Raw genomic sequence first — 57,671 nt, 5'->3', positions numbered from 1 at the left:
AGCAGGGTGCCGTGCTCGGAGGTGAACACGGTGTGGTCGCGCAGCACCCGGGTGACGTTGTCGTGGGTGGTCGTGGACCAGAAGCCCAGCTTCTCGTCGAACTGCTGCCAGTGCACGGGTTCCCGCTCGCGCATGGCGCGCCAGATCGTGTGCGGATCGCCCTCGCCGTGCACCGCGGCGCTGACGAGGTCGGTCGTCCTCAGGTCGACGGGCTCCTGCCCGGTCGGACGGGTCAGTTTCATCGGTCGTCTCCTCCCCCGGCGCCGGCGCCCACGATCTCGGCGAGCCCCGCGACAGTCGCGTTGCGGAAGAACAGCTGTGCCGCCGGCATCTCCACCGACAACGTGTCCCGGATCTTGGCGAGGACATCGGCCGCCACGAGCGAGTTGCCGCCGATGTCGAAGAAGTCGTCGTGCACGCCGATGCGCTCCACCCCGAGCACGTCGGCCAACAGGTCGGCGAGCAACGCCTCGATGGGCGTGCGCGGCGCCGTGTACTCGGTGTCGGTGGCCCTCGGTTTGTACGCGGGCGCGGGCAGGGCCCGCCGGTCGATCTTCCCGTTGCGGGTCAACGGGAACTCGTCCATGAGCACGACCGCCGCCGGGTCCAGGTGCCTCGGCAGCCGCCGGTGCAGGGCGAAACGCAGCTCCGGCACCAGGTTCTCGTGCTGGTCGTCCGGCACCACGTACGCGACGAGCACCTTCTCCCCCGGGGTGACGTCGTCCCGCGCGACCACCACGGCCTCCCGCACCCCGGGGTGCCCGGCGAGGACCGCCACGATCTCGCCGAGTTCCACACGGTAGCCGCCGACCTTGACCTGGTCGTCGACCCGGCCGCGGAACTCGAGCACACCGTCGGCGCCGCGGCGCACGACGTCGCCGATCGCGTACATCCGCTCGCCGGGGTGGAACGGGTCGGCCAGGAACCGCTCCGCGGTCAGGCCCGGTCGGCCGAGGTAGCCGCGGGCGAGCCCGCCGCCCGCGGTGTAGAGCAGCCCCCACTCGCCGTCCGGCACGGGCGCCAGCTTCTCGTCCAGCACGTACAACCGGGTGTCGGTGACAGCCCTGCCGATCGGGACGGTCTCGTCGACCGGCTCGGTCACCTGGTGGCAGGTGGTGAAGCAGGTGTTCTCGGTCGGCCCGTACCCGTTGACCAGCCGCAGCTGCGGGAAGGCGGCGTGCACCCGGTTGATGTGCGCCGGCGAGAGCACGTCACCGCCCGCTAGCAGCTGACGCAGCCCGCCGAGCCGGTCGAGGTGACCGTCGGCCACGCGGTGGAAGAGCCCGGTGGTCAGCCACAACGTCGTGACCTTCTCCTGTTCGACGGTGTCGGCCAGCTCCTCGAGCGACAACGTGCCCGGCGGGTGGATCACCAGGCGGCCGCCGTTGCACAGCGCGCCCCAGATCTCGAACGTCGCCGGGTCGAAGGTGAGCGCGCACAGCTGCAGGAACGTCTCGTCGGGACCGAAGTCGGCGTAGTCGCCGTCCCGCACGAGCCGGACCACACCCCGGTGGGGCACGGTCACGCCCTTGGGCCTGCCGGTCGAGCCGGAGGTGTAGCACACGTAGGCGAGGCTGTCCGGCACGTTGCCCGACTCCACCGGCGCCGCGCCCGCCACCTCGTCGGGGGTCTCCTCGTCGCCGTCGAGGCTCAGCACCGTGACGTCGAGTTCGGGCAGCAGACCTGCCACCCGCTCGTGCGTCAGCAGGATCCGCGCGCCGGCCCCCGCCAGCATGTAGCGGAAGCGTTCCTCGGGTTCGTTCGGGTGCACCGGCAGGTAGGCCCCTCCCGCCTTCAGGATCGCGACGAGCGCGACCACCATCTCGAACGACCGCTCGACGCACACGCCGACGATCGACTCCTGGCCGACGCCGAGCGCGCGCAGCCGCCGCGCCAGCCGTTCCGCCCGCTCGTCGAGCTGGGCGTAGGTCATGTCCTCGTCACGGATCCGCAGGGCCGTCGAATGGGGACGGCGCCGCACCTGGTCGGTGAACAGCTCGGTGATCGTCGCTTCTCGCCAGTCCTGCATGGAGCTCATCTGCTTCTCATCTCCTCGTCATCGGGTCGAAGGTGCGGTGCCGGTCAGGCACCCATCCGGGCGATGAGCGAGGCGGGCCGCATGTCGACCCACTCGCGTTCGACGAACTCAAGGCAGTCCTGGCGGCCCGCGGGGCCGAACACGGTCGTCCAGCCGGCGGGCACGTCGACGAACCCGGGCCACAGTGAGTGCTGGTTCTCCTCGTTCACGAGCACGCGGTAGTCGGCCTGCTCGTCCTCGAAGGGGTTGCTCACGGTCGTCTCTCCTCCTCGGTGGTGGGTGGTCAGTTCCGGGGTGCCAGGTCGTAGAAGCACACCCGCGGCCCGGCCTCCGGCCGGTGGTAGATCCGCCTGCACTCCAGCTCGCTCTTGTCGAACACGCGGAGCCATTCGGCGCGCTCCCGCGGCATGCCCTGGCCGGTCAGCAGGTGGATGAGGAAGAAGTCGTCGTCGTTGTCCTTCGCGTCGTAGCGGATCTCCGGTTCGCCGACGAGGACGATCCGCGCGTCCGGCAACGTGGCCCGGTACGCGTCGAGCACGTCGACCACGGCCTGCTCGCCGTCGCGGAACAGCTCGTGCAGCGCGCTCACGACGCACATCCCGTCCGCGGCGCGGGCAGCGGCCGGCCAGGTGTGCGGGGCGAACGCGTCACCGACGACGAACTCGACCCGGTCGGCAACGCCGGCCCGCCCGGCGAGCCGCCGCGCCTCCTCGACCGCGTCCGCCGAGATGTCCAGCCCGACCCCCGTCAGCTCCTCGTCGGCGAGGCACGCGTCGACCAGGAGGCCACCGCCGCCGCAGCCGACGTCGAGCACCGTGCGCACACCGCGGCCACGCATGGCCCGCACCAGCACCGGTGTGTGGAAGACGGAGAAGAGCGTCGCGCAGTGCCTGGCGAGCGGACCGCCCCTGCGTTCGACGTCGGCACCGTAGGTCGCGCGGCCGGTCAGCAGGTCGCTCATCCTGCTCATCACCGGCCCGTATGCCTCGAGGTAGATGCCGAGCCTGGCCAGCGCGACGTCGCCGGTGAGCAGTTCGCCCTTGCGGGTGAGGGAGTAGCCGCCGTCGCGGACCTCGACGACCCCGCGCATCCGCAGGTAGGTCAGGAATCCCTCGCCCATGCCGTCGACCACGCCGTCGAGCAGCCCGTTCTCGGGCAGCCGCCGCCCGGCACGCAGGTTCGCCAGCACCCCGGTGTCCACGAGCGCGAACACCGCGTGGCACAGGTTCATCGCGCTGATGATCTCGGGCATGGTGGAGAGCCGGAAGTCCTGCCATATGTCCAGCTGGGCGCCGTCGCGCAGCGCCACCAGTTCGGGTTCCACGGCCATCAGCTCCGTTCCGCCGGTTCGCGGCGCTCCGCGGGTACCTTCCCGAAGTCCTTGTCGCCCTTGAGCAACGCCCGCACCAGTCCCCAGTGGAAACCGACGTAGGAGTTCACCGTCACCGGGTGCGGCACGGGCATCGCCTTGTGCAGCCGGTGCAGGTTCACCGACGCGACCGCCGGGTACCGGTGGTGCTCGGCGTGGTAGTTCCCGTTCCAGATGAAGTACCGGACGAAACCGTTGGACCGCACGGTCCTCGTGTTCCGCATGACGTCCGGGGTGCCCCACAGCCCGTAGTGCTCGGGCAGGCTCAGCACCATCGCGGCCGGCATGACGAGGAACAGCGGCAGCCAGTAGGCGACGAGCAGTGCGAACGGGAAGAAGACCGTCAGCACCGCCATGAGCACGAGCCAGCCGACGACGGCCCAGTTGTCGACCGACGCGTCGCGCCCGCGCTCGCCGTCGGCGACGACCTCCGGCAGCTTGCCGCGCGAGTTGTCGAGGATGAACTTCGCGTTCAGCGGCCAGAACGACAGGCCGGACATGGCGTGGAAGTACTCGCGTGCCTTCTCGAAGTGCTGCGGGCGTTCGGTGTCGCCCTCGACGCCCGTGAGGCGGTGGTGCACGAGGTGCTCGTGCCGGTAGATGGTGAAGTTGAGCGTGATCGGGGCGCCCCACATGGCGCCCGCGATCCGGTTGCCCAGCTTGGAACGCAGGTGTGCCCGGTGCACGCAGTCGTGGACCGCGTTCAGGAACCCGGTCAGCACGAAGGCGAGGAACACCGAGAACGCGAGCGCCCACCAGCCGACCTCGGGCCGCAGCGCCAGCACGACGGCGGCCGCGTAGGACCCGAGTATCACCACCGTCCTGACCGCGACCCGCCTGCGGTCCGCCCTGGCCAGACCGGCCACCAGCGCCCGGTCCGGCTCGTCGTGTGCTTGTCGCATCGTCATGTCCTCACCTCATTCCACGAGTGCCGGATCGGTGACCGTCCCCGCCACAGCACGCAGGTGTTCCTCGATCTCCCGCACCCGTTCGCGGGTCGGTCCGATCAGGACGCATTCGGTCGCCTTGCCCAGCTCGGCGTCGTAGCCGAGTACGATCGCGCCCTCACCCGACTCAGGGGTGAAGTGCACACCGTTGCGTCGCAACAGGTCCACCGCGTCGGCGAACCGCATCGGGGTGAGCACGCGCAGCCCGGAGATCACGTGGTGGTCGGCGTAGGCCGGCCCGAACAGCTTCTCCCCGATGTCGTGCAGCGCCGTGCACCCGCCCCAGCGGGCGTTGATCTCGTTGAAGTACAGGGCCCCGTCCACGGTGCGGATCCCGTCGATGTTCAGGTGTCCCCGGTAGCCGAGCCGGGCGGCGAGGTCGGCGAGCCTGCCGGACTCGGTCAGCGCCCGTGCCGCGGTGCCCGGCGGCAGGTCGGCGGGGATCTCGAGACCCACCCACACGAGGCTCGGGGCGTCCGGCTCGCCGACCGCGTCGCGCCGCAGCCCGGTGTCGAGCATCCTGGCGATGCCGTCGGGGCCGATGTGGTACTCGAAGTAGAAGATGTCGGTGGCGTGGTGGTAGGCCTCCGCCACCAGGACCTGGCCGTCGACGCCTGCCAGCTCGCGCCACAGCCGGGCGACCGCCTCGACGCGGTTCCCGTTGACCGCGACGGTTTCCCGCACCCCGTTGAGCGGCCCCGCCTCCTTCGTGGTCAGTGCCCGGTTCCCGGCGCCGCCGAGGTCGTTGTCGCGCTTGACGATGACCGTGCCGGTCTCGGGCAGGAGCCGCTCGACGGCGGCGGCCAGCTCGGCCTCGGTGGTGACGATCGCGCCCGCCGGGAGCGTCACCCCGGCACCGGCCGCCAGCTGGCGGAAGTGCGACTTGCGGTTCAGCAGGTCCGGCCCGCGCTGCGCGGTGAACCGCAGCCCGGTGTCGATCGGCAGCCCGAGCAGTTCGGCGAGCGCGGCGACGGCCTCGGTGTGCGCGGCGGGCAGCAGCTCCCACTCGGTCGACCCGCCCATCGCCGCACGCAGCCGCGCGACCAGGTCCGGCGCGGTCAGCGTCTCCTCGTCCACGTCGCGGCCGATGTTGAGCACCGTGACCTTGTCGCGGTCGATGCCGGACAGCTCGCAGAGGTAGTCGAGGAACTTCTCGTCGACCGGGATGGCGCTGACCACGATGTCGCCCTCGTGGACCATCCACATCTGCCGGGTGACGCCGATCTCGCAGCTCAGCCCGTAGTTCATCAGCAGGATCTTGTTCACTGCCACGCCTCTCTGGTGGTCGTGTCGGTCAGCGGACGACGGCGTAGGCCTGCGACCCGCGTGGGCTCGACGCGGCGAGCACGCCACCGTCGGGCCCCGGCCCGGTCGCACAGACCTGGCCGAGTGACTGGGCCGCCGCGAGCTCCACCTGGTGTCCCCTGCGGCGCAGCTCGGTCGCCGTCTCCTCGGCGACGCCCTCCTCGACGGTCAACGACCTCGGCCGGAACTGCCTCGGCAGGAACGAGGTCGGCACGTGGTCGGTGTGGAAGTTCAGCGCCTCGGCCGCCTCCTGGACCGGCATGCCGAAGTCGACGTGGTTGAGGAAGAAGTTCAACGTCCACTGGTCCTGCCGGTCCCCGCCTGGGGTGCCGAAGGCGAGGCAGGGCCGTCCGTCGTCGGTGCGGACGATGGTCGGGCTGAGCGTGGTGCGCGGGCGTTTCCCCGGCGCGAGGCCGTTGTTGTGCCCTCGGACGAGCCACGCCATCTGGCCGCGGGTGCCGAGCGGGAAGCCGAGCCCCGGCACGACCGGGGAACCGGACAGCCAGCCACCGCTCGGTGTCGCCACCACCATGTTGCCGTCGCGGTCGGTGGCGCTGACGGTGGTCGTGTCGCCGCGGACCACCGTGGCCGCCAGCACCGTCGGCAGCCCGTTGGCGAGCTGGTCGCGCCAGGTCGGGTCCTCCGGCGGGGCCGGCGGGTCGGCCAGCGGCGGCAGCCACGGCGCCCGCTTGTCCGGCGTGCCCGGCCGCAGCCCGCTCGACGCCGCCTCGCCGATCAGCGCACGGCGGGCGTCGGTGTAGGCCGGGTCGAGCAGGCCGGCCAGCGGCACGTCGGCATGGTCCGGGTCGCCATACCAGGCTTCCCGGTCGGCGAAGGCGAGCTTCGCCGACTCCACCACGGTGTGCAGGTGGTCGGCGCTGCCGAAGCCCATCGCACCGAGGTCGAACCCGGACAGCAGCGCCAGCTGCTGCAGGAACACCGGCCCCTGGGACCACGGACCCGGCTTGTGGACGAGGCGACCGCGGTAGGACAGGGTCACCGGCTCCTCCACCGCGGGCCGCCACGTCGCGAGGTCCGTGCCGGTCAGCAGTCCCCGGTTGTGCCGCCCGGTCGCGTCGAGCACCTCGGTGCCGGCGAAGAACTTGTCGACGGCCTCGGCGACGAAGCCCTCGTAGAACGCGCGGATCGCGGCCTCGCACCTGGCCTCGCGGCTCTTCGCGGGCGCGGCCTCGGCGACGATCCTGCGGAACACCTGCGCCAGCGCCGGGTTACGCACCCGCTCGCCCGAGGCGGGAGCCAGGCCGCCGCGCAGGTAGGTCTCGCCGGAGGAGACCCAGTGGTCGCGGAACAGCGGCGCGAGCCGGTCGATCATCGCCGCCGCCTTGGGCAGCAACGGGAAGCCGTGCTCGGCGTAACCGATGGCGGGCGCCAGCACGTCCGCGATCTCCAGCCGCCCGTGCTCGGCCAGCAGCCGCACCCACGCGCCGAACACGCCGGGCACGCACGCGGGCAGCAGCCCGGAGCCGGGCACGGCGTCGAGCCCGAGCGCGGCGAACGCGGCCGGGGTGGCGGCCTCCGGCAGCGGTCCCTGTCCACAGAGGACGGTCACTCGGCCGGCGCCGGCCTCGTAGGCGAGGATCGGGACGTCGCCGCCCGGTCCGTTCAGGTGCGGTTCGACGACCTGCAGCACGAACGCGGCCGCCGCGGCGGCGTCGAACGCGTTGCCGCCCCGGTCGAACATGGCCATGCCCGCGGCGGAGGCGAGCCAGTGGGTCGAGGACACGGCGCCGAACGTGCCGTGCAGCTCTGGTCGGGAAAGCACGGGAACTCCTTCGACTCAGGTGGTGACCGCTGGCGCGAGCACCGACGCGGCGATGTCCTCGAGCACGTCGACGCTGCCCTGATAGGGGAAGTCCGGCCGCGGCCAGTGGACGACGATGTCAGTGACCCCCGCCTCCTCGAACAGGCCGCACGCGTCGCTATAGGTCTCGACCGACTCGGTCACGCCGCCGATCCGCGCACCGGTCACGACGAGGCGCCGCACCGACGCCGGGTCGCGGCCGACCGATTCACACTCCTTCTCGAACAGGACGGTCTGCTCACGGATGACCGGCACCGCCTGCTCGTAGCGGTACGGCTCGCCGTGCCCCGGCCAGGCGATGGTGACCCAGATGTCGGCGTGCTCGGCGGCGAGCCGGATGCCGCGGGGACCGAGCGCGGCCACCGCGATCGGCACCCTCGGCTGCTGCACACATGCCGGGATGACCCGCGCGCCGGTGGTGGTGAAGTACCGCCCCTGGTAGTCGGTGACGGGCTGTTCCAGCAGCTTGGCGGTCAGCTCGACGAACTCCCGGAACCGGTCCGCACGCTCCTTCTTGGACAGACCGGGCTGCCCGAGCACCTCGTCGTCGAACCCGCCTGCCCCGGCGCCGATCCCGGCGATGACACGGCCGCCGGAGATGTCGTCGATGGTCATCAGGTCCTTGGCGAACGGCACCGGGTGGCGGTTGCCCGGGCTCGCGACCATGGTGCCGATCCGCAGCCGGGACGTCGCGAGCGCGGCGGCCGTCAGCGTCGGCACCAGGGAGAACCACGGCTTGTCGCGGAACCACCGCCACGACAGGTGGTCGTACATCCAGGCGTGGTCGAAGCCGAGCCGCTCCGCGTGCACCCACTTCTCGCGCGCCGAGGACCACCGCTCCTCCGGCAGGATCAGCACTCCGTGCCGCATCAGTTCACCGCCTCCGTTTCGCGTTCGTTCCGTCCCGCCGGCCGCACCGCGCCGACCGCGAGGCCGGCGGCGCGCAGCACGACGTCCGACAGGTCCCGCTCGCACGCCAGCACGTCCGGCGTGCGCAGTTCCTCCGGGACGAAGTCGTCGTAGTCCGCCACCGCCGGGTAGAGGCCGTTCGTGGCGAGGTCGGTCACCACGGCCTTGCACCGGCGCAGGAACTGGGAGAGCACCTCGTGGCCGGTGACCGGGGCACGCGCGGTGAGGAAGTAGCAGTCGAAGACGGTCTCCCACATGCGTGGCTGGTGCGCGGCCGGGTTGTCCACCAGGTGCTGCAGCAGCGAGCGCCCGTCGACGACCAGCTTCGACGCGACCCCGAGGTGGATCTGGTGGGACAGCCGCGCCTCCCGCAGCAGCGCGTCCCCGCCGACCGTCACGCCCTTCGGCGCCCGCCGCGCACGGAACAGGCTGCGCACGGCCGGGTAGTCCGCCGACCACGTGCCGCTGAACGTACTGTGCAACCGGTACATGCTGGGCCGGATGACCGCGTTGTAGATCCGCTGCGTGCTGGACGCGGTGTAGATCAGCATCGCGCTGTACGCCCGCACGTACTCGATGGCCGCCGCGGTGGTGGTCCACCGGTCCCGGTCGCCCTCGGCGAGCCGGGCAAGGCAGCCGGCCAGCAGCCGCCAGATGACGAACGAGATGTGGTGCCCGGCGATCCACCGGAACCAGAACAGCTTCTCCAGGTCGTCGGCCGCGGCCGGTTCGGTGCGCAGCCCGCCGGTGCGGAGGGCGTCGGCGAGACCGGCGTAGCAGTCCACGAGGTCGGTGTCCGCCGTGCCATCGGACAGCCAGTCGTTGCCCGGCACGGGCAGCGTCAGCGGCTCCAGCCCGTACGGGTAGTCGCCGAAGTCCCATTCGCGCGCGCCGGGCAGGGCGAGCGCCACCACCGCCCCCTTCACGCCGCCTCCCCGGGGATGTGGGTGAACTCGAACTCCAGCCCGTTGACGTCGAAGCAGTAGAAGCTCCGCACGTCGCGGTCGTCGACGACGATCTCGGTCGGGGTGCCCGGCCGGGCGAACGCGTAGTGGCCGCAGGAGTGCAACGCGAACCACCTCGCCCGCCAGGCCGCCAGTTCCTCGGTGGAACCGACGGCGACGCACAGGTGCTGGAACTGGACCCGGTCGTCGTCGTGGCCCCGGCTCGGCCGCTCGAACAGGTGCAGGCGGAAGTCGCCGACGACGACCTCGGTCAGCCGGACGATGCCGGGCAGCCGGTCGCGGGTGACGGCGGAGAACTTCTCCGCGGTCCACGTTGGCCTGCATCCGAAGAAGTCGCGGTACCAGGCGATCGAGTTGTCGAGGTCGACCGTCTGGACCCCGACGTGGTGCAGCCGGGAGGACGGGACGGCGGAGGTCGATGACGTCATCGCGGATCGGCTCCCCTTCGGTCGAGGAAGGCCCAGCAGGCGGCGATCGCCTCCGTGTCGATCTCGGGGATCGGCAGGTCGAGGCTGCGCAGCCGGTGCACGGTCTTGTCGTTGTCGAACTCACCGCGGCCGACCGGCGCCCGCGCCAGGTCGGCCAGGAACGGCTGGTACGGCAGGATCGGGAGCGGACGGCCCGCGTCCCGCACGCGCCGCACCCACTCGGCGAGCGACACCGGCCTGGTGGTGGTGTGGCGCAGTTCGTCGTACACCCGCATGAACTCCTCGGGCCCGGTCTCTGCCGGGTGGTGCAGGTGGTGAACGAACGCGCCGTCCCCGCCGGGGTCGTCGTCGAGCACGAGCGCGACGAGCGCGCGGGCGACGAAGTCCACGGGCAGCAGGCTGTCCCGCAGCACCGGCTCGGTCGGGTAGCAGCCGAGTTCCGCACAGCTGGTCAACAGGCGGCAGAACATGTCGTCCGGGTCGAGGGCGCCGCTGCCGGTCGCGGCCCAAATGCGGCCAAGCCGGTGGAGCCCGCCGGTCAGCCCGCGTGCCCGCGCACGCAGGACGAGCCGGTCGGCCACCCACTTGCTGGCGGCGTAGCCCTCGCCCGCCGGGTGCCGTTCGTCCTCGACGGGCAGGTCCTCGGTCACCACCCGGTCGCCGCCCGCGAACACGCCGAGGGTCGAGACGTGGTGGAACCGCTTGGGCCCGCCTTCCGCGGCGAGACGGAGCAGTGTCCGCGTACCGTCCACATTGGACGGCCGGAGCAGCTCGTACGGCGAGAGGTGGTGTACGTGCGCACCGGCGTGGACGATCGTGTCCACCCCGGCCCGCAGCCGCGCCCACCCGCCTGGGCCGGCGCCGAGGTCGGCCTCCGCGAGGTCACCGGGCAGCACCCGCACCCGGGGGTCGGCCGGGTCGGTGTCCAGTCCGTACCCGCGCAGGACCGCGCCCAGCCGGTCGCGTGCCGCCGCGGCCGTCCTGCCCCGCACCAGGCACGTCACCCGTGCGTTCGTGCGGCGCAGCAGCTCGGCGAGGACGAACACGCCGACGAAGCCCGTGGCCCCGGTCAGCAGGATCTCCGCCGGGTCGCCCGCCGGCCGCGTGACGACCGGGAACGTCAGCTCCGGCGCCAGCTCGGACTCGGTGTCCGGCACGATCCGCGTCGCGCTCTCGTCGCCCGCGGCCAGCCGCTGCACCAGCTCGGCGACGTCCCGGACCCGGGGCGCGGCGAGGAAGTCCGCCACCGCGACCCGCACGCCGAACGCGGCCTCCACGCCCGCGAGCAGCCGCACGGCAAGCAGCGAGTGCCCGCCGACGTCGAAGAAGCCGTCGTCCACGCCGACCCTGGGCACGCCGAGCACCTCGGCGAACAGGCCGGCGACGACCTCCTCCTCCGGGGTGGTCGGCGCCCTGCCGGTGGCGGCCCGGCCGTAGTCCGGGGTGGGCAGCGCCGCGCGGTCGAGCTTTCCGTTGGGGGTCAACGGGATCTCGCCGACCGGCACGACCGCGGCGGGCACCATGTACTCGGGCAGCCGCTCGCCGACGTGGGCGCGCAGGCTCGGCACCAGCCGCGCGATCTCCCGTGCCCGCACGGGATCGTTGACCGTGACTCCGTCGCCCGACGGCACGAACAGGCCCGACATCGCCTGGCCCGCCGGTGGTTCCGGGAGCACGGCCACGTCGAAGGTGTCCACGGCGGTGGCGGACCACGTGGTCAGCGCGGCCCAGCCGTGGCCGTGTGCCCAGTCCCCCAGCACGTCCGGGTCGATCCCGTCGACCTTGCCGTCCACATCGGACTCGCTGGTCAGTCGGGCGTTGGGGATGCCGGTGACGCGGACCGGGGTGCCTGCCGCCGCGCACCGTTCCGCCAGCGCGTCGAGGTCGCCGCCGAGGTCGTCGTCCCAGGCCAGCACCGGCGCACCGGACAGGTCGGTGACGGCCACCGGCGCCTTGTGGAACACCACCTCGTAGCGGTGCCTGGTCAGCTCGTTGTGCGCCCGGCCCGGCTTGAGCCGGATGTCGACCGCGGTCACGCCGTGGTCGTCCGCCCACCGCGTGAACCACTCCGGGTCGACGACGAGCTCCTTCTCCACCAGCACCGCCTGTTCGACCGCGGCACGCACGGCCGCCGGGGTGGCGCCCGGGTGCTGCGCCCGGTGGATCGCGGCCCGCAGCGCACGCAGCGTGCGCAGGTTGCGGACGTCGCCGACCACGAGGCGGCCGCCGGGCGTGAGCAGTGTCATCGCGGCGGCGAGCACGCGATCGAGGTAGCCCGCGTCCGGGAAGTACTGCGCGACCGAGTTCAGCACCACGGCGTCGAAGTAGCCCGTCGGCAGTCCGGTCACGTCGTCGGCGGGCTGGCAGCGCAGCCGCACCGTCCCGTCGTGCCCTTGCTGTGCGACCTGCGCGGCCAACCGGTCGAGCACCGGCGCCGAGAAGTCGGTGCCCCAGTACTCGTCCACGTGGTGCCCGGCGACGACCTGCGACAGCAGCAATCCGGAGCCGACGCCGATCTCCAGCACCCGCTTCGGCGCGGCGCACAGGATCTGCCGCACCGCGGCGTCACGCCAGTCGCGCATCTCCGGCAGCGGGATCGGCTCGCCGGTATAGCTGGACCGCCACAGGTCGAAGTCCTCGCCCCACTCCGCGGCCGCGGCGGCCTCGTACGCCTGGTCGTAGACTTCCTGCCACTCCTGGACCTGGTGATCCGCCGCGGCCTCGGTGCCGGTCACGCTCGGCACCACGTAGGCGACCAGGCGCTGGTCGTCGAGTTGGTCGGTGCGTGCGATCACCACCGCCTGACCGACCTCGGGGTGCGCGGTCAACGCCGCCTCGACCTCGCCCGGCTCGATGCGGAACCCACGAACCTTGACCTGGTGGTCGACGCGGCCCAGGTACTCCAGCTCGCCGTGCGCGTTCCACCGCACGAGGTCGCCGGTTCGGTACATGCGCTCCCCCGGCCCGCCGTACGGGTCGGTGACGAACCGCTCCGCGGTGCGCGCGGGCTGGTCGAGGTAGCCGCGGGCGACCCCGGCGCCCGCCATGTACAGCTCGCCGGCCACGCCGGGCGGCACCAGCCGCAGCGCGCCGTCCAGCACGTAGGCCCTGGCGTTCGTGACCGGACCGCCGATAGGCGGGGACGCGGTGTCCCGCGAGATCGGCCACGTCGTGGCGTAGATCGTCGCCTCCGTGGGGCCGTACCCGTTGACGGCGAGGTCGGCGAGGTCGGCGAGCGTCGCGGCGAGGTCCGGCCGCAGCGCCTCGCCGCCGACCATGGCGACGCGGACGCCCCGCAACCGGGCAACCCCGTCACCGTCACCGTGCGCGGCGAGCATCCGCCACAGCGACGGGGTCGCCTGCAGGACGGTGATACCTGCCGTGTCGACGAGGTCGAGCAGCGCGGCGGGCGAGAGCACCGCCTCCTTCTCCGCGACCACGAGGGCCGCGCCGGTCACCAGCGGCAGGAACACCTCCATCACCGCGATGTCGAACGCGATCGTCGTCACCGCGAGCAGCCGGTCCTCGGCCGTCATCGCCAGTTGGTCGCCCATCGACACGAGGAGGTTGACCATCGCGCCGTGCGGCACGACGACCCCCTTCGGCCTACCGGTCGAGCCGGACGTGTACAGCACGTACGCCGCGGCGTCCTGCGCGACCGGCCCGCGTGCCGGGTGGGTGCCGGGCTGCGCGGTCAGGTCCATGGCCAGCACGTCGGCGTCGACCACCAGCACCGGGGCGGAGTCCGCGAGCACCGCGGCGACGCGGGCGGGCGGGAAGTCCGGGTCGACCGGCACGAACACGCCGTCCGCCTTGAGCACCGCGAGCAGTGCCACCACGAGGTCGGCGGAGCGCGGCAGCCGCACGGCGACCCGCCGCTCTGCGGCCACGCCCTGTCCGAGAAGCCAGTGCGCCAGCCGGTTGGCCCGCGTGTTCAGCTCCCGGTAGGTCAGCCACTCGCCGTCGAACGCGAGCGCCGGTGCGTCCGGGGTGGCGGCGGCCTGCCGCTCGACGAGGTCCGCGACGGTGCTGACCGGGACGGGGGCGGTCGTGCCCGCGATGTCCAGCAGCCGCTCCCGCTCACCGGCGACGAACACGTCCACCGCGCTGACCGGCGCCGCCGGGCTCGCGACGACCTGCCGCAGCACCCGGGTGAACCGGTCCGCGAGCCCGGCCACCGTGTCCCGGTCGAACAGGTCGGTGGCGTACTCGATCACGCCGGCCGCGCCGCCGTCGCCGGCCTCGGCGAGGTTGACGAACAGGTCGAACTTGGCCGTGCCGGTTGTCGTCTGCTCGAACGCCACGTGCAGGCCGGGCAGGTCGAACTCGGGCACCTCGTTGTTCTGCCAGGCGAACATCACCTGGAACAGCGGGTGGTGCGCGGTCGAGCGGACCGGGTTCAGCAGCTCGACGAGACGCTCGAACGGCGCGTCCTGCGTGTCGTAGGCGACCAGCGCCTTGTCCCGCACCTGTGCGAGCACCCGTTCGAACGACGGGTCACCGGCCAGGTCGACGCGCAGCACCCAGGTGTTGGCGAAGAACCCGACCAGATCCGCGAGCGCCTGGTCGGTGCGGCCCGCGATGGGTGAGCCGATGGTCAGGTCGTCCCCGCCGCCGAGCTGGCGCAGCAGCACGGCGAGCGCGGCCTGCAGCACCATCGCGACGGTCACGCCCCGCTCGCCGGCCAGGTCCTCGACCGCGGCGAGCAGCGCGGGTTCGACGGTGAAGTCGACCGCGTCGCCCCGGTAGCTCGCCACCGCCGGCCGCGGCCGGTCGGTGGGCAGCTGCAGCGGCTGGGGCACGCCGGCCAGCTCGGCCTGCCAGTAGGCAAACTGCGTGGACAGCAGGCTGTTCCGGTCGTTCTCGTCACCGAGCAGCTCGTCCTGCCACAGCGTGTAGTCCACGTACTGCACCGGCAGCTCGGGCCAGTCCGGCTCGTGACCGTCCCGGCGGGCCAGGTAGGCCGTCGAGATGTCCCGTGCCAGCGGGGCGACGGAGCCGCCGTCGCTCGCGATGTGGTGCAGCGTGAGGACGAGCAGGTGGTCCTCGGGAGACAGCCGCAGGACGCACGCGCGCAGCGGGATCTCGGCCTCGAGGTCGAACCGGTGGGTGACCGCGTCGTGGACCACCTCGTCGACGTCCTCCGCCGCCACGGTCACCAGCGACACGTCCGGGACCTGCTCGCCGACGGGCAGGATCCGCTGCACCGGCGTGCCGTTCCCGTCCTGCTCGAACAGGGTGCGCAGGCTTTCGTGCCGTGCCACCACGTCCCGCACCGCCGCCGCGAGCGCGGCCGAGTCGAGGGTCCCGGCCATGCGCAGGACCAGCGGGACGTTGTACGTGGCCGAGGGGCCTTCGAACCGGTCGATGAACCAGAGCCTGCGCTGCGCATAGGACAGCGGCGGCGCGGCCGGCCGGTCCGCGACGCGGAGCAGCGCGGGCCGCACCGGTGCGTCCTCGTGCGAGCGGGCGGCCAGCGCCTCGACGCGTGGCGCGTCGAAGACCGCGCGGATCGAGATCTCAACGCCCAGCAGCGCGCGGATCCTGCCGACCAGGCGGGTGGCGAGCAGGGAGTGCCCGCCGAGGGCGAAGAAGTCGTCGTCGACCCCGACCCGTGGCAGGCCGAGCACCTCGGCGAACAGCTCGGCGAGCACCTTCTCACGTGGCGTGCGCGGCTCGCGGCCGGTCGCGCCTGCCGGGAACTCGGGGACGGGCAACACCGAGCGGGCCAGCTTCCCGTTGGGCGACAAGGGAAAGCCGTCCAGCACCAGCACCGCGACCGGCACCATGTAGTCCGGCAGCACGCGTGCGGCGCGTGCCCGCACCGACGCCGGGTCGACGGTGGCGCCCGGCTCGGTCCGCACATAGCCGACGAGCCGCTCGTCACCGGGACCGAACCGGTGGATCGCGGCCGCCGCGTCCGCCACGCCCGGCTGCTCACGCAGAACGGACTCGACCTCGCCCAGCTCGACGCGGAACCCGCGCAGCTTCACCTGGTCGTCGGCGCGGCCCAGGAACACCAGCCTGCCGTCCGCGTCCCAGCGCACGAGGTCGCCGGTCCGGTACATCCGCTCCCCCGGCGCGCCGAACGGGCACGCCACGAACCGGGCCGCGGTCAACGCGGGCCGGTCGAAGTACCCGCGGGTCACCCCGGCGCCCGCCAGGTACAGCTCGCCGGTCACGCCACGCGGCACCGGTGTGAGGGCGGCGTCGAGCACGTAGGCCCTCGTGTTGGACAGCGGGCCGCCGACGGTGACCGCGCCGCCGGTCACGGGCGCGCAGGTCGACCAGATCGTGGTCTCGGTCGGGCCGTACACGTTGGTCACCGACCGGCAGCGCGCGGCGATCAGCTCCGCGAGGTCGTCCGGCAGCGGCTCGCCGCCGACCAGAACGTCCACTGTGGACAAGCCGTCGTCCGGTTCGGCCAGGACCTCCCGCCACAGGCTCGGTGTGGCCTGTGCGGAGGTCACGCCGTGCCGCGCGACGAGGCGCAGCACCTCCTTCGGGTCGCGGGCAGCGACCTCGGTGGCGAGCACGACGGTGGCGCCGGTGGTGAGCGGCAGGAACAGCTCCAGACCCGCGATGTCGAAACCGATGGTGGTGAGCGCGAGGAACGCGTCCCCCGGCCCGACGGGGAGGCGCTCACCCATGGCGTGCAGCAGGCTCACGAGGTTGCCGTGTGTCGCGACGACGCCCTTGGGGCGGCCCGTCGACCCGGACGTATAGATCACGTATGCCGGGGCGTCGACCGCGACCGAACGGCCGGGTCCTGGCACGGACCTGTCCGCCAGGTCGACGGCGCCGGTCAGCGTGTGCTTCGGCGCGGCGTCGGCGATCACGTACGCGATCCGCTCGTCGGGGTGGCCGGGGTCGATCGGCACGTAGGCCGCGCCCGCCTTCCACACCGCGAGCAGCGCGACCACCAGGTCGACCGAGCGGGGCAGCACCACCGCGACCCGGTCCTCCTCCCCGACGCCCTGCTCGGCCAGGTACGCGGCCAGCAGGCGGGCGCGGGTGTCGAGTTCGCCGTAGGTGATCTCCTCGTCACCGCACACGACCGCGGTGGCGCCTGGCGTGCGCGCGGACTGCTCCTCGAACAGGACGTGTGCGGGCGTGCGCGGCGCCTCGACGTAGCCCTTCGCGCCGCTCCAGTCCACCAGCAGCCGCGTGCGCTCACGCATCCCGAGGACGTCCACTTCGGACAGCCGGGTCGCCGGTCCGGTGACCATCGCGGCGAGCACCCGGTGCAGCCGCTCGCCGATCTCGACGATCGTGCGCTCCTCGAACAGGTCGGTGCTGTACTGCAGCTCGCCGTCCACCCCGAGCGGTTCGCCCGCCTCGCCGAACTCCTCGCGCAGGTTGAACGACAGGTCGACCTTGGCGATGTCGAGCGGCGCCTGCTCCGGGCGCATCACGAGCCCCGGCAGGCCGACCGAGGTCGAGTCCAGGTTGCTGTTGAACGGCATCAGCACCTGGAACAGCGGGTTGCGGGCCAGGGAGCGGGTCGGGTTGATCGCCTCGACCACCTGCTCGAACGGGATGTCCTGGTGCGCGAACGCGGCGAGCGCATTGTCGCGCACGCGGGCGAGCAGCTCGGCGAAGGTCGGGTCGCCGGACAGGTCCGCACGCAGTACCACCGTGTTCACGAAGAACCCGATGAGGTCGTGCAGCGCCTCGTCCGGGCGGCCCGCGACCGGGGTGCCGACGGGGATGTCCGTGCCCCCGGTCAGCTTGCCGAGCAACGCGGCCACCGCGGTCTGGAACACCATGAACGTCGTCGTGCCGGTGTCCTTGGCCAGCTCGGTCAGCCGGGCGTGCGTCGCGGCGTCGACGGTGAACGGCACGACCGCGCCGCGGTAGGTCGACATCGGCGGCCGCGACCGGTCCAGCGGCAGCGCGATCTCGTCCGGCAGGCCGGCGAGCGCCTCGGTCCAGTACGTGAGGTGCGCCGCCCCGGCGCGGGTCGGCGCGGACACCTCACCGAGCATTTCCCGTTGCCACAACGTGTAGTCCACGTACTGCACGGGCAGCGGGGCCCACTCGGGTGCGCTGCCTGCGCGGCGGGCCTCGTACGCCATACCGAGGTCGCGGATCAGCGGCCGCATGGACCAGCCGTCGGTCGCGACGTGGTGGATGAGGATCATGAGCACGTGCTCGTCCCGGCCGGTCCGGAACAGCCAGGTCCGGATGGGTGGCTCGGTGGCGAGGTCGAACGGCCTGGCCGCGGTCGCCCGCAGCCGGCCGGCCACGTCGGCCGGGTCGACCCGCTCCACCACCAACGCCGGGGCGGCCTCTGTCACTGAGAGCACGTGTTGCACCGGCTGCCCGTCGACCTCGGGGAAGACGGTGCGCAGGCTCTCGTGCCTGCCGATGACGTCGCCGAGCGCGGCCCGGAGGGCCTCGTGGTCGAGCGGGCCGGTCAGCCGGGACACCAGCGGGTTGTTGTAGGTGGGGCTGGGCCCTTCGAGCCGGTCGAGGAACCACAGCCGCTGCTGCGCGAACGACAGCGGCACCCGCTCGGGCCGGGCTTTCGGCGTCAGCGGCACGCTCGCCCTCGCGGCGGTCTCGACGAGCCGCGCGAGGCCGGCCGGGGTGCGTTCGTCGAACAGCGCCTTGATCGGCAGGTCCACCCGCAGCCGCGTGCGCAGCCTGCTCATCAGCTTGGTCGCGGTCAGGGAGTGCCCGCCGAGCGCGAAGAAGTCGTCCTCGACACCGATCGTGGGCACCTCGATGACGTCGGCGAAGGTCTCGCACAGCACGGTCTCCACCCGCGTGCGCGGCGCGCGCCCACCGACCTGTGCCGCAGGCAGCGGCAACCTGGCGCGGTCCAGCTTTCCGTTCGGGTTGCGGGGCAGGTGGTCGAGGACGACGAACGCCGACGGGACCATGAAGTCCGGCAGCCTGCTCGACATGAACTTGTGCAGCAACCTCGGCTGCGGGGCCTGCATGTCCACGCTCGCGGGCACCACGTAGGCCACCACCCGCTTGACCTCCGGCCGGTCCTCGACGGCGACCACCTCCGCCTGCCCGACGTCCGGGTGCCCGCGCAGCACCGCCTCGATCTCGCCAAGCTCGATGCGGAAACCACGCACCTTCACCTGGTGGTCGCCTCGGCCGACGAACAGCAGCTCGCCGTCGGCACGCCAGCGGACCAGGTCGCCGGTGCGGTACATCCGCTCCCCCGGCGCGCCGAACGGGCACGCCACGAACCGCTCCGCGGTCAGGCCGGGCCGGTTGAAGTACCCGCGGGCCAGTTGCGCGCCGCCGATGTACAGCTCGCCGACCACCCCCGGCGGCACCGGTCGCAGCCACCGGTCCAGCACGAACAGGAGGGTGTTGGCAATCGGCCCGCCGATGGGCGGCTCGTCCGGCCACTCCGCGACCGACCTCGGCATCTTGAATTCGGTGGCCATGTGCGTCTCGGTCGGGCCGTAGCCGTTGACCAGCTGCCGGTGCGCACTGCCCGCGGCGAAGAACTCGCGCACCGCCGCCGTGAGGTGCAGGGCCTCGCCGCCCTGGCCGACGCGGTGCAGCTCCGGCAGCGTCACCCCGGCGGCGTTCGCCGCCTCGCAGACCGCGTTCAGCACCAGGTTCGGCACGAACGTCAGGTCGTTGACGCCCTGCTCGGCCATGAACTCGACGAACCGCTCCGCGTCCTTGCGGATCTCGTCGCCGGGGATCACGACCGTGCCACCGCCGCAGGTCGCGATGAGGATCTCCATGGCGGAGACGTCAAAGCTGATCGCGGAGAACTGCGGGATCGTCGCGGGTGGTTCGACGGCGGTCCACCACACGACGAGGTTCACGAGCGCACCCGCGGGCATGGCGACGGCCTTGGGCACCCCGGTCGAGCCCGACGTGTAGATGACGTAGCACGGGTGCGCCGGCAGCAGCGGCGTGAGCCGGTCGGCGTCGGTGATGTCGGTCGCGGGCAGGTGCGCGACGCCGGCGAGCCCGGTCAGCAGCACCGTGGGCTTGGCGTCAGCGAGCATGAACTCGACCCGGTCGGCGGGGTAGGCGGTGTCGATCGGCACGTACGCCGCGCCTGCCTTCAGCACCGCCCATACCGCGACGACCAGGTCGGCCGACCGTGCCATCCGCAGCGCGACCCGGGACTCCGGCCCGACACCCTGCGCGATGAGGTGGCGGGCAAGCTGGTTGGCCCGCGCGTTCAGCTCGGTGTAGGTCAGCGTGGTGTCGCCCATCCGCACCGCCGTCGCGTCCGGCGTGCGGGCCACCTGCGCCTCCAGCAACGCGGGCAGGGTGGTCTCGGGGACCTCGAAGGCGCTGCCGTTCCAGTCGACGAGGATCCTGATGCGCTCCTCGGCGTCGAGCACGTCGATGTCGCCAAGGCGCGTGCCCGGGTCGTCGGCCGCCGCGGCGAACACGCGGACCAGCCGGGCGCCGATCGCCTCGACGGTCGCGCGGTCGAACAGGTCGGTGCTGAACTCGACGAGGCACTCGACCCCGGCCGGGGCGCCGTCGGCGGTGTGGCGCTCGTCGAAGTTGATGTTCATGTCGAAACGCGACACGCCGAACACGCGGGTTTGGCCGGTCGCGGTCACGCCGGGCAGCGACAGCGCGGTGTCCACCGGCTGCGCGGTCATCGACACCTGGAACAGCGGGTTGCGCCCGACGGTCCGGTCCGGGTTGAGCTCGCGGACCAGCTGCTCGAACGGGATGTCCTGGTGGGCCAACGCGTTCAGGTCGGCCTCGCTGACCCGCGCGAGCAGCTCGGCGAAGGTGGGGTTGCCGGACAGGTCGGCACGCAGCACCACCGTGTTGACGAAGAACCCGACCAGCTCGTCGAGGGGCTCGTCCGCGCGGCCGGCCACCGGGGTGCCGACGGGGATGTCGACGCCGCCGGACAGCTTCGCGAGCAGCACCGCGAATCCGGTGTGGAACAGCATGAACATGGTGGTGCCGGTGCGCCGCGCGAGCTCGGCCAGCCGCGCGTGGACGGCCGCGTCGAGCCGGCACGAGACGAGGTCGCCCCGGTAGGTGGGCGCCGCCGACCGGGGGCGGTCGAAAGGCAGGCCGATCTCGTCCGGCAGCCCGGCGAGCGCACCGGTCCAGAACCGCAGCTGTGCGGCGACGGCGCTGTCCTGGTCGCTCGCGTCGCCGAGCAGTTCCCGCTGCCACAGCGTGTAGTCGGCGTACTGCACGGGCAGCGGTGTCCACACTGGACTCCGGTCGTGGCGGCGTGCCGCGTACGCGGTCGCGAGGTCCCGCGCGAGCGGTGCCTTCGACCACTCGTCCGCGGCGATGTGGTGGACGAGCACCAGGAGCACGTGCTCGCCGGGCGCGCTGGTGAGCAGCCATCCCCGGACCGGGATCTCGCGCTCCAGGTCGAACGCGTACCCGGCGGCCTCCCGCAGCCGGTCCTCCGCCTCGGCGGGCTCGACCCGGACCGCGGTGAACTCCGGGCGGACGCGGCCCTGCGGCACGACCAGCTGCACCGGCCTGCCGTCCACCTCCGGGAACACCGTCCGCAGGCTCTCGTGCCGGTCCACGACGTCGGCAAGCGCGTCCGCGAGCGCACCGTGGTCCACCTCGCCGGTGAGGCGGTACACGAGCGGCACGTTGTAGGTCGGGCTCGGCCCTTCGAGCCGGTCGAGGAACCACAGCCGCTGCTGGGCGAACGAGAGCGGCAGCCGGTCCGGGCGTGGCCGCGGCGCCAGCGCCGTCCTCGCCCGCTCGGCCGTCTCTACCCGGCGGGCGAGCCCCTCCGGGGTGCGCTCCTCGAACAGGGTGCGGATCGACAGGTCGACGCCGAGCAGTGCGCGGATCCGGCTGACAACCTTGGCGCCGGACAGCGAGTCGCCGTTCAGGTCGAAGAAGTCGTCGTCCGGGTAGACCTCCGGCTCGTCGAGCACCTCGGCGAACACCTGGCAGAGGACCTGTTCCACGTCCGTCCGCCGTGGACTTCCGGCGGGCTCGTCCTGGTCGCGGCGCACGAGGCACAGCTCGCCGGACTCGGTCCAGCGCGCGAGGTCGCCGGTGCGGAACAGGGTGTGGAACTCGTCGGTGTCCTCCGGCCCGCACGTGTACACCGCGCCGTCCCTGGCCGCGATAATGTCACCGCAGAGGTGCAGCTCGCCGACGGCGCCGCGCGGCACGAGGTTGCCGTGCCCGTCGAGCAGGTAGGCACGCGTGTTGTGGATGGGCCTGCCGATCGTCGGCTCGCCCGGCACCGGCCCGGTCAGCCGGGTGCTCGTCGCGTAGCCGGTGGTCTCGACCGGCCCGTACACCTGGTGCAGCGTCCGGACCTTCGTCCGCGCGAACACCTCGGCGATCGTCCCCTGGTCGACCTGCCCGCCGGCGACCGTGAGCGCCGCCGCGGTCGGCGGCATCGCGTCCGCCGCCAGCAACCGGTCCAGTTCGCCGGGTGTGACGTTGACGAGGGTGGGCCGGGTGCCCGGCTCGTCGGGGGCGCCGACGACCACGCAGCCGCCCATCGTGAGCGGGCACCACAGCTCGAAGACCGAACGGGTGGTGGCGAGGTCCGCCGCCAGCGGCACCCGCGCGGTGTCGTCCCACGTGAAGGTCTCCCACGCCCATGCGAGCATCGCGACTACGTTGCGGTGCGCGACCACGACCTCGCCGGCGGACGCGACCGCACCGGACGTGCCGAGCACGTGCGCGGTGGCGGTGGCCGCCACCTCGTGGTCCAGGTTCCCGGCAGGCATGCCCTCCGCCGCCGCGAGCAGCGCGTCGAGTGCCGGCGCGGGCTCGCTGACGGGCACGTACGCGCAGCCCGCCTTGTGGATCGCCAGCAGCAATACCGGTGTCTGCAGCGACGTGCCCGCCGGAACGCCGATCCTGTCGCCCGGCGCGGCCCCACCGGCCAGGAGCGCGCGGGCCACCTGGTTCGCGCGGCTGTTCAGCTGCCCGTAGGTGAGCGTCTCACCGGCGCACTCGACGGCGGTCGCGTCCGGTGTCAGCGTCGCCTGGGTCTCGACCAGCGAGTGGATCGACGCGTCGCGCAGGTAGGGCCAGTCGGCCCCGGCGAGGGTGTCCTGCAGGTAGCGGCGGTCCTCGTCGGACAGCAGCCGCAGCTGCGCGATCGGTGTGCCCGGCCGGGCCACCGCGTCCGCGAGCAGGGTCCGGTAGTTGGCGGCCAGCCGGGCCGCCGGCTCCGGGGCGAGCGCGGCGGTGTCGAACCGCAGTCTGAAGTGGACGGTGTCGCCGGCCTCGGCGGTGTGCAGCAGGACCTCCGCGGCCTCCCCGCCGTCGCGAGCGAACGCGACGCGCAGATCCCTCGCCAGCGTGAGCCCGGCGCGCGCGGCATCGAGACCGGCCATCAGGTCCACGACGGACGACCGCGCGGTCCGCTCCTCGTCGCGGTTGTAGCGCAGCACCAGCGCGACCAGCACCGCCTCGAACAGGTCGTCCCGCGCGCGGCCGCCCGGCACGGCGGGCGCCTGTCCCTGCCATGACCACTGACCGTCCGGTGTGGACAGCCGGGCAGGCATCGTGTCGACCGACATCCCGATCACCGGCGCTCGAGCTCGAAGATGACCTCGCTGGCCACCATGTCGATGGTGTGTTTGCGCCGCAGCCGCCAGCCGCCGTCGGCGAAGACGGACTCCCAATCCTCGACGGTGGGCATGAAGGCGCCCATCATGTCGTGCGCGACCTCGAAACCGAGCATGAACACCGGCAGCTCGTCGTCGGGGATGCCGACCGACCTCGTCGCGTCGCCGATCAGGAAGCGGCGCGCGTTCGGGAACAGGTCCCGGAACCGCCGGAGCGTGCGCACGCACTGCTCCCGTGGCCACAGGTCGTGCCCGGCCATGAAGCAGGTCAGCAGTTCGACGTCGGCGAACTCCGGCCTGGTCGCCATGGACAGCATGTCCTCCTCCACGAAGGTGACCCGGTCGGCGAGCCCGGCGGTCGCGGCGTCCTTCTCGGCCACCTTCAGCGCCTCGCCGGCGATGTCGACGCCGATGCCACGCGTGCCGGGGTGGCGGTGCAGCACCTGCCGCAGGCGCTCGCCGCTGCCGCAGCCGAGGTCGAGGACGACGCCGAAGTCGGTGCCCAGTCCGTCCACTGCCGACCAGAACCACGGGTCGTAGCAGAAGGTGCTGATCTCCTTGCAGGCGAACGCGATCGCGGCCGGGTCACGGCGGTAGAACTCGCCTGCCCGGTTCTCGTTGCGCAGCACGCTGGGCATCTGGCGGAACAGTTCCGCGCTGCCCCGCACGAGCCAGTGGAACAGCGAGCGGGTCTGGTGGATCTCGGCGAACGCGTCCGCCGGCACGATCTTGGTGTCGTCGCGCCGCACCACGCCGACCGCGGCGAGCGCGCGGAACATCCCGAGGGTCGACGCCGCGTCGAGGTCGTGCCGGGTGGCGAACTCGAAGGTGTCGAGCACGCCGTGTTCGGCCAGCTCGTCCAGCGCACCGAGCTCCCAGGCGGCGCCGATCGCCCACGCCGCCACCGTCGAGTTGTACAGCCGGGCCGCCGTCGTCCAAGAGCGCGCGTCCATGGCAGTGTTCACGTTCGTGTCCTCTCGGTTGCCGTTCTGGACGGTCACGAGGTGGCGAGGTGCGCCTCGCCCGCCTGCTCCGGCTGTGGCGCTGGTGGCGCAGCCGGACCCGTCAGCGCCGCACCGATGCCGGCGAGCAGCAGGCCGCCAAGCCCCGCGGCGACGAAACCCCATGCGGGGGACGAGTTGTCGATGACGAACCCGACCACCGGTGCGCTGACCGCGATACCGAGCCGGGTCGCCGAGTCGTAGAGGCCGGTCGCCGCGCCGCGGGCCTCCGGCGGCGCGTGCCGGATGACGTTCTCGGTCGTCGCCGCGAACGTCGGGGTGCACACCAGCTGGTTCGGCACGAGGACGAGCGCGAGCAGCCACCAGGCCTGCCCGGCCAGCGCGCCGGGCAGGACCAGCACGGCGAGCAGCGCCACCAGCAGCAGCTGGGGTACCGCGCGCTTGGCGGCGCCGTACACGAGACCGCCCGCGATCGAGGCGGCCGCGCCGATCGCCATCACCACGCCGGTCCACTCGACCTCGCCGCCCGCCCGCAGCGTGGAGACCACGGCGAGTTCGAGGCCGCCGAGCACGAACAGCGCGCTGACCGAGATGAACAGCGTCGCGACCAGGTTCCGGTTGAGCAGGCCACGCCTGCGTGCCCCGTCAGCGGGTCCGGGCTCCTCGGCCGTGCCGGTCTCCTCGGTCGGCCCGGCTTCGCCGCGGATCGGCGGGTTCCGGTGGTAGAGCACCGCGGCGACGACCGCGACGACGACACCGATGCCGGTCAGCGCGGCCGTGGTCGACACCTCAGCCGCGACCAGGACCGTGATGGCGGGGCCCAGGATGAACGACAGCTCGATCAGGATCGTCTCCAGCGAGAACGCGGCGCGGAGCTTGTCGGCCGGCACCGACGCCGCGACCACCTGGCGGGCGATCGAGTTCACCGGCACCATCAGCGCCCCGGCCGGGAACGCGGCGACCACGAGCACCTCGTACGGCAGCCACGGGATGGCGAGCCAGAACGCGGCCGACACCGCGCCGCACACCGCGACCACGGGCCGCAGGCCGTGCCGGTCCAGCGCCCGCCCGACGAGCGGCGCGCCCAGCATCGTCCCGATCGTCGTCGCGGTGCCGACGAACCCGGCGGCGAGGTAGCCCTTGTCCAGGACCGCCACCACGTGCAGCGTCAGCGTCACCGCCATACCGGCCATGGGCAGAAGTGCCACGAAGATCGGCAGGACCGACCACGCCACGACGGGTATCGCGAGCACGTCGCGGTACGCCCGGACGCCGCCGGACTGGGCTTGTTCCGTCACCGGATGGGCTCCTTTCCACTGCGGGGCAAGGCCGTCACTCGAAGGACAGGGTGATGTCGTCCCCTTTGAGCGCGTAGAGCTCGCGGCCGAGCAGGCTGTTGACGATCACGGCGGCACGCCACGCGGCGAGTCCGAGGTTCGGGTCGGCGACGCCGTGGCTGTGCTTCGCCAGGTTCTGTACGTAGATCCGGTTGGCGGCCGGGCCGTCCCAGTCCACGCGGTAGTCGCCGCCCACCGCGTAGACGTCGCCGTCGCACGGCAACCTGTCCGCGAGCGGCGCCATGAACCCCGGCCGCCCGGTCCGGTACCCGGTCGCCAGCACGACCAGGTCGCCCCGGGTCTCCCGGACCGCGCCGGTGACGGTGTCGGTCTCGACCGCGCGGAAGCCACCCGGCTCCTCCGTGAGCCCGGTCAGCCGGGAACCGGCGAGCAGTTCGTGGCTGAACACGGCGTCGGTCAGGTAGTCCAGCTCGTACAGCCGCCGGTACAACCTGGTGAGCAGCTCGTTCGTGACGCCGTGGTTGGCCGCGCGCTGCCGGTCGAGCAGCCGCAGCCGCTGATCCGCGGTCAGGTCGCGGAAGTACTCGACGAACCGCGGGTTGAACCACTCGTTGGCGAACGGCGACTCGTCGAGCGGGGCGAAGCCGGTGGCGCCGGTGATCCACGTCAGGCGGCGCGGCACGCCGGTGCGGCCGGAGAGCAGGTCCAGCGCGACCTCGCCTGCGCTCTGCCCGCCGCCCACCAGCAGCACGTCCCGGCCGCCGACCGGGAGGCCGCGGTCGATGTGCCGGGCGGCGTGCCAGACCCGGGGGCTGGTGAGGTCCCGCGCGCACGCCGGCACACACGGCTCCTGGCCCACCCCGATGACGAGGTGGTCGGCGCGGCGCACACCACGGCTGGTGTGCGCGACGAACCCGGTCCCGTCGTGCTCGACGGCCTCGACCGCCTCGTCGAGGCACACGCCGAGCAGCTGCGCCGCCCACGTGAAGTACTGGTCGAACTCTTTGCGGCTCACGTGGCCGACGCTCGCGATGAGGTGCCGGTAGAGCCTGCCCTCCTCGTGCAGGAAGTTCAGGAAGCTGAACCTGCTGCGCGGGTCGACGAGGCTCACCAGGTCCTTCACCCCGTCGACCTGCAGCCGCGAGTCGCCCCACAGCAGGCCGTCGTGCCAGGACACGGACTTGCGCGCCTCCACGGCGGTGACGCGGCAGCCGGGGATCGGGTCGGCGAGGGCCGCGAAGCTCAGGTTCGCCGGCCCCGCGCCCACCGCGAGGACCTCGGTGCTCACGGGACCACCTCGTCGCCTACGTGCACGAGGTCAACCGCGGGCGGGTGCGGCCGCGTGATCAGATCCCGGACCGCGGACCGCGCGAACGCGGTGCGGACGATCTTGTCGGTGACCGCGTCGTCCCGCAGCGCCGCCGGCACCACGACGGTGCACTCGACGTCCTGGAGGAAGACGAAGTCCAGCTCCTTGAGCAGCAGGCCCCGCATGTCCTCGCACGCACTGGTCCGGACCTCCCAGGTGTGCCGCTCGCCGGTCAGCTGCGCGGTGAGCCGGTACAGGTGCGCCGCGACGTCCGCGGCGAGGCCCATCACGAGGTACTCCTGCGGGTTCGGGCCCCAGTCGACGCCGGTGAGCTGCTTGGGCTGGTCGACTCGCAGCGCCACCGCGCCGGGCGCGTCCGCCGGGTGGGACTCCAGCTGCGTGCTGCTGATCCACCTGACCCGGCGGGCGGTCGGCGCGGGCGTGAGCTCGGCCTCGACGTCGCCGACGTCCTCGGTCCGCTTGTCTGCCTCGCGCCGCAGTGCCATCGGCACCGCGAGCGTCATGGTCGCCATGTTCGGGCTGAAGCCCCGCATCTGCTCGACCAGCGTGGCCAGCCGGTCCCGGTCCGCGGCGCCGTCGATCTCGAGCAGGCAACGCACGGACCCGGTGTCGTAGGAGATCACCATCTCCGCGGCGTCGAAGATGATCTCCTGCGCGCTGCCACCGCCGAGCAGCGTGGTCACGCCGCACGCCGCGATGCCGGTCAGCGCGAGGTCCATCGGCCGTGGTCCGTCCTCGCCATCCGCGGCGAGCGCGACGGACAGGTTCCTCGCGGACTTGACGGTGCCGAACAGCGCGGGGCCGATCGTGGCCGTCAGCCCACGCAGCGGGGACGCGGTCGCGGACGCGGTGTACCGGTAGGCGGCCTCGGCCGGGTCCTCCTTGACCTCGTGCATGACCTCGCTGAACCCGGCGGTGTAGAAGCTGTTCCTCATCTACTCGCCCTTTCCGTCCAGGCTGTCGAGCGCGTCGCGCAAGTCGGCGATCAGGTCGTCCCCGTGCTCGATCCCGGCAGAGAACCGGACCAGTCCCGGGTTGATGCCGATCCGCGCGCACTGGCCGGAGGTGAGCGAGCTGTGCGAGGTGTTGCTCGGCATGCTGACGAGCGACTCGACGCCGCCGAGGCTCGTCGCCACGTGGGGCAGGCGAAGCCTGCTCATGAACTCCAGCGCGGCCGCGTCACCGCCGCGGACCTCGAAGCTGACCATGCCGCCGTAGCCGAGGTAGTCCTCCCTGGCGAGGCCGGAGTACCGGGCACCGCCCGCGTCGGGGTGGAAGACGGCGGCGACGCGCTCGTGCGTGGTGAGGAACCTGGCGATCCGGCGCGCGTTCTCGTTCTGCTGCCGCACCCGCAGCGCCAGGGTCTTCAGCCCGCGCTCCAGCAGGAAGCAGGTCAGCGGCTCCAGCGAGCCGCCGAACCGCAGCGCCTGCGCCCAGATCCGGTCGAGGAACTTGCGCCTGCCGACGATGACACCGGCGGTCAGGTCGCTGTGGCCGCCGAGGTACTTGGTCGCGCTGTGCACGACGATGTCGGCGCCGAGCTCCAACGGGCGCATGTTCACCGGGGTCAGGAACGTGTTGTCCACAACGAGCAGCGCGTTCGCCTCGGCGGCGATCTCCGCGATCTCGCGGATCGGCGGCGCCTTGAGCAGCGGGTTGGTCAGCGTCTCGAAGAACAGCAGCTGGGTCTCCGGCCGCACCGCGGCGCGGATCGCGTCGAGGTCGGTCGGGTCGACGAAGCTGACCTCGCGACCGGCCGACGGCATGTCCTCGCGCAGCAGGTTGTACGTGCCGCCGTAGACGTCGTAGGCGGAGATGATGTGGCTGCCCCCGTTGGTGAGCGCGTAGATCGTGCTCGCGATCGCGCTCATGCCCGACGAGGTCACCATCGCGCTCCGGCCGCCCTCCAGCGCCGCCAGCTTCTCCTGCACGGCCCACTGCGAGGGGTTCCCGTACCGCGTGTAGATCGGCACGTCCCGCATCGCGCCGTCGGCGAACGCGTCGTAGCTGGCGTTGTCGAGCAGGAACGTGCTGGTCTGGAAGATCGGGGTGCCGACGCAGCCGGTGACCGGGTCGGCGTAGGTGCCGGCGTGCACCGCGAGGGTCTCGACGTTCATCTCCCGTGGCAGTACCCGGTGCGCGGGCGAAACGGGTCCGGCGAACCGGATCCGGGTGAGGTCGTCGAACCAGCTGGCGTCGCTGGTCCGGCCCTGTTCGAAGCCGACCGCGGTACGACCGTTGAGCTCCACTGCCACCCCTTCGAGTCGAATTCACGAATGCCCCGGCAGTCGAATCGCATTTCCCGGAGACGAATTCCCGCCTTACTCGGGTCAACGTAGCAAGCGCCGGGTCGACACCCTGTCAATACGCTGTCGACATATTGTCAACGACTCCGACCTGCGTGTTCCTTGACACCGGGCGCACGGTCTGACGATGCTGAATGTCATCTCGCAGGCCACTGGCTGGAGCACGACATGGCTACCGCAGAAAGCATCGGAAATGATCCGATCGAACGCATCTGGTACCACGGAGAATGCCATTGTGGCGGCGTCCGTTTCTCGGTCGCCGCGAGCCGGAACCTCACCATCTCGCTGTGCAACTGCGGGATCTGCTACAAATCGGGGCACCAGGAGCTCATGATTCCCGAGGAGCGGTTCGAACTGCACCAGGGCCAGGAGTTCCTGAAGCCCTACCGGTTCGGTAACCGCATTGCCGACCACACGTTCTGCGCCGTGTGCGGAATCATGCCGTTCTACCGTCCGCGCTCGCATCCCACCGGCTTTTTCAGCGTGAACGCGCGGTGCCTCGACCTCGAGGCCGCCGAGCACATCGAGTTCGTGGAATTCGACGGCCAGAACTGGGAAGAGAGCATCGCGGCTGGCAAGCACGTGCTGACCGAGTGAGAGGACACCACACGCAATGGACAAGCTCGAGCAGGCTGTTCTGGACTACAAAACCGACGGCTACGCGATCATCCGGGACGTCATCGATCCCGACCTGCTCGCCGAGATCGGGCAGCACGTCGACTGGCTGATCGCGAAGTACCCGGAGCTGCGCCCCGAGCACCTGCACCACCCGCTGATCCGCAACGACGCGTTCTGGGTGCGGATGATCCTGGAACCCTCCCTCGTGGACATCGCGGAGAAGCTCCTCGGCCCGGACGTGGCCTGCTTCACCGCCCACTACATCTGCAAGCCACCTCGCGACGGGCACGCGGTCCTGTGGCACCAGGACGGCGCGTACTGGAAGCTCGACCCCCTCGAGGCGCTGACGGTCTGGCTGGCCGTGGACGCGAGCACGCGGGAGAACGGCTGCCTGCGGATCATCCCCGGCACCCCCGACGTGCCCATCTACCAGCCGTCCCGCCGCGACGACGTACCCAACCTGCTGTTCTCCGCGTCCGACCAGCGGATCGTCGACGAGCTGATCGAGCGCAACGGCATCGTGGACATAGAGCTGAACCCCGGCGACGTGTCCATCCACCACCCCAACGTGCTGCACTCGTCCGAGCCGAACACGTCACCGAAACGCCGGTGCGGGCTGGACATCGGCTACATCTCGGCGTCGACCCGCATACTCGCCGACGGGGTGTACCTCGATCCCGTGCTGGCACGGGGAAACCGGGTGCCCGGGGTCAACAACTTCCGGCCGATCCCCGAGTACCGCGAAGGCGATTCGATCCCGTTCGCCGGCGCCGGGGAGTGGAACGACCGGGCCCGGCTGCTCAACGCGGCGAGCGGGGCCGGCGCGGCGGACGAGCACACCGGGGAGAGCCCGGTCGAGGCGGCCATGCACATGGTCTCCCGTCTCCGCGAAGGCACGGTCACCCGGTAGCACGCGAGAAGTCTTCCACAGCAACGAAAGGATCGGCAGCATGCTCAGGTTGGACCTCGACACAGCGCTGGCCGAGATCAACGAGATCAAGGCGAGGTACACCCGTGACCGGGCGGCCTTCGTCAAGGGCGAGCACCTGATCGAAATTCTGTCCGCGTTCGGCTCGACACCGCAAAGCGTCGCGGAGTTCAGGAAGGTGAGCGAGGGCCTCCCGCCGGATCCGACGCTGGATTTCCGCAAGGCGCGCAACGGCCGCTTCTGCCTGGACACCGGCGCCGGCACGGCGTACCGCACGGAGTTCCAGCCGTTCATCCTCACCACCGAGGAGGACTTCGTCCGGCACGACTCGGGCAAGGTCCGCCGCTTCGCCGAGATCGACGCCAACACCCAGCTCAACCCCACGTTCCAGGCGCTGCTGGTGTTCAAGCACCTCGTCGTCGACGACATCGAGATCGTCCAGCGGCCCGGTCTCGACTACGACCTGGACAAGTGGATCTGCACGGCGTTCCACACCAGGACCACCACCGACAACGAGCACACCGGGGAACCCGCGCTGGAGGGCGTGCACAGCGACGGTGTCGACCACACGATGACCGTGCTGCTGGGCAGCGAGAACATGACCGACGACAGCGCGGTCACCCGCATCCACGACATGCGCGAGCGCAACGCCACCCAGTGGTACGACATCGACCCGGAGCTCGCGATCGGGCAGTGGCAGCATCGCGACTTCCTTGACACGATCCTGATCGTCGACCACGAGCGCAAGCACAGCGTGTCGACCATCATGCGCAAGGACCCGACCACGTCGGCGCAGCGGGACATGCTGGTGCTGTTCACGCGCAAGCTCACGCAGCCCGGTCACGTCTCCCACGAGTTCGACTCCGTCGCCCCGCACCCCACCCTCCCGATGTCGGTCGACCTGCTCACCCCGGCACGGGCATGACCGTTCCGTCCCGCCATGCCGGCGGCGTCACCGGGGATGTCTTCAGCGACGTCACCACGGCCTCGGCCAGGGCGGCGGGCTCGTTCAAGTGGACCGAGTTCGGCGACGGGCTGATCGGGGCGGGCGCCGCCGAGATTGACTTCGGGACCGCGCCACCCGTGGCGGCCGCGCTGCGCGAGGCCGTCGACGCGCACACGTTCGGCTACCTCGCACCGGCCGTGGCCGAGCACACGCGGGCGGCCTGCGCCCGGTGGCAGCGGGAGGTCCACGGCTGGGACGTGTCCCCGGACGACGTGCGGCTGCTGCCCGACGTCGTCCGGGCGTTCCACGTCGCGGTCGAGCACTTCTCCCGGCCGGGTTCCCCGGTCATCGTGCCCACCCCGGCCTACCCGCCGTTCCTGCGGGTGCCGCCGATGCTCGGCCGGCCGGTCGTCGAACTGCCCATGGTCACCGACGGCGGCCGGTATCGCGTCGACCGCGACCGGCTGGCGGACGCGTTCACCGGCGGCGCGCACCTGCTGGTGGTGTGCAACCCGCACAACCCGGTGGGCCACGTGTTCGACGAGGCGGAACTGTCGGCGATCTGCGCGGTGGTCGAACGCCACGGGGGGCGCGTGTTCGCCGACGAGGTGCACGCGCCGCTGGTGTACCCGGGGCACTCGCACGTGCCCTACGCGAGCGTGTCGGCGGCCGCCGCCGCGCACACCATCACGGCCACGTCGGCGTCGAAGGCGTGGAACCTGCCCGGCCTGAAGTGCGCGCAGATGCTGCTCAGCAACGACGCGGACCGAGCGCGCTGGGACCGGCTCAACCGCCTCGCAACCGACGGGACGTCCACGCTGGGCGCGGTCGCGGCCACCGCGGCCTACCGGCTGGGGCGGCCATGGCTGCTGGCGCTGCTCGCCCACCTCGACCGGAACCGGCGGCTGCTGGCGACCCTGCTCGGCGAGCACCTCCCCCAGGTGCCGTACACCCAACCGGAGGGCACGTTCCTCGCCTGGCTGGACTGCCGAGGGCTTGGCGTGCCCTCGCCCGCGGCCCACTTCGCGGCGCACGCGGGGGTCGCGACGCTCGACGGCGCCGACTGCGGACGCGCGGGCGAGGGCTTCGTGCGGCTCAATTTCGGCACGTCAGCACAGGTTCTGCGGTCCGCGGTGGCGGGGCTCGCCGGCTCCGTGGCCCTCGCCACCCAATCCCGATGACCCCCCGCAGTGTCCACAAAGGAGGATCAACCATGTATGTCCCCAGCCTCTCAGCGCCTGCCGAGCAGGTGGTGGTGCCGGCGGGGACCGCGGCCGGCGCCGCGGTCCGGGCGGCCGGCCTGCCGACCGAGGGTCCCGACGCGGTCGTCGTCGTGCGGGACCCGGACAGCGGGCTCCATGACCTGGAGTGGGCGCCGGACTCCGACGCCGAGGTCCAGGCGGTGACCGCGAACAGCCCCGACGGGCGCGTCGTGGTGCGGCACTCCGCCGCGCTCGTGCTCGCACAAGCCGTGCAACAGCTGTTCCCGGGCGCCAAGCTCGGGCTCGGCGCGCCGACCGTCGACGGCTTCTACTACGACTTCGAGCTGCCACGGTCCTTCAACGCCGAGGACCTCGCGGTCATCGAGAAGCAGATGCAGCAGATCATCACCGCCGGGCAGCGCTTCACGCGGCAGGTGATCGACTCGGTCGACCAGGCGCGGCAGGTGCTCGCAAACGAGCCGTGCAAACAGGAGCTGCTGGACCTGCGGGAGACCGGCAACCCCCGCGTCGGGTCCGGCGTCAGCGCCGTCGACGTCGCGGGCGTGATGGCCACCGAGGGCGACCTCGCGATCTACGTGACCGTCGACACAAACACCGGCGAGCGGGTGTGGCGCGACCTGAGCCGCGGCCCGCACGTGCCCGCCACGTCCGCGATCCCTGCCGTCACGCTGCTGCGGGCGGAGCCCGTGCGCTGGGACGGCGCGGAAAGCAGGCAGCTGCAACGGATCCACGGCACGGCGTGCGAGTCACCGCAGGCGCTGGCCGACCACCTGCGACTGCTCGAGGCGGTGCGCGCGCGTGACCACCGCGTCCTCGGCCGGCAGCTCGACCTGTTCACCTTCCCCGACGAGGTCGGGGCCGGGCTCGCCGTGTTCCACCCTAAGGGCGGCGTACTCCGCCGCCAGGTCGAGGAACACTCGCGCCGCCGCCACGCCGAGGACGGCTTCGAGTTCGTCTACACCCCGCACCTGTCGCACGCGTCGCTGATCGGCGGCACCCGGCCGCTGGAGCTGTACCGCGACAAGATTTTCCCGACCATGCACTTCGACGCGGAGTCCGACGAGGGCGGCACCGTGCTCGGCAAGGGCAGGGACTACCTGCTCAAGCCGATGAACTGCCCGTTCCACAATCTCATCTACACCTCGCGGGAACGGTCACACCACGAGCTGCCGTTGCGGATGTTCGAGATGAGCACGATCCACCGCTACGAGCCCGTTCCCGTCAACGGCCTGCTCGACACCCGCGCCACGACCATGGACGACACCCACATCTTCTGCACCCCCGACCAGCTGCGGGACGAGCTGCGCGGGCTGCTCGCCTCGATCGTCGAGGTGCTGGGCGACTACGGGTTCGCGGACCTGCACCTGGTGCTGGACACCCGCAACGACGAGTTCTACGTCGGCACGGACGACCAGTGGGCGCACGCCACCGATGCGCTCGCGGACGCGGGCGCGGCCGCCGGGGTCCGCGTCACCGAGGCCCCCGCGGCCGCGCAGTTCTACGGCCCGCAGCTGAACGTGCACGTGGTCGACGACCTCGGCCGGTCGTGGAAGCTGTCCACCTTGCTCGTCGACTTCAACCTGCCGCATTTGGACGGCCTGCGGTACACCGCGGCGGACGGCACCGCGCAGGAGCCGATGATGATCCACCGCTCGCTGTTCGGCTCGATCGAGCGGTTCGTCGGCCTCCTGACCGAGCACTACGCCGGTGCCTTCCCCGCCTGGCTCGCGCCGGTCCAGGTGGCCGGTGTGGCGACCGGCGATGAGGCTGCCGAGCACCTGCAGAGGGTGGCGAAAGCACTGCGGAGCAGGAACATCCGGGTCGAGGTCGACCGGTCGGCGACATCCGCGCGGGACAAGCTCGCCGCCCACGCCGCCCAACTGGTGCCGTTCGTGCTGGTGGCCGAGGCGGGCGACGTGGCGGCAGGCACGGTGTCGGTCGTGTTCCGCGACGGCCACCGTGCCGACGGCGTGCCCGCGACCGCGACGGTCGACGCCATCGCCTCCTGGATCGACCGGCGCGTGAACGCCTCACCGACCGCCGAGACGGTGCTGTGACGCGTTGTCCCGTCAGCCCACGAAGATCGGGCGGCGGGACAGCAGTCGCGGGGTGTTCGCCGGGCGCGTGGGCTTGCCCGCGGTCTCGGCGGACACCCGCTCGACGAACTCGGCGAGCGTCATCGTCAGCTGTTCACCGAACCGTGTGCGCACGGTGAGGTCGCCGCCCGCGAGTTCGCGCTCCCCCACCACCAGGGTGTAGGGCACCCATTCCTTCTCGGCCTCGCGGATCTTCTTGCCCACCTTGGCGTCCCGGTCGTCGACGTCGACCCGGAACGGGATCCGGTCCGCCAGCGCCTGTGCACCGTCCACATAGGCGTCCGCCACCGGCACGACACGCACCTGTGTCGGGGCGAGCCACACCGGCCACGCGGCCTTCTCGCCACGCCGCATGCGCAGCGCCTGGTTCTCCAGGATCGCGTACACGTTGCGGTCCACCGAACCGCTGACCGAGGTGTGCATCAGCAGCGGGTGCCGCTTCTCGCCATCCTGTGCCGTGTAGCGGATGCCGAAACGCTCGGTGTTCTCGACGTCGATCTGCACTGTGGACAGACACGCCGCTTTCTTTGCCGTGTCCACGAAGTTCATCTCGAACTTGGCGACGAAGTAGAAGAACCGTTCGTCCCACACCTCGACCAGCGCCGGCCTGCCCAGCGTGGCCATCAGGTCCTCGACGAACCCGGGGTTCTCGTCCAGGAAGGACCGGACGAACCGGATGGCGGGCACGCAGTCGAGGCCGATGTCGTCGAGCCACCGCAGGCACAGCGAGACCTGCTTGAGGAACTCCACCTTCGCCATGCCCATGTCGGCGACGAGGCTGTGCATGTCCGGCATGGTGAACGTGCGCAGCCGCCGCAGGCCCGCCACCTCGCCGCCCTGCTCGCGGCGGAACGAGAAGTGCGTGAGCTCGTAGAGCCGGACCGGCAAGTCGTGGTGCGACGCGACGAGGTCCCGCTGGATCATGTACTGCCCGAAGCACGCGGCGAACCGCAGGAACAGGTCCTTGTCGTCGCTCTTCACCAGGTACTGGCGCGCCGGAAACCGCTGGAGGTACTTCGACAACGCCGGGTGGGCGTAGTCGTACATGATCGGCGTCTCGACCTCCATGGCGCCGTAGTCGACGACCGTGCGGGTAACGTGCTCCTCGAGCAGCCGCTTGACCAGCAGTCCCTTCGGGTACCACCGCAGGTTCCCGGTGTCGGAGGCCGGTTCGTAGTCGACCAGCTCGTGTTCGCGCATCAGCTTGATGTGGGGCGGCGCGTCCTCGGCGACCCGGGAACCCGTGCGCTCGTAGGTGAACAGGTCGGCGAGCCCGCGGTGCGCGCGGAAGTCGAAGTCGTCGGCGAGCACGTACGTGCCGTCCGGCTGGTAGACCCTCCACTCGGACCGCAACGTTTTCTCGGCGGCCAGTGCCGTCGACTCCGACGCGCCGTCGTCCTCGGGTTCCTCGGTGCCGTCCGGCCGGATCGTCAGCGCCAGCTCGGAGAGCGGATGTCCCTTGCATGCGATGTCGAACGACTTGTAATACCCGAACGGCGCCTGGTGAGTCTCGAGATCCCCGTTGTCACGCAAGGATTCGGTCACCTGGTCGATGATCCGCGCGGCGACCCTCGGCGACGCGAGGTCGCTGGCGAGGTGCGCGTACGGGTACACCATCACCCGGGGCGCCCCCATCTTCGCCGCGGTGTCCCGGATCGCGGCGGCCGCCTTCTTCGCCACCCCGGCAACGCTTTCCTGGTCGGTGGCCTCCGCGGTGGCGAAAGCGACGAGCACTTCCTCCACCCGGGCGCCGGTCTCGTCACCGGCCGGCTCCGGGGCGGCGCCGGCCACCTTGGTGTCACCGGTGACCTCGTAGCCGAAGTGGTCAGCGTGGATCATCAACAGCCGCACGAACACACCCTCGTCCGCGTTGAATTGCCGAACGTCAATGAGCATCGCACTATACCGATCGGAGCGCACGGGAGACCGGCGACCGGCGATCAGGATTGGACCGCCCTCCACCCAGGTGTCCGCGTCACGATCGATCTGGTCGGTGGGTGACGCGTAGCGCGTTGAGGGACGGCGGCAGCGATCCGGCGAGCGGGATCATGCGCACATCGAGTCGGCCGCCGGTGACCCGGACGAAGAACCGTTGGTCGCTCGCGGTGTTCTGGCCGACCGCCGCCGCCACGTCGTACCCGGCGAGCAGCCGGGTCGAGTTGGCGACCAGGTCGAACCAGCGCCGGCCCGGTGTCGCGCCCTGGATCTCCGCCAGCCGGACATCCACCTCGTACACGCCGTTCGGGAGGTTGTCGAAGCGGTACCACACCTGTCCGCCGCGCGCGTTCTGGTAGAGCTGGTCGTCCTCGGTGCCGGCGATCGGTACGGCCGTGGCGACGGGAGCGCCCTGGTAGAGGTAGCCCCAACCGCCGGCGGTGTACGCCTTGTCCGCCTGCCAGGCGTCGTTCTGCTTGTCACGGCGACCGGTGGTGGCCCCCGCGTCGACGCCGACCTGTGTCGCCGGGACGATCGCCCGGACCGGCACCGGCGTGCGCCCGGCGGCGGTGTCGGAGAACAGTGTCAACCCGCCGTTGTGCACACCGGTGGTGAGGTTCGCGGCGTTGACGTCGGCGGTCAGCGTGGCCGACTGTCCTGGGTCGAGAGTGCCGCCCGACACCGGCAGGCCGAGCCACCCGACGTCGCCGAGCCCGCCCGGCCCGGTGGTCCGGTGGACGCGGTAACCGCGGTTGTCCAGCAGCAGGAACTCGCCGCTGCCGAGCACGTCGAGGCCCGAGAGGATCTCGGTGGCGTAGTCGTCGATCTGCCAGCGCAGGACCGTCCGCACCTGACAGGTGGCGAGGTCGACCTGGTAGAGGGAGTCGTGCAGCAAGACCCACAGCGAGCCGTCGGCCGGATCGATGTCCATGTCGTCGCCACCACCCGCCGGTAGCGCGCAGTGCCCGAGCAGCCGGCCAGGGGACGAATGGCTCGGCCCGGCCACCCGGTAGACGCGGCCGGTGGCTCCGTTCGCGAGCCAGAACGTGTCGGTCGCGGCGTCGTGCGCCAAGCCGGTCACCGTGCCGGTCAGGTCGGCCGGCACGGGCAACCGGGTGCGCAGCGCCCCGGTCGACGGATCGAAGCAGACGATCTCCCATGTTGCCTGGGCCTTCGCCTCCCGGACGTTGCGGCAGAGGGTGCCGTCCCGAGTGTCGTGGACCAGCCCGACGACGTTGGCGGCACTGAGCGGCAACCGCCACCGCCGGCCCGTCTCCAGACCGTCCATTGTGTACTCGACGGACTCGCCGCCGGCGTTCCCCACCCAGATGCGGTCGCCGACCTGTTCGATCTCGTACGCGTACCGCACGTTGGTCAGTCGCCAGGTCTGCAGCGGGCGCAGGGGCGCGCCGCCGACCTGGTCGCGGGCCCGCCAGTGGACCGGCCGGTCGCCGGTGTTGGTGAGCCGAACCCCCGCCGTGCGCCGTTCCCCGGCCGGGACGACCTGATCCACGGCGGCGGTCGACAGTGCGAGGCGGCCGCCGGTCAGGGTCAGGTCGGCGCGGACCGTCCGGCCGGGAGCCGGCACGTCGACCTCGGTGGTCGCCGGTTCCTGGTTGGTCGCGGTCGCCCGCACCGTGTAGGCGCCGGGGCGCGGGGTGAGGGTGTAGCCGCCGTCCTTGGCGGTGTAGGTCGACTCGGTCACCCGGTCGCCCACCCGTGCCTCGACCCGCGCGCCGGCGATCGGGCTGCCGTCCGCGCGGTCGGTCACCGTGCCGCGGACCGCGCCGGCAGGCGGGCCGGAGATCCGGATGGCGGCCGTGTTGGTCAGCAGTGCTTCCCTTTTGGACAGCAGGAAACCGTCGTCGCCGGCCTCGTTCTCGATGCCGACCACGGCATCGGCGCCGCCGGTCCACGCCGCGGGCGAAGGGCGCTCGTACTGGTAGGTGAGCGTGCCGTCCTCACCGAAGACGGCGGCGGCGTCCATGCCGGAGGTGTCCCCGTCGCGCAGGCCCGACCACCGCACGACGAACCGGCGGTCCGGCGCCTGCCCCGACACCGCGGTCCGCACCGAACCGCCGCCGTAGCTCGTTAGCCAGAACGGGGCCACCACGGCGTCGGGCCCGGCGGTGGACGGCAACGAACCCTGCTGCGAGAAGTTGGCGGGGTCGTTGACGAACGACAGCACACCGCCGCCGCCGACGAAGGCGTGCTGGTACCGCGTCCCGTACATGCCGACCGGGAACGGCAGGTCGAGCAGGCCGAACTTGCCCGTGGTCACCGGCACCGCGGTGGTGGCGGTGATGTCGACCGGGGCGACCGCGTCGCAGGTGTGTCCGTACCCGTCCGTGCGGCGGGTCAGGTCGACCGGCAGATCCCGCGGCCCGTCGACCACCAGGTTGACCGTGCGCGCCTCGGCGCAGCCCGAGTACCGCACGACGGTCGCGTGTTCGCCGCCCGACACGCGGCGGACCAGGAACCGGCCGTCCGCGCCGGTGACGGCGGCGGCGTACGGCTCGCCGCCGACCGCCACCGTGGCCCGCGCGACCGGCGCCCCGGCCACCGTGACGGTGCCGGTCACGTCGTGGAAGCCGGGCCCGACCGAAAGCACGGTGTCCACCGACGTGCCGACGTCGGCGGTGACGGTGATGTTCCGCTCGACCTTGGCGTAGCCGTAGGACGACACCTGTACCCGGTAGTCGCCGGGGGCGGCGAAGATCCGCAGCCGGCCCATGGCGTCGGTGGTGAGCTCCCGGGTGCCGGCGGCGCCGGTGACGGAGATCCGCGCCCCGGCGATCGGCGCCTGTGTGTCCGCGCCGGTGACGGTGGCGGCGATGGTGCCGACCGGGCCGTGCGGGCTGCGGGACACCGCCGCGTACGCGTCCAGCTTGCCCTGTCCCCAGGTGTTGTTGTCGGCGGCCGTGCCGCCGCAGCGGGGCTCTTCGACGTCCACCGCGGAACCGTCAAGCGACGCGGTGATCCCGGCGAGGTCGCCGACCAGCCGCGGTGCGGCGGACAGCAGGAGTGCCACCGTGCCGGCCACGTGCGGCGCGGCCATCGAGGTGCCGGACATGAACTCGTAGGCGCCGCCGGGCGTCGACGAGCGCACGCCCCGACCCGGCGCGGCGATGTCCGGCTTGGTGAGCCCGCTGACCGACGGGCCGCGCGAGGAGAACGGCGCGATCACACCGCTGATCTCGAACGCGCCGACCGCGTAGACGTCGGCCTGGTCGCCGGGCGAGTTGGCGGTTCCGCAGGCGGGGCCGGAGTTGCCAGCCGAGAACACGGGGAAGATCCCGGCGGCGCGCCATGCCGTGACGGCGTCGGCGAACCAGCTATCGCCCTGGCCGCCGCTCCACGAGTTGTTCACCACGTTCGGCCGCTTCCCCGGGTCGGGGTTTCGGCCGCTCGCGTCAGTCGGCGCGAGCAGCCACTGTGCGGCGGCGAGCAGGTCGGTCTCGTGGCACTCGCCACCATTGGTGGCCACGCAGGCCTTGGCCGCGATCCAGCGGGCACCCGGCGCGACGCCGATCCGGTTGCCGGGGCCGCCGTCGCCAACCATCGTGCCCATCGTGTGGGTGCCGTGCCCCAGGTCGTCGCACGGCGCGCTCCCACAGCGACCGGTCGGGTCGAACCAGTTGTAGCTGTGGTCGAAAGTGCCGTCGCCCCGGTTGCCGCGGTAGCTGCCGGCCAGCGCGGGGTGGGTGTGGTCCACCCCGGTGTCGATGTTCGCTACGACGACGCCCGCGCCGTCGTAGCCCCACTCCTGGCGGACGCGGTCCGCGCCGATCCGCGCGACGCCCCATTCCGGCGCGTCGGCGGCCGGCGCGGGCGCGACCTCCCGCACCGGCGGGAGCGACACCGTCCGCACCGCGTTGATCCGGCGGACCTCGGCACGCCGGCTGACGGTGTCGAGCGTTGCCTGGTCGCCGTCCCTGACGAGGATCGCGTTGGTGACCCAGTAGGGCGTGAACGAGACGTGGGCGCGCGACAGTTCGGCGCGCAGCCCGGCCTGGGCCCGGTCGGCGACCGTGCGCAGCGCCGACACCACCGCATCGCCCCGCGCGACCCAGCCGTCCACCGCGGCCGCGGCCGCGAGGTCGGCCTTGCCGTCCATGACGATCCAGAAGTCGGCGCGGCCGCTCTTGTCGATCTCGCTCGTCACGGCCGGCGCCACCGGGACGGCCGCCGTGTCCTGGGCGGCCGCGGGCGTCGACCGGCCCGCGCTCAGCGTCAGCAGACCGGCCACCAGTGACAGGACCGCGGCGAAGGCGAAGCCCGCCCGCCGGGTTCTCGGGGAGTGCATCCGGGAAATCCTCCGGGTAGTCAGCCGGGTGGTCATCGTGGTCGCTCCTCGGGTCAGACCGCGGTCAGCGGGACGTCGACGCGGTGGGTGATCCGGACGGCGGACAGCAGTGGCGGGGCGTAGCCGTCGAGACCGCGCAGTTCGAGGTCGAGCACCCCGTCGCGCACCCGCACGAGCACGGTCTGGTCGGCGGCGTGGTCGGTGGCGCCGGCCGTGCCCGCCACGTCGACCGCGGCGAGTACCACCTCGCCCTCGGCCGCGACGTCGAAGAGGCGGCCGAACGGCCCGACGCCGCCGATCTCGGCGAACCTCAGGTCCAGCTCGTAGACGCCGTCGGGTAGCTGGTCGAAGCGGTAGCCGGTCGCCCCGACCCTCGCCGACCGGTACAGCGGGTCGGCGTCGGTGCCGGCGATCTCGGCCCGGGTGGTCAGCACCTCGCCCGGCACGACATGCCCGTACTCACCGGCCGTGTAGGCCCGGTCGGCCGTCCACGTGTCGCCGGCCGGGTCGCGGTAGTCGGCGCCGCCCGCGACGTCGACGCCGATCCGCTTGTCGGTGACGGTGAACGCGACCGGGACCGCGACGGACGGGCTCGCGCCGGCGTTGGACCGCACCACCAGCTGGGCGAGATGGCGCCCCGCGCTCAGGCCGGCGGCGTCGAGGGCGACCGGCACGGTGGTCGACTTGCCCGGCGCGAGCGTGCCGGAGACCGAGCCGGGGCGCAGCCACGACACGTCCTGGAAGCGATCCCGCCGTGGGCCGGCGTCGACCAGGTACACGGTGTTGGTCGCCGAGTCGGTCAGCCACAGGTGGCCGTTCTTGTCGACGTCGAGGCCGGCGGGCTGGTCCCCGGGCGGGTCCACCGTGCCGAGCACGTCGCAGCTGGTGGCGTCGAGCTGGTAGAGCAACGTGCCGTTGGTCCGGTCGTCGCCGAGCGCCCACAGCACGTCGGACTCCGGGTCGTAGGCGAGGCCGAGCAGCGCGGCGCCGCCCGGGGTCGCGCACTCACCGAGCACGGCGCCGGGCTGGCGCTGGGTCGGACCGGCGATCCGGTACATGGTCCAGCGGGAGTTCGCACTGAAGTCGTTCACGCCGACGGTGAAGACGTCCTTGGCGGCGTCGTAGGCGAGGCCCCGCACGTTGGGGGTCATCCACGGGCCGGTCCCGGTCACGGTCGCGGTGTGCCGGCCGCTGACCGGGTCGAAGCAGAAGATGCCCGCGGTCGACTTGGTGGCCACCGCCGGCTGGCAGAGCTGGCCCCGCCGGCTGTCCCACGCCAGGTCCTTGCCAACGACGTTCGACTGCCGTCGTCCGGTGGCCGCGCCGGTGGGGGTGTACTCCAGGTTGTTGGCCCGCGCGCCGGTGTTGTAGCCGGCCACCCACACCCGGTCGCCGAGGTCGGCGACGTCGGTCGCCGGCAGGCCGAGCCCGTCGGCGTGCCAGGACGACAACACCTGCGCGGGCGCCGGTGCGCCGGTGGCCCGCGCTCCGCCGAGCACCTGGCCGGCGGCCTCCCGGATGGTCCACTTCAGGTCCTTGCGGCCGGTGTTGGTCAGCCGAACCGGCACGCTGCGCGACTCGTTCGCCAGCACGGTGCGGTCGACGGTCGGTTCGGTCACCGTGAGCGCGGCGGTGGCCAGCTCGAACGGCGCCTCCCTGGTCGCGCCGTCGGCGACGGTGACGCGCTTGTTCGCGGCCGTGTAGTCGCTCGCGGCCACGCGGACCGTGTACCGGCCGGGTGGCAGCCACAGCCAGTAGCGGCCGTCCCAGCGGGTGACCGTGGTCGCCAGGACCGTGCCCGCGCCGTCGACCGCTTCGACCTTGGCGCCGGACACCGGATGCTTGTCGTTGCCGTCGGTCACCACGCCGGTCGTGGTGCCGCCGGCCGGCTGGTTGATCCTGATCGCCTCGGTGTCCCGCAGTGTGGGGGTCAGATGGGAGTACTGGAGGCCGTCGGTGCCTTCGGCCGACTCGACGCCGACGGTCGCGACCGCACCGGACACCGCCGGCCGGACAAGCCCTCGGTACTGGACGGTCACGGTGCCGTCCTCGCTGATCAACGCCTGCACGTCGACGCGTTGGTCCACCCCGGCCTCCACCACCGAGGCGTTGCGCCACTCGACGACGAACTGCCGGTTGGGCGCGGTGCCCCGCGTCTCGGTGTACATCGCGGCCTGGCCGTCGATCACCAGGTCGGCGAAGTACGGGTAGATGGCCGCGTTGGGCAGGCGGCCGGTCGGGATCTCGGAATGCCAACTGACGTACTCGCCGAGCAGGCCGTGTCCCTCCACGCCGGTGTGCTGGAACCCGAGCACACCGTCCACCCCGAGCCACGCGTCGGTGTAGACGTTGCCGTAGAAGGGAACCGGGAACGGCAGCTCGACCTTGGTCCGGTCCCAGTCACCGGTCACGTTGAGCGGCACGCCGATGATCGGGCGGTAGTCGGCGGCCACCACGTCGCAGGTGTGGCCGAAGTCGTCGGTGCGGCGGTCGACGGTCAGCCGCACCTCGTCCTCGGCGTCCCGCACGGAGACCTCGACGGGCGTCGGCTTCAGGCAGCCCTCCGCCGGGGTGACGACGAACCGGTGCGTGCCGCGCGGCACGGACTCGAACGTGAACCGGCCGTCGCCGCCGGTGGTCGTCGCCGGCACCGGCGAGTTGGCGATCGACACCAGAGCGCCCGCCACCGGCGTGCCGTCCCGGGTCTGCGCGCGCCCGGTGACCTGCTGGTAGTTCTCCTGGACGCGCAGGGCCAGGTCCAGGGCGGCGCCGGTTGAGCCGACGGTGGTTCGCTTGCTGACCGTGCGGTAGGCGTACGACGTGGCCGTCACGGTGTAGCCGCCGGCCGGGACGCGGGTCTGGTACTTGCCGCTCGCGTCCGTGCTGACCGTGCGGTCGAACGTGGCGCCATCGACCGCGACCGCGGCGCCCGCCACCGGCAGACCGGTGCCCCGGTCGGTGACGGTGCCGGACAGGACGCCGCTGGGACCGCGCGGGGCCCGGCGAACCGTCTCGTAGGCGTTGAGCGCGCCCTCGCCCCACACGTTGTTGTCGCCCGCCGTGCCGGCACAGCTCAGGTCCGCCCGGTCGGTCGCGCCGCCGTCCAGCACCTTCGTGATCTTGTCAAGGTCGCCGGCGAGTGCTGGCGCGGCCGAGACGGCGAGGGCCACGGTCGCGGTGACGTGCGGCGCGGCCATCGAGGTGCCGCTGAGCACCCCGTACGCGCCGCCGGGCAGTGCGGAGCGGACGGCCGAACCGGGCGCGGTGACGTCCGGCTTGGTCGACCCGTAGTTCGACCTGCCGCGGCTGGAGAACCAGCTCGGCGCCCCGGCGGCGTCCGAGGAGCCGACCGAGTAGGCCTCCGGGAGGTCCGCGGGGCTCCCCGTGCTGCCGCAGCGTGGCCCCTCGTTGCCGTTGGAGAACACCGGGAAGATCCCGGCGGCCCGCCAGGCCCGCACGATGTCGCGGTAGAAGCCGGTGGCGCTGAACATGCTGCCCCAGGAGTTGTTCACCACGTTCGGGCGCAGGTCGGGCCTCGGGTCGGCGCCGGCGAGGTTGGTCGGCGCGAGCATCCACTGGCCCGCGGCGATCAGCGCGAAGTCATAGCAGTAGGCCCCCGCGCAGCCCTTCGCCGCGATCCAGCGCGCGCCGGGAGCCACCCCGATCTGGTTGCCCGGGCCGCCGTCGCCCACCATCGTGCCCATCGTGTGGGTGCCGTGGCCGTCGTCGTCGCACGGCTTCGTCGACGGGACACCGCACCTCCTGGTCGGGTCGAACCAGTTGTAGTTGTGGTCGTAGCCGCCCCCGCCGTTGTTGCCCCGGTAGGCGCCGGCGAGCGCGGGGTGGGTGTAGTCGACCCCGGTGTCGATGCTGCCGATCACGGCCCCTTCGCCGCGGGTGCCCAGCTCCTGCCACACCTGCGGGGCCTTGATCGCCTGTACGTTCCACGCCACGTCCGTGGCGGCCGGCGCCGGGCCGTCCGCCGCGGGTTCCGCGATCTCGTGCCGGCCCGCGGGGACGACCTCGGCGACCTCGGGCGCCCCGCGGACGATGTCCAGCGCGGCCTTGTCGCCGCCGTTGACGGCGATCGCGTTCGTGGCCCAGAACGGGGTGAACGTGACGCCGGCGTCGGACAGCTTGGCCCGCAGCTCGCGCTGACTGGTGTCCGCGGTGCCGCGCAGCAGGTCGACCACGCGCTGGCCGCGCTCGGTCCAGTCGCCGATCGACGCCGCCGAGGACAGGTCGGGCCGCTCGCGGAACCGGACGATGAAATCAGCCGCCCCGTTCGTGCGGATGTCCTGGTCGACGGCGGCCTCGACCACTGGCGTCGTCGGTGGCGGCGGCGCCGCGGTCGCGGTCACGGGTGCGCTCAGCAGACCCGTCGCGAGAAGCAGGGCGGCCAGCGCGACTACGCGGGTCCGGCGGAAGACCTGGTTCATGCTGACACTGTGCGGCGGCCGGGCGCCGGTTACCTATGGGGGATGCCCCCATCTTTCCCTACCGGCTCGAGCCGGTAGGCCAGCTCGAAACGGGAGCGCAGCCCAAGCTTGCGCATGGCGGCGATCAGGTGCTTCTCCACGGTCTTGGCCGACACGAAGAGCTCCTTCGCGATCTCCTTGTTCGTCCGGCCGGTGGCGGCCAGCTCGGCGACCTCGCGCTCGCGCGGCGACAGTTCCGTGCCGTAGCCGCGCCGCCCGCCGCGGTGGCGGGCCGGCAGCGCGATGCCGTGCCGCCGCGCCAGGCCGGTGGCGCGGGTGTGGTCCCAGGTCGCGCCAAGCCGTTCGTAGGTCGCCACGGCGTCGCGGAGCACGGCCGGCGCCCGCTCGTCGCCGGGAGACACCCGCGCCAGCAGAACGGCGGCCGCCCGCTCGTTCGCCCTCGCCGCCTCGTACGGCGCCAGCGCCGCCTCGTACTCCCCAGCGGCGGCAAGGAGATCCTCGGCATCCGAGGCGAGCACCCCGCGGGCGTAGCGCAGGCCGGCCGAGGCGAGCGGGGCGTCCAACGCACGCGTCTCCCGTTCGACTCGGGTCAGCAGCTCGGTCAGCTCCGCGCGCTCCCCCGCCGCCGTCAGCGCCTCGGCGGCCGAGGGCAGCAGCCGGCCGACCGGCGCCCACAGGCCCTTGGCGGCCAGCGGCGCCAGGCAGCGGCGCACGAACGCCACCGCCTCGGCCGTCTCGTCCCGGAACAGCGCCGCCCGCACCGCGGCGTCTCCCGCGAACGGCAGGACCTGGAAGCTGCCGAGTCGCTCGGCCAGCCCGATCAGGTCGGCGAGCCGGGTCCGCGCGTCGTCCACCGCGCCCCGCGAGAGCGCGAGGCCGGCCGCCACGATGTCCACGTCGAACCGGGTACGCGCGTGATGGGCCTGCAGCGCGAGCAGCGTGTCGACCTCCTCGCTCAGGCCCTCCCATTCGCCTCGGCAGAACGAGTGCAGCGCGACGCCCGACCGCATCATGATCTCCAGCCGGCGGTTCTCCCTGGTGGCCGCTGCCCGCAGCCCCGAGGTCAGCAGCCGCTCGGCCATGCCGAGCTGACCCGCGTAGCACGCCTCCACACCGAGCGAGTAGTGCGCGTTGGCCTCCCTGCGCTGCTGCGGCGCCCCGCCGGTGACGGCCAGCACCCGATCCGCGAGCCCGCGCCACGCCGGGTCGCCGAACTGGGCCAGGAACGCGCCGGCCTTGCCGAGCACGAACACCTCCGCCAGCGGATCGTCGATCCCGGCGACCAACTCGACCGCCTCGGTCAGCACCCGCCGGTCCTCGGCCAGCGGGATCCCCTGCACGGTGGGCAACGAGAGCCCGACCATCGCCCAGGCCCGCAGCGCGGGGCGGTCCCCGAGATCGGCGACCGCCCCGGCGAACAGCCGGCGCTGCCGGCCGGGATCGTCCGCGTTGTGGTTGAGCGCGTTGGCCAGCAGGAGCCGCAATTCGCCGCGCACGGTGACCGGCGGATCCTGGTCGAGGGCCGCCGAGAGCAGGTCGGCGACCTGGTCGGCGTGCAGGGTCTGGGTCGCCGCGCGGCCGAGCTTGACCGCGACCCTGGCCCGGTGCGCCGGGTCGAGCGTGGCGTTCCTGAGCACGTCGCTGAGCAGCCGGGCCGCCTCGGCGTCGTGCGCGAGCGCCACCGCGTGGTCCGCGGCCGCCTCGGCCGTGGTCGCCCACTCGTCGAGCACGCCGGCGCACCGCAGGTGATGGGCGACCTGCCCGAGCGGAACCGGTGACTGCGTCCGCAACGCCGCGGCCGCCCGCCCGTGCAGCGTGCGCCGGCGCGGCCAGAAGATGTCCTCGTACACCGCCTGTGCCGCGAGCACGTGCCGGAACCCGACCGTCTCGCCCTGTTCGACCAGCAGCCCGGAGCCGATCGCCTCGTCCATCGCGTCGATCGCGGCGCTCTCCGCCGCACCCGTCACGCCGGTCATCGCGAGCAGCATCGGGACGGCGACGCGGGTCTGCATCACCGCCGCGACCTCGGCGATCCGCTGCGCGCCCGGTGCGAGCCGGGCCATCCGCGCCAGCGTCGAGTCGCGAATGCCGCGCGGCACCTCGAGCTCCCCCAACGGCTTACGGGTCCACTCGCCGTCCCGCGACACGACGAGGCCGCGCGTCTGCATCAACGCGATGACCTCCTCGACCGCGAACGGGAGCCCCATGGTGCGGTCCCACAGGTACTTGGCGAACTCGCCCGACACCCGTGGCGCGCCGAGGATCGCGGCCACCAGGTCGCCGGTCTCCCGCTCGTCGAGTGGCGCCAGTGCCACGTGGGCGCGCGCCGTCGCGGCCGGCAACCGCGCGGTCAGCGCCCGCACCGCGGCGCTGACCTCCTCGCTCCGGTAGGTGAGCACGACCGCCAGCTCCGGCATCGGCGTGGTCAGCAGGTAGGCCACGAAGTCGACGGTCTGCTCGTCCGCCCAGTGCAGGTCCTCGAGCACCAGGACGGCTGGTGCGAGCGCGGTCAGTACCTCGGTCAGGCCGCGGAACACGCGGTGCCGCTCGGCCACCGGGTCGTCCAGCGGCCCGGGGGCGGCCGGCAGGAAGGACGCGAGCTCTGGCAACAACGGCCGCACCGCCCCCGCGACCTCGCTCAGCGCCAGCCCGCGCAGGCGGTCGCCGGCATCGCGGACCGCCTCGACGACCGGCCCCAGCGGGAAGGACTCCCGGATCTGGTGGCAGCTGCCGACCAGCAGGCTACGCCCGGCAAGCTCGGCCCTGGCGAGCAGCTCGGCCACGAGCCGCGTCTTCCCGACCCCGGCCTCACCCGCCACCGCGACCACCGCAGGGGCGGTGGCGACCGTCGCCAGCAACCTCGCCAGCTCGCCGTCCCGAGCCACCAGCGCGGGCGACACCTGCCGCACGGCGGCGCGGTCGGTCGCACCGTCCCCAGGCCGGAGATCGGCGCTGTCACCCTCGGTATCCGTGCGCACCCGTACCTCATCAGCTCGGAGCCGGCTCGCCACGACAACTCGGCACGACAATAGGCGGCGGGATGGCCAAAAAGGAGGGGCTGCCGCATAGCTACGCCGGCCGGCGCCGTCGCATAGTGGTCCGCGTGGACGAGATCGACCCCGAGCCGGCGACGGAGCCGACCGAGCAACCCGCCGAAGAGCGCCAGGAAGAACGGCCGCCCGCGCCGACGAAGCCGCGGCCTGATCGCTGGGTGCCGCTGTGAGCCGCGAGTGGTGGGGCCGGTCGGCGCGGCTGGCCCCACCACCTGGGCCCGACGGGGTGATCACCTGGGATGTCAGTGTGGATTCCACCGTTGCTCGGGCGCACCAGCACGCCGCCGGTGCGCGGAAAAGGGGGCTGATCAGCGCGAACCGCCGGGTGGGGTCGACGTCGAGCCGGACGATCATGGGATCGGCCGGTCGCGGGGTGGGTTGACCACGAAGCTGCATCTGGCCACCGAGCAGGGCCAGAAGCCGTTGTCGTTGGTGGTCACGGCGGGGCAGCGGGGTGAAAGCTACCGCTGGACCCCGAGGTCAGCAAGGCGCCGCGAGCGCGGCCCGTGCCAGGTCGCGGGCAACGGCTCGCGGCGACGACCGCGAGCCGTTGCCCGGTGGGGAGGTTCACGCCGACTCGAGCGCCACCGTCAGCCGGGAGATCCCGTCGTCGCCGTGACCCGCGTCGATCGCGCCCTGCGTCAGCGCGTGCGCCGCCTCCATCACGCCGGCGTCGATGCCGCGTGCCCGCGCCGTGTGGATGATGTGGGCCATGCCCGCCGCGGCCGACCGGAGGTTCGAGTAGTCGCCGCCGTGCCGGCCCTCCTCGAGACGCGCGCCGTGCTCGTCGATCACGATCGGCATCAGCGTGGCGATCCCGCGTGCCAGCGGGGCCAGCTCCGATGGCGTGATGTGCTCGCTGCGTGCCAGCGCGAACGCGTGCGCGACGCCGACGACCGACGTCCAGAAGATGTCCAGCAGCGCCACGTCGTACGCCGCCGCCCGGCCCGGATCGGTGCCGAGATACGTCTGTGTGCCACCGAGTGCGCTCAACGCGTCGGTCTCCACCTTGCCGCTCAACAGAAGCACGGCGTCGGCGGTGCCGATCGTGTTGGTGGGCGTCATGATCGCGCCGTCCACGTAGTCGATGCCGTGCCCGGCCGCCCACTCCGCCGTCGCCCGCGCCGCGTCCGGGGAGCCGCTCGTCACGTTCACCACGAGCCTGCCGCGCAACGTGGCCGCGATCGGGTCGAGCACCGCGCGCACGGCGTCGTAGTCGAGCAGGCACACCACGACGATCTTGCTCGCCGCCACGGCGGAGGTCAGGTCGGCGCGGACGGCGCCGTCGGGTGTCGGGCGGGTCGTCGAGCGGTTCCACACGGTCGTCTGGTGACCGGCCGCCACGAAGGCGTCGGCGATGGCGTGGCCCATCGGGCCGAGCCCGAGGACCGTCACTGGTTCAGTCATGACGGCGACCGTAAAGCCTCACGCCGGTGTTAAGGTCAAGTCATGCGCATCGGCGAGCTTGCCGCACTGACCGGCGTCAGCGAACGGTCACTGCGGTACTACGAGGAGCAGGGCCTGCTCAGCCCAACGCGCAAGCCGAGTGGCTACCGCGACTACGCGGTGTCCGATGTGGACGTCGTGCGGCACGTGCGGATGCTCCTGTCCGCCGGCCTCAACACCACGTTCATCAAGGAAGTCCTGCCGTGCATGGTGGACACCGGGGACGGGCTCGCGCCCGGCTGCCCGGAGCTGTTGCCGCACCTGCACAAGGAACGTGACCGGATGACGGTGGCCATCGACGGGCTGGCCACCGCACGCACCCTGCTCGACGACGTCATCGCCGCGACCCCGCCGTCCAACACCGAGTACGACGAGTGGGTCGCCGCCCGCGCGAGCTGAGTTCCGGTCACTGGCCGCCGTTGACCGCGACGCCCGCGTTCTGTTGCGATGGTCGACGCGACTACCGAGGTGGCTCTGACGAGGCGGCGGCACGTCGACTTCGTCCGCGGTTGTTCCCAGGCATGTTCCAGGTAACCGAGTAGCACCGATCGTTGATCTTCTGCCGCGCGCCCACCGGGTCGCGTTCCTTGCCGTGCCCCGAGTCGGAGGCGACACGCGCAGCGCACCGCCGGCTGGGTGCCGCGTCACGGTTCCAGCAGCGTCGCGGCGAGCATCTCGGTGAGCCAGTGGCGGTAGCCGTCCGCGTCCCAGCCGCGAGCCAGTGTGAGCTGCGCGAACAACTGCGGGGAGGTCAGCACCCAGCACGCGTCGGCGGCGTGCTCGGCGGCCGTGCCGGCCCGCAGGTGCCCCTCCTTGGCGAGATGGTCGACGAAGGCACGCACGCCGATGAGGCGTTCCTCCTCGGTGGTGGCGCGGATCCGGGCGATGTCCGGATCGGCCTCTGTCAGCACGGCGATCAGCCCGCTCAACCGCTCCATCAGGCCGGTGACGAAGCGGGCGTAGAGCACGACCTTGTCCTGCGGGCCGGACGCTTCGAACGCCGCCCGGACCTCGGCTCGCCGGCCGATCGGGACGGGTTCGGAGTCGCCGGCCAGCGTGACGTCGTACACGGCCTTCATCAGCTGCTGCTTGCCGCCGAACGACTTGTAGATCGTCTCGATCGACACGCCCGCTCGCTCGGCCACCGCGCGGATCGTCGTCGCACGGTAGCCGTCCCGCAGAACCAAGTCGTGACAGGCACGCAGTACGGCATCGCGGTTGCGCTCGGCGGCGGCGCGGCGGCCGGACGTGTCGTAGGTCCTACGAGAGCTGGTTGGCGCCACACGGGAATCCTAGGCTATATTCGTTACAGGTAACTGTAATTAAATTGGAGGCACCGTGGACACGCCCGGCGTGCACCGGCTCGGTGGCGAGCTCGCGAACTTCTACGTGATCGAGGACAGCGACGGCATCACCCTGGTCGACGCCGGCCTGCCCAACGACTACGAGCGGCTGGAAACCCTGCTGGGGCGGCGCGTGCGGGACATCAGGGCCGTCGTGCTCACCCACGGGCACCCCGACCACCTCGGGTTGGCCGAACGGCTGCGTGAGCAGACCGGCGCGGCCGTATGGATCCACGAGGCGGACGCACCGATGCTGGCCTCCCCCCGCAAGGCCAACAAGATCGCCAAGCCAGAGCGCTCGATGCTCCCCTACCTCGTGCGCCACCCGGCCATGCTCGGGGTCCCGCTGAAACTCGCCCGCAGCGGCGCGTTCACCACCCCGGCCGTGCGGACCGTGAACACGTTCCACCCCGGCACGACGCTCGATGTCCCCGGCCGCCCGCAGGTCATCCCGGCTCCCGGTCACAGCCCGGGCAGTGTCGCGTTCCTGTTCGCCGACCACGGCATGATCTGCACGGGCGACGCGCTGGTGACCTATGACGCCATCACCGGTGAGCGGGGCCCGCGCATCGTGTGCGGCGCCTTCACCCACGACAGCGCCACAGCGCTGCGCTCACTAGCCACGCTGGCCGAGATCGACGTCCCGGTCGTACTGCCCGGCCACGGCGAACCGTTCACCGGCGGGGTGAACGCCGCGGCCCACCAAGCAAGCCAGGCCGGCGCCAGCTGACGGCGACGAGCCCGCGAACGACCGGCGCGACCTGCTGTGAGGGCCTACGAGACATGGTCCAAGCGGGCGTCGAGCCGGCCGGGGAGCGGCGACTGCCCGCCGCGGCCGGCCGGAAGCTGGGCGGCCACGTCGTCCTTGTAGGCGTTGACCCCGTTCATGTCGACGCCGGAGAAAGCGGCGGTGACGCCGAACCGCGCCGCCTCGCGGGTGGTGTCGGCGACCTCGGCGGCGCGCAGGAGAGCCTTGGTCGGAATGTAGCCGGAGTGCAGGCACGTGCCGCCCACCTCGGCCTTCTCGACCAGGGCCACCGTCAGGCCGAGCTGCGCGGCCCGGAGCGCGCAGGCGTAGCCGAACCGGCGCCGGGGACGAGGATGTCGTGCTCACCGGTCCCCCATCAGAGCCTCGCGATGGCCGAGGCCGGGTTCTCGATCGCGTCGGCGACGCTGCGCATGAACCCCGCGGCGGTGCCGCCGTCGCAGACCCGGTGGTCGAAGACGAAGCTCAGCTGCGTGATCTTGCGGACGCAGAGCTCGCCGTCGACGACCCAGGGCCGGTCGATGATCCGGCCGAGGCCGAGAATCGCGACCTGCGGGTGGTTGATGATGGCGGCGCTGCCGTCGACCCGGAAACTGCCGTAGTTGTTGAGTGTGAAAGTCGCCGCGGAGCGTTCCTCGGCCGTGGCGCGACCCTCCCGCGCGGTCGCGGTGACCCGCCGGATCTCCGTGTCGAGCTGTGCCGTCGTCATCGACTCGGCACCGAGGACCGCCGGGACGACCAGACCTCGCTCGCCCTGTACGGCGAGCCCGAGGTTGACTCGGTCGAACTCCACGATCTCGTCGCGTTCGGTGTCCAGGCGCGCGTTCAGCACGGGGAACCGCTGTAGACCCGCCACCACGAACCGTGCGATGTAGGCCAGCAGCCCCGGCCCTGGGTCGGCGGGGGTGCGGGTGCTCTCACGCAGCTCCCACAGCGCGGTCGCGTCGACGTCGACCCACACGGTCGCCTCGGGGATCTCCGAGCGGCTGCGAGTCAGCGCGGCCGAAACCGCCCTGCGGAATCCGTTGAGGGGGATCCGTCGCTCGCTGGGGACGGCCGCGGCGGGAACGGGCGCGGGCCTGGCGGCGGAGCCGTTCAGCGCGCGCTCGACGTCGGCCCGCACGATGACTCCGCCAGGGCCGGTCGGCTCGATGGCCGCGAGATCGACACCGCCCTTGCGGGCCATGGTGCGCACCAGCGGCGAGACCACCAGCGGAGCACGCCGAGGTGTCGCCTCGGGGCGCACCCACGACGGTCGAGCGCCGCCTCGGGGGCGCCGTCGCCTGACCGTGGCCGATTCGCCAGAGGTTCCGTAGCCGATGAGGACGTTGCCGGAGCCCGCCCGCTCCTCCTCGCGGTAGGTCTCGCCTTCGGGCGCGCGCCCGCCCGCGGCCACCGGCTCGAGGCCGGGTCCGAGCGCGGCGACCGTGATGAGGGGCCTGCCGACCCCCAGGGTCACGCCTTCCGCGGCGTGCAGGGTCGCGACGCGTCCGGCGTACGGTGTCGGCACCTCGACGAGCGACTTCGCGGTCTCGACCTCGACCACCGCTTGATCCACGGTGACCTCGTCGCCCTCGGCGACGAGCCAGCGGACGATCTCGGCCTCGGTGAGGCCCTCGCCCAGATCGGGAAGCGGGAACGTGTGGTCGGTCATCAGTCGTCCCACTGGAGTTCGTCGACGGCGTCGAGCACCCGGTCCACTCCGGGGAGCTGGAAGTGCTCGAGCTTGGGCGGCGGAAAGGGGATGTCGAACCCGACGACCCGCCGGATCGGCGCTGCGAGCGAGTGGAAGCACCGCTCGGTGACCCGGGCGACGATCTCCGAGGAGACACTGGCGAACCCGACGGCCTCGGAGACCACGACCGCCCGGCCGGTGGAGCGCACCGCCGCGCAGACCGTCTCGTCGTCGAACGGCACGATCGAGCGCACGTCGACGACCTGCAGACGCCGACCTTCCTGGCCGGCCACCTCGGCGGCCTCCAGCGCGACGGGCACCGAGGGACCGTACGCGATGAGCGTGGCGTCCGTGCCGTCGCGCCGGACCACGGCCGTGCCGATGCCGGGCGCCGGCGCGCCGAGCTCGACCTCCTCCGTGCTCCAGTACAGCTTCTTCGGCTCGAGGAAGACGACCGGGTCGGGCGAGGCGATCGCCTCCCGCAGCAACACGTACGCGTCGGCCGGCGTGGCCGGGGCGACGACGTGCAGGCCGGGCGTGTGCGCGTAGTAGGACTCCGAGGAGTCGCAGTGGTGCTCCACACCGCCGATCCCGCCGGCGTAGGGCACCCGGATCACCATGGGGAGGCCCACCTTGCCGCGGGTGCGGTTACGCATCTTCGCGACGTGGCTCACGATCTGCTCGAACGCCGGGTAGGCGAACGCGTCGAACTGCATCTCGACCACCGGGCGCATGCCGTTCATCGCCATGCCGATCGCCATGCCGACGATGCCGGACTCGGCGAGCGGAGTGTCGAAGCAGCGGTCCTCACCGAAGTCGGCGGTGAGGCCGTCGGTGATCCGGAAGACGCCCCCGAGCGGGCCGACGTCCTCGCCGAACATGACGACCGTCGGGTCCTCGGTCATCGCGTCGCGCAGGGCGCGGTTGAGGGCCTTGGCCATCGTCATCTTCACGTGCTCGGTCCGGGACGCCGTGGTCGTGGGAGTCATTGGTGCGCTCCTTCGCGGCTCAGCTCGTCGGCGACCAGGGCTGCCTGCTCCACGAGCTGGGCGGTCGGCTTGGTGTAGACGTGCGCGAACAACTGGGCCGGGTCGGGTTCGACGTCGCGGCTGAGGCCCTCCCGGACGTGGGCGGCGACCCGCTCCGCCTCCGCCGCGAACTCGGCGACCCGCGCGTCCGAGAGGAGGCCCTGGCCGCGCAGGTAGGTGTCCAACCGCGTGATCGGGTCACGCTCGCCCCAGGCGGCCACCTCCTCGTCGTTCCGGTAACGGGTGGCGTCATCGGCGTTGGTGTGCGCCTGCATGCGGTAGGTGTGGGCCTCGATCAGCTGCGGCCCCTCGCCTGCCCGGGCGCGGTCGACGGCGCCGCCGAGGACGGCCAGGAGAGCGGCCACGTCGTTGCCGTCGACCCGCTCCCCGGGCACGCCGTAGCCGATGCCCTTGTGCGCCAAGGAAGGCGCGACCGACTGGCGCGCCAGCGGGACGCTGATGGCGTACTCGTTGTTCTGGACGAAGAACACCACGGGCGCCGCGAAGACCGCGGCGAAGTTGAGCGCCTCGTGGAAGTCGCCCTCGCTGGTGGCCCCGTCACCGGCCATGGCCATCACCACGGCCGGCTCGCCACGCAGCCGGGCGGCGTGTGCGACGCCGACGGCGTGCGGCAGCTGGGTCGCGAGCGGGGTGGCCTGCGGTGCGACCTTGTGTTCGTAGGGGTCGTACCCGGAGTGCCAGTCACCCTTGAGCAGCGTCAGCACCTCCACCGGGTCCACGCCCCGGCACACAGCGGCCACGGTGTCGCGATAGGTGGGGAACAGCCAGTCCTCGTCGGCCAGCACCTGGGCGGCCGCGACCTGACACGCCTCCTGCCCGTGGGACGACGGATAGACCGCCAGCCGGCCCTGCCGGACCAGCGCGTACGCCTGGTCGTTGAGCCGCCGCGCGATGGTCAGCTCACCCAGGGCCCGGACCAGCGCCTCGCCCGCGGGTGGGGAGTACGTCGGGGAGTCGACGGACCGGCCCTGCGGGTCGATGAGCGTGACGGGCTCCGGACCGGGAAGCAGGTGGTGCGGGTCACGTGTCATGTGAGAATCGTGCTCTGGCTGCCAATCGGATTCCACAACCGACAAGAATGCGAGAAGACGTAGCCTCGAAGTGCCTTCTTGGTGACCGAACATCCAACTGTCCCCGTCGTGGAGTGAGGAGTTCGAGACAGGTGGCCAGCCCTCTCGACGAGACCGACCAGCGCATCCTCGCCGAGCTCGCTCAGGACGGTCGGATGTCCATGCGGACGCTCGCGGAGACCTTGCACATCTCGCGGGCCAACGCCTACGCGCGCGTAGAACGGTTGCGCGCATCGGGCGTGATCAAGGGGTTCCGTGCGGACGTCGACCCGGTGGCGGCGGGACTGGGCACCTCGGCCTATGTGACGCTGAACCTGCGTCAGGCGGAATGGCGCGTGGTGGGCGAGCAACTGCGCGCGCTGCCGGGAGTCGTCCACATCGCGTTGGTCGGCGGCGAGTTCGACGTCATCCTGCTCGTCCGCGTCAAGGACAACGCGGACCTGGGACGCCTGGTGCTCGACGTGATCCAGGAGATGCCGGGTGTCGTGAGCACGCGAACCTTGCTGGTGTTCGAGGAGCCCGATCCGCTGCCCTCACCCGCCACGGCCCAGCCGCGCTGACGGTCGGATCCCGCCGGCTTTACGTGGGTCGAGATCCCGTTTCCGCGCCACCATCCACGCATGCAGGTGGGCATCACCCAGCTCTAGCAGGCGCGAACCTGACCGGCGCACGGGTGAATCGGGCGGCGCTGGACCAGGCGATTGACCTGACTAACGCGATCCTCCCAAAGTAGCCTGGGCCTGCGGCCTCAGCCCGGTCGGCACTTCGATCGTTCGTCGATCTGGATCGGCCTGGACCGTCGACGAGCAGCGCCTGACGAAGGTAGTGCTGGACGCCGCCGACACACCGACCGGAACCACCCTCAGCGAGGAGCTGATCGCCCCGATGTCGGCGTGGGCCCGTGGAGCAGGGCGGGATGATCGGGTCAGGCGCGTCGCCGCGGTGTAGCCGGACCTCGCCATGTGTGCTCGGTGTCGGCGAGGCGCAGTCTTGCGATCTTGATGAGCGGTTGGCCCTAGAGCAGGATCAGCAGCGCGACCGCACGGTCCTGCAGCGGAATGGTCAGGTCGTCGTGAACACGGCGGATCAATGCGAGCCGTTGCGCCTGGCTGATCGCCGCCGCCGCGGTCCGCACGACCGGCGGCCGTCTACTGGCACTGTCGCGAATTCCAGTGTCGCCAGTTCTATGTGACGTAGAGTTAGATGCCGATCGCGATATGCGAGATGCTGTGTGACTGATAGGTACAAGTACCCCGTACTGCCACGCGGGTCCCTGTCGGCCTATGGGAACGATCATGTGCCTGAAGGATGTGTCGAGTCAGGTCAACCCGGTCAGGAATCAAGAAGCATCAAGCACGAAGCCGGAGCTAGCCTCAACGCCGTGACTTCCATCGAATCCATCAAGGAGGCCTGATCACATGTTCACCAAGAAGGGTGACGCGGCTGTCCTCGCCAAGCTCGGTGATGCCCCTGCCCAGTATCGGGAGATTGGCGAGCGCCTGCACCGCATCATCCGGGAGAGCGCGCCGTCGCTCGAGCCGATCGTGCGGTGGGGGCTTCC

At 72.0% G+C, this 57,671-nt stretch carries 33 protein-coding genes and 1 pseudogene (1 of these 34 running past the window's edge); 8 read left to right on the top strand and 26 right to left on the bottom strand.

What is annotated here, in order from left to right:
• The 16 genes in view from VGD70_RS28030 to VGD70_RS27955 are tightly spaced (at most 44 nt apart) and all read right to left on the bottom strand, a layout consistent with a single transcriptional unit that may run on beyond the window.
• On the bottom strand, positions 1–242 hold the 5' end (the start) of the coding sequence (locus VGD70_RS28030) for a cytochrome P450 (protein WP_331086512.1). 1,009 nt of this gene lie to the left of the window's left edge; the window shows 242 of its 1,251 coding nt (coding positions 1–242); its start codon is at positions 240–242; its stop codon lies beyond the left edge, outside the window.
• Positions 239–2,038 carry a non-ribosomal peptide synthetase gene (locus VGD70_RS28025; protein WP_331086510.1) on the bottom strand — a complete coding sequence of 600 codons (1,800 nt, stop codon included), beginning with the start codon at positions 2,036–2,038 and terminating at the stop codon, positions 239–241. Before VGD70_RS28025 ends, VGD70_RS28030 begins: the two co-directional genes overlap by 4 nt.
• Positions 2,039–2,082: 44 nt before the next feature.
• Positions 2,083–2,292 (bottom strand): MbtH family protein, encoded by a 210-nt coding sequence (locus VGD70_RS28020; protein WP_331086508.1) that lies wholly within the window; start codon positions 2,290–2,292, stop codon positions 2,083–2,085.
• A gap of 29 nt (positions 2,293–2,321) precedes the next feature.
• On the bottom strand, positions 2,322–3,362 hold the full coding sequence (locus VGD70_RS28015) for a class I SAM-dependent methyltransferase (RefSeq protein ID WP_331086506.1): 1,041 nt from the start codon (positions 3,360–3,362) through the stop codon (positions 2,322–2,324).
• Positions 3,363–3,367: 5 nt separating this feature from the next.
• A complete protein-coding gene (locus tag VGD70_RS28010) occupies positions 3,368–4,315 on the bottom strand; it encodes a fatty acid desaturase family protein (protein WP_331086504.1) in 948 nt (315 codons plus the stop codon).
• 9 nt (positions 4,316–4,324) lie between these two features.
• Complete coding sequence (locus VGD70_RS28005; protein WP_331086502.1) at positions 4,325–5,626, bottom strand: peptide ligase PGM1-related protein; 1,302 nt, start codon at positions 5,624–5,626, stop codon at positions 4,325–4,327.
• A 22-nt stretch (positions 5,627–5,648) separates the two neighbouring features.
• On the bottom strand, positions 5,649–7,442 hold the full coding sequence (locus tag VGD70_RS28000) for a gamma-glutamyltransferase family protein (protein ID WP_331086500.1): 1,794 nt from the start codon (positions 7,440–7,442) through the stop codon (positions 5,649–5,651).
• Between the two features lie 15 nt (positions 7,443–7,457).
• Positions 7,458–8,351 carry an LLM class flavin-dependent oxidoreductase gene (locus VGD70_RS27995; RefSeq protein WP_331086499.1) on the bottom strand — a complete coding sequence of 298 codons (894 nt, stop codon included), beginning with the start codon at positions 8,349–8,351 and terminating at the stop codon, positions 7,458–7,460.
• Positions 8,351–9,316 carry a hypothetical protein gene (locus VGD70_RS27990; protein ID WP_331086498.1) on the bottom strand — a complete coding sequence of 322 codons (966 nt, stop codon included), beginning with the start codon at positions 9,314–9,316 and terminating at the stop codon, positions 8,351–8,353. Before VGD70_RS27990 ends, VGD70_RS27995 begins: the two co-directional genes overlap by 1 nt.
• Positions 9,313–9,783, bottom strand: a complete 471-nt coding sequence (locus VGD70_RS27985) for a VOC family protein (protein WP_331086496.1) — start codon at positions 9,781–9,783, stop codon at positions 9,313–9,315. Before VGD70_RS27985 ends, VGD70_RS27990 begins: the two co-directional genes overlap by 4 nt.
• Positions 9,780–23,273, bottom strand: coding sequence for an amino acid adenylation domain-containing protein (locus VGD70_RS27980; RefSeq protein ID WP_331086494.1), 13,494 nt, complete (start codon positions 23,271–23,273; stop codon positions 9,780–9,782). The genes VGD70_RS27985 and VGD70_RS27980 overlap by 4 nt, the downstream gene beginning before the upstream one ends.
• A 5-nt stretch (positions 23,274–23,278) precedes the next feature.
• On the bottom strand, positions 23,279–24,286 hold the full coding sequence (locus VGD70_RS27975; protein WP_331086492.1) for a class I SAM-dependent methyltransferase: 1,008 nt from the start codon (positions 24,284–24,286) through the stop codon (positions 23,279–23,281).
• 32 nt (positions 24,287–24,318) lie between these two features.
• Positions 24,319–25,581, bottom strand: a complete 1,263-nt coding sequence (locus VGD70_RS27970) for an MFS transporter (RefSeq protein WP_331086490.1) — start codon at positions 25,579–25,581, stop codon at positions 24,319–24,321.
• A 34-nt stretch (positions 25,582–25,615) separates the two neighbouring features.
• Positions 25,616–26,869 (bottom strand): lysine N(6)-hydroxylase/L-ornithine N(5)-oxygenase family protein, encoded by a 1,254-nt coding sequence (locus VGD70_RS27965; RefSeq protein WP_331086489.1) that lies wholly within the window; start codon positions 26,867–26,869, stop codon positions 25,616–25,618.
• Complete coding sequence (locus VGD70_RS27960) at positions 26,866–27,846, bottom strand: hypothetical protein (RefSeq protein ID WP_331086487.1); 981 nt, start codon at positions 27,844–27,846, stop codon at positions 26,866–26,868. The genes VGD70_RS27965 and VGD70_RS27960 overlap by 4 nt, the downstream gene beginning before the upstream one ends.
• Entirely contained in the window at positions 27,847–29,166 is a 1,320-nt protein-coding gene (locus VGD70_RS27955; RefSeq protein ID WP_331086485.1) for an aminotransferase class I/II-fold pyridoxal phosphate-dependent enzyme, read from the bottom strand.
• 219 nt (positions 29,167–29,385) lie between these two features.
• On the opposite strand from VGD70_RS27955, the gene VGD70_RS27950 reads away from it, so the two are divergent.
• Genes VGD70_RS27950 through VGD70_RS27930 form a run of 5 tightly spaced genes read left to right on the top strand, consistent with a single transcriptional unit; the run spans position 29,386 to position 34,989 of the window.
• Positions 29,386–29,814, top strand: a complete 429-nt coding sequence (locus tag VGD70_RS27950) for a GFA family protein (protein ID WP_331086483.1) — start codon at positions 29,386–29,388, stop codon at positions 29,812–29,814.
• Positions 29,815–29,830: 16 nt separating this feature from the next.
• Positions 29,831–30,745 (top strand): phytanoyl-CoA dioxygenase family protein, encoded by a 915-nt coding sequence (locus VGD70_RS27945; protein WP_331086481.1) that lies wholly within the window; start codon positions 29,831–29,833, stop codon positions 30,743–30,745.
• 40 nt (positions 30,746–30,785) lie between these two features.
• Positions 30,786–31,688: a 2OG-Fe dioxygenase family protein gene (locus tag VGD70_RS27940; protein WP_331086479.1), complete on the top strand. Its 903-nt coding sequence runs from the start codon at positions 30,786–30,788 to the stop codon at positions 31,686–31,688.
• Positions 31,685–32,890, top strand: coding sequence for a MalY/PatB family protein (locus VGD70_RS27935; protein ID WP_331086477.1), 1,206 nt, complete (start codon positions 31,685–31,687; stop codon positions 32,888–32,890). Before VGD70_RS27940 ends, VGD70_RS27935 begins: the two co-directional genes overlap by 4 nt.
• Positions 32,891–32,922: 32 nt before the next feature.
• Positions 32,923–34,989: a threonine--tRNA ligase gene (locus tag VGD70_RS27930; protein WP_331086475.1), complete on the top strand. Its 2,067-nt coding sequence runs from the start codon at positions 32,923–32,925 to the stop codon at positions 34,987–34,989.
• A gap of 12 nt (positions 34,990–35,001) precedes the next feature.
• Here VGD70_RS27930 and VGD70_RS27925 read toward each other — a convergent pair whose 3' ends face one another.
• The 5 genes from VGD70_RS27925 to VGD70_RS27900 form a co-directional block, all read right to left on the bottom strand.
• Positions 35,002–36,879 (bottom strand): threonine--tRNA ligase, encoded by a 1,878-nt coding sequence (locus tag VGD70_RS27925; protein WP_331086473.1) that lies wholly within the window; start codon positions 36,877–36,879, stop codon positions 35,002–35,004.
• Between the two features lie 124 nt (positions 36,880–37,003).
• Positions 37,004–41,269, bottom strand: coding sequence for a S8 family serine peptidase (locus tag VGD70_RS27920; protein WP_331086471.1), 4,266 nt, complete (start codon positions 41,267–41,269; stop codon positions 37,004–37,006).
• A 53-nt stretch (positions 41,270–41,322) separates the two neighbouring features.
• Positions 41,323–45,708 carry a S8 family serine peptidase gene (locus VGD70_RS27915; protein ID WP_331086469.1) on the bottom strand — a complete coding sequence of 1,462 codons (4,386 nt, stop codon included), beginning with the start codon at positions 45,706–45,708 and terminating at the stop codon, positions 41,323–41,325.
• 29 nt (positions 45,709–45,737) lie between these two features.
• Positions 45,738–48,686: an ATP-binding protein gene (locus VGD70_RS27910; RefSeq protein WP_331086467.1), complete on the bottom strand. Its 2,949-nt coding sequence runs from the start codon at positions 48,684–48,686 to the stop codon at positions 45,738–45,740.
• A gap of 642 nt (positions 48,687–49,328) precedes the next feature.
• Positions 49,329–50,168 carry an NAD(P)-dependent oxidoreductase gene (locus VGD70_RS27900; RefSeq protein ID WP_331086465.1) on the bottom strand — a complete coding sequence of 280 codons (840 nt, stop codon included), beginning with the start codon at positions 50,166–50,168 and terminating at the stop codon, positions 49,329–49,331.
• A gap of 42 nt (positions 50,169–50,210) precedes the next feature.
• Here VGD70_RS27900 and VGD70_RS27895 point away from each other — a divergent pair, with 42 nt between their 5' ends.
• The gene (locus VGD70_RS27895; RefSeq protein ID WP_331086463.1) at positions 50,211–50,606 is read left to right on the top strand and encodes a MerR family transcriptional regulator; all 396 of its coding nucleotides are present in this window, start codon (positions 50,211–50,213) and stop codon (positions 50,604–50,606) included.
• Between the two features lie 245 nt (positions 50,607–50,851).
• Here VGD70_RS27895 and VGD70_RS27890 read toward each other — a convergent pair whose 3' ends face one another.
• On the bottom strand, positions 50,852–51,490 hold the full coding sequence (locus VGD70_RS27890; protein ID WP_331086461.1) for a TetR/AcrR family transcriptional regulator: 639 nt from the start codon (positions 51,488–51,490) through the stop codon (positions 50,852–50,854).
• A gap of 55 nt (positions 51,491–51,545) precedes the next feature.
• Here VGD70_RS27890 and VGD70_RS27885 point away from each other — a divergent pair, with 55 nt between their 5' ends.
• Positions 51,546–52,280: an MBL fold metallo-hydrolase gene (locus VGD70_RS27885; RefSeq protein WP_331086459.1), complete on the top strand. Its 735-nt coding sequence runs from the start codon at positions 51,546–51,548 to the stop codon at positions 52,278–52,280.
• A gap of 95 nt (positions 52,281–52,375) precedes the next feature.
• Here VGD70_RS27885 and VGD70_RS27880 read toward each other — a convergent pair.
• From VGD70_RS27880 to pdhA, 4 genes and pseudogenes are all read right to left on the bottom strand, one after another.
• Positions 52,376–52,630, bottom strand: a pseudogene (locus tag VGD70_RS27880) (FAD-dependent oxidoreductase); the annotation flags it as partial.
• A gap of 44 nt (positions 52,631–52,674) precedes the next feature.
• The gene (locus VGD70_RS27875) at positions 52,675–53,970 is read right to left on the bottom strand and encodes a dihydrolipoamide acetyltransferase family protein (RefSeq protein ID WP_331086457.1); all 1,296 of its coding nucleotides are present in this window, start codon (positions 53,968–53,970) and stop codon (positions 52,675–52,677) included.
• Positions 53,970–54,980, bottom strand: a complete 1,011-nt coding sequence (locus tag VGD70_RS27870) for an alpha-ketoacid dehydrogenase subunit beta (RefSeq protein ID WP_331086455.1) — start codon at positions 54,978–54,980, stop codon at positions 53,970–53,972. The genes VGD70_RS27875 and VGD70_RS27870 overlap by 1 nt, the downstream gene beginning before the upstream one ends.
• Entirely contained in the window at positions 54,977–56,071 is a 1,095-nt protein-coding gene (gene pdhA / locus VGD70_RS27865) for a pyruvate dehydrogenase (acetyl-transferring) E1 component subunit alpha (RefSeq protein ID WP_331086453.1), read from the bottom strand. Before pdhA ends, VGD70_RS27870 begins: the two co-directional genes overlap by 4 nt.
• A gap of 131 nt (positions 56,072–56,202) precedes the next feature.
• Between pdhA and VGD70_RS27860 the strand changes: the two genes are divergently transcribed.
• The gene (locus VGD70_RS27860) at positions 56,203–56,670 is read left to right on the top strand and encodes an Lrp/AsnC family transcriptional regulator (protein WP_331086451.1); all 468 of its coding nucleotides are present in this window, start codon (positions 56,203–56,205) and stop codon (positions 56,668–56,670) included.
• Positions 56,671–57,671 lie beyond the last annotated feature (1,001 nt).

The organism is Actinophytocola sp. (genome assembly GCF_036402745.1).
GTDB lineage: Bacteria > Actinomycetota > Actinomycetes > Mycobacteriales > Pseudonocardiaceae > Actinophytocola.
Note: the sequence above shows the minus strand (reverse complement) of the source record. Positions and strands in the feature narration are given on the sequence as shown.

Excerpts from the sequence above, each read along its gene's own strand:
- VGD70_RS28025 (WP_331086510.1), bottom strand. The coding sequence starts at position 2,038 with ATGAGCTCCATGCAGGACTGGCGAGAAGCGACGATCACCGAGCTGTTC.
- VGD70_RS28010 (WP_331086504.1), bottom strand. The coding sequence starts at position 4,315 with ATGACGATGCGACAAGCACACGACGAGCCGGACCGGGCGCTGGTGGCC.
- VGD70_RS27995 (WP_331086499.1), bottom strand. The coding sequence starts at position 8,351 with ATGCGGCACGGAGTGCTGATCCTGCCGGAGGAGCGGTGGTCCTCGGCG.
- VGD70_RS27985 (WP_331086496.1), bottom strand. The coding sequence starts at position 9,783 with ATGACGTCATCGACCTCCGCCGTCCCGTCCTCCCGGCTGCACCACGTC.
- VGD70_RS27980 (WP_331086494.1), bottom strand. The coding sequence starts at position 23,273 with ATGTCGGTCGACACGATGCCTGCCCGGCTGTCCACACCGGACGGTCAG.
- VGD70_RS27960 (WP_331086487.1), bottom strand. The coding sequence starts at position 27,846 with ATGAGGAACAGCTTCTACACCGCCGGGTTCAGCGAGGTCATGCACGAG.
- VGD70_RS27950 (WP_331086483.1), top strand. The coding sequence starts at position 29,386 with ATGGCTACCGCAGAAAGCATCGGAAATGATCCGATCGAACGCATCTGG.
- VGD70_RS27945 (WP_331086481.1), top strand. The coding sequence starts at position 29,831 with ATGGACAAGCTCGAGCAGGCTGTTCTGGACTACAAAACCGACGGCTAC.
- VGD70_RS27940 (WP_331086479.1), top strand. The coding sequence starts at position 30,786 with ATGCTCAGGTTGGACCTCGACACAGCGCTGGCCGAGATCAACGAGATC.
- VGD70_RS27935 (WP_331086477.1), top strand. The coding sequence starts at position 31,685 with ATGACCGTTCCGTCCCGCCATGCCGGCGGCGTCACCGGGGATGTCTTC.
- VGD70_RS27930 (WP_331086475.1), top strand. The coding sequence starts at position 32,923 with ATGTATGTCCCCAGCCTCTCAGCGCCTGCCGAGCAGGTGGTGGTGCCG.
- VGD70_RS27920 (WP_331086471.1), bottom strand. The coding sequence starts at position 41,269 with ATGCACTCCCCGAGAACCCGGCGGGCGGGCTTCGCCTTCGCCGCGGTC.
- VGD70_RS27915 (WP_331086469.1), bottom strand. The coding sequence starts at position 45,708 with ATGAACCAGGTCTTCCGCCGGACCCGCGTAGTCGCGCTGGCCGCCCTG.
- VGD70_RS27900 (WP_331086465.1), bottom strand. The coding sequence starts at position 50,168 with ATGACTGAACCAGTGACGGTCCTCGGGCTCGGCCCGATGGGCCACGCC.
- VGD70_RS27895 (WP_331086463.1), top strand. The coding sequence starts at position 50,211 with ATGCGCATCGGCGAGCTTGCCGCACTGACCGGCGTCAGCGAACGGTCA.
- VGD70_RS27875 (WP_331086457.1), bottom strand. The coding sequence starts at position 53,970 with ATGACCGACCACACGTTCCCGCTTCCCGATCTGGGCGAGGGCCTCACC.
- VGD70_RS27870 (WP_331086455.1), bottom strand. The coding sequence starts at position 54,980 with ATGACTCCCACGACCACGGCGTCCCGGACCGAGCACGTGAAGATGACG.
- pdhA (WP_331086453.1), bottom strand. The coding sequence starts at position 56,071 with ATGACACGTGACCCGCACCACCTGCTTCCCGGTCCGGAGCCCGTCACG.